Below are 55,576 nucleotides of genomic sequence, written 5' to 3'. Positions count from 1 at the left end.
GCGGAACTTGAGGTTTTTATGCAAATCACGGGAAATCGTTACATAAGTTTATATTTGGGTTGCCCGATCGCCCAAAGTTAAGTTCAGTTATACTACCCGTGAAAAATAGTGGGTTAAAAAAACTCTCTACTATTATCAGAAGCAAACTGAGGTTTATGCAAAATCATTACATTTCCTTACATTAGGGTTGGCTTATCGCCCAAAATTTGAAAACTACCGGCATTGAATTTACCCGATTCTTTTGATTCAAACTCTTGTGTAGTGGACATCCTCGCCTCAAAGGTGCAATTCAAATACCCCTCTTCTTTCACTAAGCGACAGAAGAAAATAATAATTCACTCTCATTTCTCAAGCTAGAGAAGGGATTTGGGTAAAAGTCCTGCGTATTGAGGTATGGCTAGTAATGTGATGGTTCTGAACGCACTCGGCTCCTGCTCGCTACCGCGTTGAGAAATACTCCAGACAAATGGAGTAATGCAGTAGAGAGCGGGATAATGATGACTGTAAACAGAGAAAATATTGGGCTACGGCTGGCTAGCAAGGTGAAGCTAGCCGATATCAGTTTCTTGTTGTCGCTAGACGATCGCACTTTAGGAAAAGGAACAATTGCGATACACCCAAGAGATTATCAGACTGCTTTGAGGTATTGGGCTATGGGCTTCAAATCCATTTCATCGTTGGAAGTCAGTATTTTGAATAAATGACAGGGGATGCCGGCCGCCATTAAAGCTTCCATATCTCGATCAAGCTTTGACGAGTCCTCATAGATAGATGCCGACACACTGAGTTACGCAAGCTAAAGTAGCAGCGAAGGACGGATTTGGGACGGGAAACGGGCGATCGTACTTTGGGAAAATAAGGGCTATCGCTCTTTTTGTTGTTTGGGGAAAAGGGCGATCGCATTCTGAGTAAAAAAGAAAAACCCTAGCTAAACCTAGCTTATGCAAAAACTAATCAAGACCAATTAATCGGTACATTGCGATCAATACCATAACCCTGATCGGTTAGTGTGTTGTACATACTGTTGGTCATTGTGGGATTAAAGTTGGAGTGGTTCATCAGGCTTACAACAAATTCATGGTCAAGACCTAGAGTATGACCAATTTCATGCATTGCTAGCCGAACTAGCGAATTATTATTGACAATCTCGGAAAATCGACTGGGGTTAAACCGAATATTATTCTGATAATCAACTCCGTTTATGTCAACGTCTGGTCCAGAAAAGTTAGCTCGATAATTACGAGCAGAGTCCGTATAGGAGTCCGCGAACCAGCCTGAACTATCAGTTGGACTCTTCACAACTGAAATCTTCAGAACTCCACTAGAGTCTTTATCTTTAGTGATTATTCTCTCCCAATTTTGTGCGGCTTTTTCCATCTGGTTCATCTGTGGTTGAGTGAAGCCTCCATAGGGATAAACGAGTTGGATATCAATATCGGGTTTACCAGGCTGAGGTTTAGGCTGTACCCAAACTGAAATAGCCTCGACTCGTTTAGACTGGCCACGAGTTCCGGAAAATTGACCATTTCCGACTCTAGCAGTGTCACCTATTCCCTCTACATGAGCCTGATAAAATACATCATACTTAGATGCTTCCGAACCAGTAAGACGGATGGCAAATCCCTCGACCCGTCGAGATTGACCTTTTGTACCAACATACTGCCCTTCTCTCACCCAAGATGTATCACCGATATCTTGAATATGAGCCATGTACTCCATGCTTAAGCCTGGAATTGGAGAATCAAGATTTATCTGAAACCCCTCTAAACGCCGTGACTGACCTGTAGTACCCGCAACAGCACCTTCTGGAAAGATTCTGTCACCAATATCCTGTATATGAACAAGTTCTCTCAATCCTGGGTCTGGAAGAGATGCTTTTTCTATCTGAATTTCTTTACCATTTAAGTGAATGGTTGCACTATCATCCTCAGCTTTTAAACTTGCCAAATCCGTCGCATCAAAAGTTTTACCCTCAACAACCGCCGCCAAAATCGCTCCCTCATCTCCCGGTGAATCCGTAACATTCAACTGCGAATCAACAGAGTGCCCTATCTCTTCGAGCAACACATCCGCAACCGCCGCCTGATTCGCCCTATTCTGAGCCAAAAATTCCTTCGATAAATAAATCGTATCCGTCGCCGCAGCAAAAGCCCCATTCGCCCCATCAATCTCAGTAGACGAGACAACATTCACCGGCGGGATATCGCTAAAATCTCCCTGAAACCATTCTTCAGCTAAGGCTTTCGCGCCCGCAGCATCCCAGTTTTCCCCAAAAGCCAAATTGATCTTAGCCACGAAATCTGGATCGGCCGCAAACTTATTCAAATCCCCATATACCTCTGACATCGCCTGACCTGTTAGCAAATCAACAGAGCTATCCGGTAAACTGCTGTTGGAGTCGGCGATCTCCCCATTAGCCATCCTGGTTAGCAAATCGTCAGGCAAGATGATATTGTCATAGGCTTCTGACGTTAAAGTCGGAATATTAACTTCCTGACTAGCACCCCCGGTTAGGACGCGGTTAGCATCTAGCTGCGGGATAATTGCCTTAGTCGGTTCTAGGCTGGCATTCCAAGGAGCGATCGCATCCGTACCAACTGTATTACCCAGCAAGACATCATCTAGTAATTGCATAATCTAATCTCCTTACAAAACTAATTTTTTGTCAACAGAACAAATCAAACAAATAACACCTTGTTTCACCGAATATCAACTAAAACGCTAATTTTTTCGTCAAGTAAGCATTATGCACTAGCAAGGGCTGAAATCATAAGATTATAGGAACCAGCATTGGCAAACCCAGTCATTTCAATAAATACCGACTTAGTTATTAGCTTACAGGGAGAATAAACTTCTCACCCCCAAGTTAGGATAGTTTAAAGCTAAGTTTGCCTGATTCGTGATACAGTATTCTGACATTTGTCTTTCCTCTTTTTTAAAGGACAAGGCCAAATCTGTTTTTGATTAGCCACACTTTTACAATGGCTGATTTTCCGAACAGATACCAGATCAGGTAAGATCACTACTAAGCTGATCTAAAATTGATCTTGACAAAAGACCCATTATCAATAATGCAGACTCTTAAGGCATCTAAAGAGGGACTACGTAAAATCAAGCAGGCTAGAGAGGATAGAGGATGGACTGTCGATAGCGGCAAATGGTTTGAAGAAGCCACTAAAATCCTTGAGCCTAACCGTAAAAATGGTCAACCTTTGGCTGAAGGTATCTCAGAGGGAACTTGGAAACGTTTTCTTTCTGGAAAAAATCCCATTAATGCCAATGCCTTCCGGGCCTACTGCCAAGTTTTGGAACTTAACTGGGAAGAAGTAGTTGATCCGGCTAATGCCGAAGACTCTAATACCCCAAGGATACGGATACCTAGCCTCCGTTGTCGGCGAGTCTGGGGGAGAGAAACCCTCACTCACGAAGTGCTAAATTACTTTGATAGTCCCCAAGAACCTTTAATTCTGTCGCTTAATGGTAGTGCGGGCTATGGCAAAACAGAAGCAGCCTGTCAAATTGCCCAAACAGCCATTCAAAATAATCTCTTTGCCGATGTGCTTTGGGTAACAGCCAGACAAACTGAATTTGTTGATAATAACATCAGCCAAATTAATCCATCTGAAGCCTTAAGTTGGGATCAATTTCTTAATCAAATAGCTCATCAACTTAGCTGTACTCAGGAGAAAGTGCAAGAACGACTAAGACAAAAAAAAATCCTTGTAGTTTTGGATAATGCTGAAACTTCGCAAATAAATGAAATTCTCCCTAGGTTAGCAAAAATGCTCAACCCCAGTCGAGCTTTACTCACCAGTCGCGTTGAAACTAAACTCCCATATCTAGGGCTAAAAAATGTTCCGGGCTTAGAAAAACGCTGGTCTTATGAACTATTGCAAGATGAAGCAAAATTTGATAATATTTCTGCTTTGCTAAACGCAACTGATCAAAATTTAGAAAGAATGTATGAATTATCCTGTGGCGCACCACTAGCCTTACATTTTATTGTCGGTCGAGTTTTGTACGATCGAGATTTAGAGCCTGTATTATCAGCCTTAGAAAAAGCTAGTGGCGAAGTGGAAAATTTCTATAAATTTTCTCTAGAAACCGCATGGCAACGCTTAAGCGATCCCGCTAAAAACATATTGCGCTATATTGGTCTACAAGCTGATGCAGGTGTAACTTCAGATGAATTATTAGGAACTAAAAAAATCGAAAAATCTGATTGGCATATAGCTAGACGTGAACTAAAACAGTGGCATTTAATTGAATATGTTACGGATGTCCAAGGGAACGATCGATATGACTTACATCCTTGGTTAAGGAGAAGTTTAAGGAGTGGTTTAGTCGATAACTGGGAACCCGATCTAAAATACTTAGAAGATATTGCCAAATGGAAACTGGGTATCGATTGGTAAATTTCCTATTACCTTCATAAGGAGATAACAAATATGCCTAATATTGATGTCAATATCTTAGAAGAAAGAAAGAACATTTCCAAATTTTTACGTAACCTAGAAAAAAAGTGTTTATTGCAAAGTGACGAGAGAGAGCAAGCTTTTCAACTCTTAATAAAAGTTTGGGATTCCATCAATACTCCTCTATTTGACTTTGGTTATTGGCATGATTTCAGCGAGTTGGGTTACGTTGTTATGAGAGCAGCACAAGAGCTTAATAAAGTTGGAGCAGAAGCCCAAGCTATAAATGAAATAGGGTGGGTAAATATGGAATGGGGTAATTTTGACCTTGCTGAAACAAATTTTATTAAAGCACTGCAAAAATATGAATTATTAAATGATGCTCATAAACAGTGTAGAACTCTGCGTTACTTAGGAGTTTTATATTATCGAAAAAATGAAAGAGAAATCTCCTTAAATTACTATCGCCAGGCTTTAGATATAGCCGCTAAGGAACGCACCCAAAGTTCTGGACAAGATCGAAATGCTTGGACTTTCTCAGAAGCTGAACTACGTAATATGTTTGGAATATATTATCTGGATCAAAATGACTTAGCTACTAGCTACCAAGAACTAAGTTATTGTTTAGAACTTTACCGTTCTATTGAAGATACTTATTACCAATATTATCAAACAGCACCTTTACTTAATTTGGGTAAATGGTATTTTGTCCAACAAGATTACCAAAAAGCCAAAAATTGTTATCAAGAATCTTTAAATATCAGTAGGAAAATTGATCGAACCGACATGATAGCAGGGGCGTTACTGCGATTAGCCGAAGTAGCAGAAGCCGAAGGTAATGATCTCAGAGCGATTGAATTAGCTACAGAAGCAGAACAGGCTGCTGGTACTGAAATTACTGTAACCAGAGAAGCAGCAGCCCATTTTAAAGAGAGAATTTTGGAAAAAAATCACAGTTAAATTTTTATTCTCGATCTAGTTTGAGAAGGGGAATGAGAAACCAGCAAAGTGCTGTAAATAAAGCACTAATGCTAACAATTACAGAAAATTGCATTCCCCTGTCCCACAGCCACCCTCCCAGTATCACCCCCGGAGTATTAGCAAAATTCCAAAGTGACATTAATAAAGCATAAGCAGTACCCTCAGACTCATCAGGACAAGCGGTAGCTGCTACTTCCAAAGCGCCCAAGGTAGCCATTACATCTGTAAATCCGCAGAATAACCAGATTAAAATAGCACTTTTTTCATCTTGAATAAAAATTAAAGCGAGAGTAGAGATACTTCTAAGTGCTATCGTTAAATTTAGCAGATTCCGACGGGAAATTTTATAAGCAAAAGTACCAAAAAAAATTGCTCCTAGTCCTACAGATATAGAGATTATAGCACCTAAAACTCCTAAAAAATCAGCCTCAAAACTTAAAACATCACGCTGATAGTATAAAACGGGTGGCTCGGGGCGAAATCGAAAGCAAGCAATAAAGATAAATGCTGCTAAAAATTGAGGTGATCGCACACCTAACCACAGAGCTTTTATATTTTTTTTTAGAGAAACCTTGCTATTTTCAATCTTAGCCTCTGGAAGAATAAATAAAGTTGCTATCAATCCTAAAAATGGTACAATTGCCGTCAATAAAAAAGCGAAAGATAGATTAGCATTTTGGGCAATCCAACCTCCAAGATAATACATGAAAGCCCCACCTAAACCTCGTGCTGACCATTGTGCAGCTTGCAAGATAGATGTTTTACCTTTTGGTTTGCCCTCAACTACCATTAATTTATCAGTTAAAACATCAGAAAATGCTATACAAGTAGAGACAATTACCATGCTAATTAGTAACATCGAAGTTGTATAGCCTGAAAATCTAGCTAATCCCAAAAGTACCGCAAAAGCCAAAGTATAACAAGTGATAAAATACCCTTTCATGCGATAGCCAAATAAAGGAAAACTATCCGCAATAACACCCCCAAGTGGCTTGATAAACCAGGGTAAACCTACCAAACTCCAGAAACTAGCTGATTCAGCAGCATCTAAGTTAAGATTCTCCTTAAGATATAATGAGAGGGGGATGTCAAAAATACCTGGATTACTTCCGTAAGTTTGAATCAGGTAAAAAAGGGCCATCAAAAAAATAAGTTGTTTCATAAAGTGAAAGGATTAAATTTATTTAAAACTAACTCAATGTTACCTGAGATATGACTCCAGCACTTCAGGGAGATTTTAAGAGTTCAATCCCAGTCGGAAGCTCAGATGGGATAGCGGTTAGGGCTTGGAAAAACCCCGCTCGGCGTTGACCACATTTTTTTAGCTGCTATCTATAGTAGAATGATTTATAGTAGTAGCCAGATGACCCGGTTTTTTGTGATCGCACAGTTCTGTCGAAGTCCAAGTAATCACAATTGGGCTTCAGCCAAGATTATTTGTAACGCCCCAGGTTTTACTGCTGTGTCTTATGCAGCAGCGCGTGTAGAAACTTCTTCAAGAATAGAAAATAATTCATCTACCTGAGCCGAGGTAAATAATCCCTCTGGCCCCTGTGGCGTAATGTCGGTAAATGGGGATTCATAGAGGATTGCTGCATCCATTGCGCCATGTGCGGTTAGGTAATCCACAATCATATCCACAAATTCAATCTGATTGCGCTTTCTTGTTCCATAGATAATTCTAAAATTTTGGGCGATTATCAGTTTAGCTTGGATGTGGTTTGGCTGGAGATATGCGATCGAGCAATCTATCTGTTGCTTGTACTCCAGTTTGAACGTTTCACCCTCTAGCTGCTGCTGAAGGTGGTGGCGAAGGTGGCGGATTAGGTCGATGCGATCGCGGCGGGGCGGATAGTGGGTCGCGCCCAGTCAGCAGCCTGAGACTCGTCTATTTAGAGAGATTTTCAACATCATTTACGAATGTACCTAAAATCGACTCCTCATTTATTTGATTATTTTGATGTCCTAAGTCTTTTCGCATTGCTAGTAGCATTTGACCAAACAACAGAATAGGAGTGGTTGAAGAATCTTGCTTGTTTGCCATTTGGCGAAACTTAATGTATAAATTTAAAACATCGTCAGAAGCCCATAAAATTAAATCAGGTGTCATGTCATGGATGCTTTTAATTAACTCTTCTTCAGTTTTAGGTTCTTGCCCTAACTTTTGGGCAAATATACTATCAAAGAAAAGGTTAATAACTTTGTCATATACTTCAATCTTTTTGGGCTTCTGTTCATTGCGGACTTGAATATTAAAATTCCCCGCAACTGTAATCAATGCGCCTAATGAAGCAATTAGAATTGTGATAAATTGCCAAGGTGCTTGGCCAATTTCATAAAATAAAGCCCAGATGATTGCACCAAAAATTGCAACACCAATTAATCCAAGCCCAGCATTCTGCCAATTTGTATTACTTTCCACTAACTTACTCTCCTTTGGTTGTAACGACGGGCAATTCTCTGAATTCTGTCGGGCGTGGTAGCCTGTGACTGAAGCTACCTCTTCGGTCATCAATCCTCGCAGCGTGCAGCCAGACAATTTGATAGCGAGTCCGTTCAATTGGCTCAATAGCAGAACGGTAGTGACTCTCCAGTTTTAAAGAATGACAGATGTGGTTCAACAATCAGACGCACGGGCCCGTAATGATGCGATCGCACGCGCCCCTTAACTACACCCATTATACCCAGGACGGTGCTACCGTCCTGGATATAATACAAATTATGTCCGGTCGATTCAAAGAATTAATCGCAACCTATAGAACTAATATACTCACCTAAGAAGCGGCTGATGTGGGAAGCATCAGCCGTCTCTTACATCAGTTGCGATTGCAGGCTTTAACCAGTTCCGTTAACGAACGAATTAGCAAAGTTACGGCCAAAATAGTCGCCACGGCAATTCCTCCGTATTGGAGTTGTTGTATCGGGTGCAGGGAGGCCAAATTGGCAATAAAATTATTGGAACTGCTGGGAGCCTCAGTCGCTTGACTTGTGTTTTCGGTTGTTGCTAGGCTGAAGGATGTTAGGGAGTTGTTCATTTTGTACCTCAATAGTTGTTAATTCAACCCCTTCAGAAATGATGGCTTTTCCATCGAGTAAGAGCTTCAGAACTGGAGCGGTTGGGTGATATAACTATCAAATTAGTCAAGTTGATAAGTGAATTCCAGACCTGTTGAGGACAAAGCGCTAAGTTCCCTTTTCTGTCCTGAAAGGACATTTAAAGCCTACTAACTATAGCGGTTATTGGTAAGGTGAAGTACATCCTTGAAGCTGAAAAGCTTGGCCATCAAGAGATGAGCGTGTACCTCACCAGGGTAAGAAAGGCTATAGTTGGTATTTTGATAGGTCATTTATGAGTAAAAATCGCAAGCCTCGCGGTGTTCGGGTCACTGATGTCGGAATCGAGATGCTTCTGGGAGCCAAGGCACGCGGAGAAGGCGACGAGAGCAAGCCTCTAACCTACGATCGCATTGCCGAGCTAGCTAAGGTAGATTGCAAAACGGTTGGCCGTTTCTTCCGCAAGGATTCCGTATCTATGGATTCTGCCACCCGAATTGTCAAAACTTTGGGTTTACAACTAGCAGAGATTGTTGAGCAGTTCGATCGAGACTCAGCAGAGCAGGAAAAACGTGCAACGCGCCGCGATCGAGCAATCGAGGAACTAAAAAACGCAGTAGAAGAGTTTCAAACTAGAATGGAGTTTAGCCACCAAGCCGCAGGTTGGCTAAACGACCGACAGCAAGAGATTTTGGCTCATGAAGCTACCGAATACGTGTTAGAACTGTCTTCCGAACTGAAAGAACAGTTTGCCAAGGATCTTAGAAACTACTTGTATGCAATCCATCACTGCCTAAATTTAGGAGATGGCGAATTACTGTACAAAGCAAGCATGAAGATTCCTTTGACGGTGAAATCAGATGTTTATGTAGCAGCATTCAAATTTATCGAGCAAAAAATTTCTAACGATCTCCCTGACGAGGCGAATAAGCAATTAAAGTTTTACCTAAAGCAATTGATAAACACGATCTCGTTACTCTAATCTATGGTTCAGGGATCTAAAAAGTGAAAAGAACCCGAACGTTATTCTACAATCTATTCCTTCATTTGCTCTAAAACTATTTTCATATAAGTTTCACGTGTTTGTTGTATGTAATCAATTACTGGTTGCAGGCTTGGTTCGAGTTCTGGATACTGTTTTATAATTTCCTTTAGCTTTTGGAGCAACTGTGGATGGGGAGGAAGAGACATTGTAAAATTCCTGAGTTTTAATTTACACTCAGATTTACATAACGATTTGCCTAAAATCAGGAATTATACAAGTAGTAATAACTATACTACGTGACCTAAAAACTCATTTTTAAACGCCCAACTTTTGTACCGTCCGTCGCTTCGCCTCCTCTCCATGCCGTAGTGCATGGCACCTTTCTCGCGGTGCTACCTTTTTCGCGTCGCATTATCCGAGTTGTAACTACCACCAATTCACCGTCGCAAACTCCCGCCACACAGCTCGCCCTCGCTCCTTCGATGCCCTTCGATGTACCGAGCGTCCTGTTGCGCTTGCTGTTAAGAGATATTGAAAGATCGTGCAGTAATGCAGTAAAGGTGGGATAATTCCTGCAACAACGAGAGCGAGTTATCTCGTTCTAATCTAAATCAATATTGACTGCAACCTTCTGGGTTTGAACGCAGCAAAAAATGCTATCGGGTGCAACTGCTAACTTTTTTTGCCTAACGAAAGCAGGCATAGAGAAACCAGGTATGCAATGAACTATTCGATCTTCGGATTAATCGCCGTCCCTTTTTTATCCGGTGCGACAGTAGCGCGACCCGCCAGCTATCCCGCGGCCAGAGCGCCTGCTGCGGTGCAAGTCGCAACCCGAACAGTGCCACCCCAAAAATATATTAGTGAATGGACTGACTTTATTTTCTACAAGCTTCACCCACAACTGAACCGCCGCAAAATCGGCCCCGATGAAACTCAGTACATCAACGAATGGTCTGCTATTCAAAAAGTGGTGCGGAATAACTTGGTGTACGAGCCGGGTTGCAACAGGCGTTTTAGTTACGATTGGCTGATTTCGGTGTATGACGGTCAGAGTAGGAACGGGCTAATTTTATCCAGCCCCGTACTCAATAAAGTGGCGGATGCCGTATTCTACACCCGCCATTCAGAATTGGGCTACCGCAGGATACAGCCTGATGAAACGTCCCTAGCGTCGGAGTGGTCGAGAATTCGGCGGGCCGTTAGTTTGTTGCACCCTTGCGATTGACGCTCCGCGTACTGTCGGTCAATTCAACACCAGGCTTGCTTATTGTCTGTAAAGCTTTGTAACAATCGCTTGGTGTTTTGCATAAAAGCAGCGGGTTGGGGCTGATATGTAGGTAGGGGATGCGGTGTGGCAGGTTGAGGCGGTGAAGGTGTTTGAGAAAGCAGGAGGAAAAGCGTGAAAGTGCTCTCGATTTTGAGTTTGATGGTTGGTTTGACGGTGGTGGGCGTTGCTTCAGTATCAGTTTTGGCACAAGGGCAATCGCCCTCGATAAGTCAACGAACACCGACAGAGGGAGATGGTAAACAAACGATTCAAAGTTTACCAGATGGAAAGTACCTTTATGGACGGGTAATCGATCCAAAACAACCAGATATGCGGGTTGTGTTTCGGAAAATAGGAAATACAATTACAGGAATTAAATACAATTTTGGCAAAATTGAGTGTTTTCAAGGAACAACCCAGCGAAATACCATTACTAACACTATATTTCCTAATGCTAGTAGAGATGGCAAGCTATCTTTTGTTGGTGGCGGGTCTAATTTGTTAGGAGAAAATTCTTATCGGCTCAGGCTTGAAGAAGCCCCCGATGAGGTTAGGCGAAGTCTTGAAGGATGTATCAAGGCATTTGACGGTAGAAAGTAGAAGTTATATAGGAACAAGTCGCTCATTTTTGAAAGTCAACATACTGTCGGTCATCCTGCAAACAAGGCATTTTTTAGCAAACAGAGAGGAAAAAGTGTGAAAGGGATCTCGATTTTTAGTTTAATGGCAAGCTTGGCATTTTTAGGGATTGCGTTATCATCGGTTATGGCTCAATATAAACAGGTGATACAAAATCTGCCTAATGAAAAGCAACTTTACGGGCAAGCACGCTCTTCGAGGCAAGTAGCTGTATTGTTTCGTCCCCTTTTACCCAAACTCCAACGGGAAACTAAAGTACCGATTCTATTGCCGAGCGAGTTAGAGTTTTTTTCACAGCTAGGACAGAGCATTTATGTAGAAGGCCGGGGTGAAACAAACGGCTATAAAATCCAGTTAGGCAGGGTTCCAAACTGTCAAAGCGTGACTGCTTGCTTCTTTGGTTATTTCGAGGCAAAGCGAGGCGGCATACCCAATTCTAATGCTGATAAGGAAGTACGTTTAACAAAAGGTATCACGGGATATTTTGTTGAAATGCCGCGTCGCGTATCAGCAATTCAGTGGGTATATAAAGGAGTCCTATACACTGTGCAACTTAAAACAGATGAGGCGACTGTAATTCAAATAGCTAACTCGGCTATCGAGGCAGATTCACCAATTCAGTTATTAGGCCCAAATACAAAAACAGATACATTGTCTTCTTCCAAACCTGCTATTTGTAACCAACCTCAAACCCAAGGTGAATTAAACAATTGTGCTGCTGCTCTTTACCAACAAGCAGATATCCGACTCAATGAAGTCTACAAGCAAGTAATATCGAAGCTGAATCGGCGCGATCGAGAAAAACTAATGGACGAACAATTAGCTTGGATTCAGCGCCGCGATGCTAGTTGCAAAGACCAAGGTAGAATGACACCTGCGGGTAGTGCCTATGCAGGTGCTCGCAATGCTTGTCTTGCCGGCGAGACAGACAAACGCACGGCGGAATTAGAGAAATATTTACCGAAATAAAGGAGCAATAGCAATCGATGCGAAATTTAAACAGTTCAACTAAATTTGTTACCTTACTAATTGCCACAATTGTCCTTTTTGCAGTTTGGATAACATCAGTCAATGCTCAAGTGCAACTAACAGAAAACTCGAAACTAGCACTTAATGGCATCGGGCCGATCCGAGTTGGAATGACAGTCGATGAAGCGTCGCGGGCAGCGGGAGTAAGATTAATAAAAAGTTATGAGCCTTTAAATGAAGAGTTTTGTTCCTATTTTAAGCCACAGGGAGAGCCAAAAGGAATTAATTTGATGGTAGCCAAAGGTCGCATTGTCAGAGTCGATATTAGTAACGAGCGGGTTACTACAATTAAAGGGGCTAAAATTGGAGATACTGAAGAGCAAATTTTTTCTCTATATCCAGGGCAAATTAGAGTTATCAAAAATCCGTTAGGTGGCCCTGGAAACAACTTGACATTTGTGCCGCGAGATGTAGCGGATAACAACTATCGTTTGATTTTTCAGACAAGGAATGACAGACGAGTTAAATATTTCAGATCGGGGCAGCTCCCCCAAGTGGAGTACATAGAAGGCTGTTCGTAATAAAGCAAGTAGTTTGAGTTCGTGTTTTACATATCAGTAGAAAATCAGGAGAAAGTTTATGAAATGGCTATCGCCCTGTAGCTTGATAATCAGCTTGACAATTATAACGATTGGTTCTTTATCAGTTTCCGCACAGTCTCAACGATATCCTACAAATGTAGAGATTCAGCAAATTATTAGAGAATTTCAACAACGAGCGTCCTCGCCAGCTTACTCAAGAGAATGTTGCGGTGGAACGGAAGCGGATACACGCACAGCAGCTCAAAGACAGCCACTAGAATCTTTTGTTAAAGTTTGGTCGCGAGTAGATCCAACAGTTTCACCTTTTCTGGGTTGGTGGACGAACAATGATGGGGATATAGGCGTTTATCCATCAAATGTCAGGGGTCGTGTATGCGTCATTCGGGCTTCTCTCGGACCAAGCTACAAATTTAGTGTAGCTTCTATATCTCGTGGGAAAATTAGCCTCAGTGGCGATTTAACGGGTCGGGTACTTTTGAATCAAAGAACTCCGATCGGCAATACTTTCTTATTGGTAGCTTATGTTGGTAGCGATAACACAGCTAGAGCCGAGCCTGGTTCTGATATTTATACATATCCTCAACTACCGCAAGCACCGACAAAGTTACCGTTATCCAAAACTAACCCGCAAGAAATTTCTCGGGTGATTCGAGAATTTAATGCGGCTGGCTGTACGGTTTCTTTACCAAAATAATGATAGATTTATACTTGTCATCATTAGTAAAAAATGAGGAGAGAGATTGTGAAAAGGAGTTCCCTATTTAGCGTAATGTTTGGCTTGACCGTGTTAGGTGCTGGCTCTAAATCAGTTTTGGCACAAACAAGTATCGCTGTTCCAGCTAGAAATTTCTGCGTTGATTCAGGAATCAATGCATCTAGAGGAGATGCCCTGCAATTTTCAGCAAGCGGTCAAGGAAGTTACGGTAATGAAGGATCGCCTGTGAATAGTACCCTGCTAACTAATCCTGATGGCGACAGGTTTGTGAATCGAGCCAATATCGGTAAAAAGGATGACCCTAATGCTATATATAAAGGTTTTATTGGTGAGCTTGTAGGTAAGGTAGGTGCAAAGGGAAATTATTTTTTTATAGGAGGACGCAATCAACTATCTATGGGTCAGTCGGGAAGGCTATTTCTTGACTATAACGATGTAGCTAATTCCTTCAATAACAATACTAGAGGTGATAAAATCTCTATTGATAGAATATCCGATCCAAATCAACAAAATACAGCAGGGCGGTCGCTCTCTCCAAGCCAACAGGCACAAACAGGAGGATCGCAAGAGTTAACCAGATGTGTGAGATGGTCTAGTTTTAGTCAAGGTTTGACAACGACGAGTGGGGGTAGAGGCGGAATATGGCTGGCATTTAATGAACTTCCTGATGGTTTCAAGCAGGGTTGTATCTTTTTTGAAGACAACAATTCCTTAGATGTGGCGTATGTTTTGAAAGACGGGATAGAACCCAGTGCTGTACTGAGTAATGGCCTCTTCTACGATTATTATGGTGGTGTACCAAGTTTTGGTTTCGGCTATCGTGGTGACGCATCACATTTTCGTGCTCAGCAGTCACGGCAATCATTAGAGGATTTGATGCGTCGTGGTCAAGCACTTCTGATTACTTGGCTTACTCCTACGAATAGTTCAATTCCATATCTAAACTCAATTCCCAGGGGTAGAGCATTTGTTAGAGACGATGGAATGGTTTGCTTTTCTACAGTTTGCATGAAATCGAGTGCAGTATCCAACCAAGAATTAGCTCGGATTTTAGAAGCTGGTCAGAATGTAAATACAGCAGGGCGATCGCCCTCTCCAAATCAACAAACTAACACAGGGCGCTCGCTTCTTCTCCAAGAACAGGGAGTCCTAGCAAGCGGTGATTCTGTATTTCCCTCAGATAATAGCTTATACGATCAATACACATTTCAAGGTACGGCTGGTCAGTCCATCACCGTGACAGTAGAAAGTTCTGATTTTGATACCTACGTGGCAGTCTTTAGTCCAGATGGTAAACTACTAAGAGAAAATGACGACATTAATCAGTCAAGTAAAAATTCTGGTCTGACTGTCACTATACCTAGCAATGGTACTTATCGTGTAATTGTTAATGGTTATGATAATAAAAGCCGGGGCCGGTACGCTTTGAGCGTCAGTACACCTACTCAGCAGAGTGCAACAAATCCAGCGCCATCTCAGAGACAACAGGATGCAGCGGGGCGATCGCCCTCTCCAAGCCAACAGAATACAGGAGAGCGATCGCTTCTTGTAGTTGCGAATCCACAATCAATTCGTGGAGTTAATGTTCCACCTGCTGATAAAAGCCCAAGTCAGTTATTAAGTGGTTATGGTTTTATACTTGACAAACCCAATGCGATTAAACTAAACGATGGAACGGCAGTTTACAGCATAGATGTGTATAACACTGGCTATGCCGATGGTGTAGTGGAAGTTTACGATGCACGGAATAAGTTGATCGAAGTTAGAGGAATTACAGGTATTAGAAATCCAGCCACCAACTTATATGGCTTTCCCATTGAGGGAGCAAACAGGCTTTTCAGGTTATTGACTGAAGGATATGGTTTTACCGATCCGAGGAATGCAATTGGTAGATCGCAAAAGACTGAGATTAGAAACATCGCTATTCCCCCAGGGGGACGCATGATATTCACTAAAAACGGTGAAATAGCCATGAGATATAATCAAGCCACCTTTGCTATCGGAGTTTTATCTGATACTGTCTTACCTAAAATTGTTGACGCTAATAACTTGACTTTTAAATCTAAACTGTTATCATCTCTTTTCACGGAAATACAAAAAGAGCGAGTAGGCAGCTTAATCAAAAATGGAATGTTTCTCACCTTGCAAGATAGTCAAAGAGCTTTTGTCAATCAGAGTTGGATCAATGAGCAAAACGTATCCTACCTAATGGCAACAGGCTCTAAAGTTCTTGCCCAAGAGTTAGCGAAGTCAGGCATCGAACAAACTGTAATCAATCAGTTGGTTCTAGGAAGCAAATTAAATTTTTGGGTAACTGCTGCCGAAACTTTTGCACAAGGCAGTAATATTTTCTTACAGTGGCTTGATTTGGATCGTTCACAAAAGTGGGAACAACAAATTGCGGAACCATTTGGTATTGCAAACAACAAGTAAAAACCATGAAAAGGCGATCGATCTTTAGTTTAATGGTGAGTTGGGGAATCTTAGGGGTTGGAGGATTTATAAAGCCTCAATCTGCAATGGCAGAACCAGCACCTATCTTCAGACCGTTTATCCGGGATATTCAAACTCAACTCCCTAGAAATATGGTGATGCGATTACCCGCCTCTATTCCCTATCGTTCCCTGCCCCCTGCTAATTCTAACAATACACTTTACTCCTATCTTTCTTCGAGAGGTGGTGAGTTGAGTATTCAACTATACTATCGACCTGGGTGTAGAGCAAATGCTTGTTTTGCAGGGGAATTTTCTGCGTCAAACTCAGACACACGCATGGCCGAGTTAGAAAAACAGGCTAAATGGCCGTGTGCTAATGCCGTTTCTGTAAATATCAAATCGGGAATTCAAGGTGTTTACACTAATATCAGATGCGGTGGAAGCGGTGACGGCAGTCAGACTATTTTCTGGAAACAGAACGGTCTAACTTTCTCGGCTCAGTTACGCGCTGCGGCTAACATCAAACAGGAACTGCTTGATGTTGCTACTTCGATGGCTAACGAGCCTCCAATTCAAAGTGCCAAATGAAAATAAGGAGATTTATGAAAGCTCTATCGCCACTCACCATTACAATTAGTTTAGGCATTTTAGCTGCTGTCTCGTTACCAATTATTGCACAACAATCTCAACGATATCCAACTGAGAATGAATTGCAGCAATTAATGAAGGGCTTCCGCAATTTTGTGGCTTCTCCTCCTGAAGGCTCTCGCGGGTTTTACCTTCGAGATCCTCGCAATGCAGCTCAATCGCAGGATTTGAAAGCGTTTGTCAGAGCTTGGTTGCCAGTCAATCCCGATATAGCACCTTTCATCGGTCAATGGACGGCGCTAGAAGAAACTACCAGTATTTACCCTTCAAGTATTAGAGGTCGAGCGTGTATTGTAGAAACTTTTATTCCCCCCAAGCCGGACATCGGGATAAGTTTTGCTGTAGGAACTGTATCTGGCAAATCCATCAAAACCAGTAACTTAACGGTTCTCCTCCAACAGGGCAACTATTTGGGAGTAGCTTTTATCAACACTAGCAACGATCGACCGGGTATCTATGAATACGCTTGGCCCAAACCCCTGACAAATCCTGCTGAATTAGTGCGCGGCGTTCCCCCAGCTAAGAGAAACCAGTTGCTTCAACAATTTAAAGAAGCTGGCTGCACTCACGCCCTGCCACAGCAACGATAAATTTAGCCTGCTAAACCCATTAAAACTATGAAAATCTACTTGACAATTTTGGCTGTTTTTTTACCTGCTTTCTTCACGGGCATTTCTGTTCCCGCACTCGCGGGGAGAATCGAGCCAACACCTGTTTCCTGTTGGTTGTTTCGGGGAGACGAGGTAGATCTCAAGCAAACCTGCATCTACGAGTCGTTTTCTTGGGCAGGAGGGGCAGCAGGCACTCTGCGCTGGGAAGATGGAGTGCGAACAAAACTGACATGGGGATTGCAGGGGCGCGGAGAAAAACCCTGCGCTGATGGCAGCATCGGCGTTGATGGGGTTTGCGGCACAAACTATTTCCGCCAGCCCGCAACTTTAAAACAGATTTCTAACGCAGAGCGGGAAAGCCGCCTGAACAATAACCAGCCGAGCGTAACCTGCGTTCGATTGCGAGATAAATCGATCTGCTGGCTTAGATGAAATCAATCATACAGAAGGTATCCAGCGAGCAAGTCTTTAGTAGCTCTCAAAACATCAAGATAAAGTTTATGAAATATCGATCGCTTTTAGGAATTACGCTCGTTTGCACGGTGTTGGGAGTTGGCTGTCTGACAAAACCCCAAACTGCCCGTCCAAACCATCGTACAATCTTTTTCAGTTTAAAAGGATAGCAAAAATATGGCGAAAGAAAACGTTTTTAAGTTGATGCTGGGTTTAACTATCTTTGTTACTGAAACATTACCTCCGTCAGTACCTCCTAATCCAATGCCAATAATAACGGGTCAATCACCTGTTATCAGCCAGCGTTTTCAATCTCAAGATATTATCTATAAGTTTGATTTTAGGGCTAGCGGTCGGGATTATTTGTTTTTTGCTACCCGGAATAGTGATGGGTCAGTAGCCCTGTATATCTCTCAACCTAACTTTCAACAAGCAAGACCTATAAACAACGTTCAAATCAACAATGGGTTTATCAGAAAAATAATTAAATCTTCTAGCAGCGATTCGATTTTTATGATAACAGTCGCAGAGGCAAATGGTTGGAATCCGCCAATCTTAGCCTACAACCTAAATTTGAGCAACCCCGCTAATCCAGCAGTAAAATCGCTTTCCATATCGCAGCAGACAGGGGTTTTGAAAGATGGCGACCCGGTACTTGCTTCTAACGGCAATTTATACCGCACCCATACTTTTGAAGGTCGAGCCGGTCAATCTGTTACGATTACGCTCCTAAGTCAAAGAGCTTTCGACCATTATGCAGCTATAATAGCTCCAAACGGGAAAAAGATTGCTGAGAGCTATGGCAGTAAAAATGATGAAGCTTCCAAAGATCGCACCTCCGAGCTTAGCATTACCTTGCCCACTGGAGGCAGCTATCGGGTAATTGTCAGCGGCAAAGACCGCAGCAGCCGGGGTGCGTACACTCTGAGCGTTAATTCTAATAATTAGGTAACAACAGCTAGCGATCAAGCGCAATTCACCGAAAACTCGAAACTAGCGCTTAAAGGAATTGGGCCGATTCGAGTCGGGATGACAGTTGATGAAGCTCAAGCTGCTGGAGAGAGGTTGGTCAAAAGCTATGCCGTTCTAAACGAAGAGTTTTGTTCCTATTTTAAGCCGCAGGGAGAGCCGCAAGGAATTAGCTTTATGGTAGCAAAAGGTCGGATTGTGAGAGTAGATGTTAGCAACCCGCGGATTGCTACAATCAAAGGAGCTAAAATCGGAGATACAGAAGCTCAGATTATTGCTTTATACCCCGGGCAAATTAGAACCATCAAAAACCCCATAGGAGGTCCTGGAAAAAACTTGATATTTGTTCCGCGAGATGCGAAAGATAGCAACTACCGCTTGATTTTTGCAACAGGTAATGATAATCGAGCCGAAAGCTTTTTGTCGGGGCAAATCCCTCATGTGGAGTACATAGAAGGTTGTTCGTAAGCTGGCAAGTATTTGGCATTGGGATATTACTTGTCACAAAAATTACTTGCAAACATCGAACAATAAAAATGAGTTTAGGGAATCATGGTCGGGTACGCGATGTTAGGAGGTTACTGTCCAACCAAAACTCAATCTGTAATTGCGGAACCCGCACCTATGTTTAGACCCATTCTTATTACCTGCTTTCTTTAATCGTGAACTAGATATGAATAAAGCATTGACTTCTGTAGCATTCTTACTAACTTCACTTGTTGTGGCATATCCCGCACGAGTAAGTATGGCTCAATCTGAAAAAGTCAGAGATCGAGCTTTAGAAAGAGCCTTTTTGCAGGCTCAAGAGGTGAATAAAGCAACAGCAAATAATAATGTTGCTGCCTACTATGAATATGCTCTCATCGATTTAAATGGTGACAACTTAAGTGATGCTATTGTGTATTTGTCGGGAGGAGCCTTTTGTGGGGGGTCAGGAGGATGTTCTGTCGCTATTTTTCAACGAACGCAGAATGGCTATAGGGAAGTAGGTTTCTACACTTTTGCTATTCGTCCCTTTGGCGTTTTATCTGTCAATTCTAATGGATGGCGAGATATTGTTGTTACGCACTACTCTCCGAGCATTCGTAAAATCTCGTATCAAATTTATCAATTTGATGGAACACGTTATCCGAAGCAAAATTTAGGTGTGCCTACTGCTCATCCTAGCAAGAGTTCTCACCGCGTATTTTTTGATAATCAAAAACAGAATAATCGTTGGTGTTTCAAAGGATGTTAAGAACAGTAAATTATTAGGGAGCTAGGTAAAATTTTATGAAAAACAAATTGTTTTTAAGTTTAACGGTAAGTCTGGCAATTGTCGGTTCCGGAGGATTTGCACCAATCCCTGCAATTGCCGAACCCGATCCTATATTCAAACCCATTATCGGCGAGATTAGAAACAAACTTCCCAGCAACTTACTTTTTCGACCGCCCAGTCGTTTACCTGGAGCTATTACTAGAGAGATGTCTCCCAAATTAACATTTGATGCCAACCAGGAATGGGCTCATTTTGACCTAGAAGACGAGAATTTTTCACCACGCTTTAATAAAAAAGGAAGCAGAGCATACGAGCTAGTGTGTCGGCTTTTCTCAGTGACATCAAGCACTCTTACATCGACATATTATCAACAGAACCAAATAAAGCCAGGTTCGAGGACAACTGCCGTTCAGCTATCGAGAAACCAGCACGGATACCATTTTCAAGGACTTGATTGGAGTAAAGTATCGTGGGTTCAAGACAATATTTATTTTCAATTCTACTCTGCTGTGCCTGCTGGTAAATTAATTGAACTAGCCCGTTCAAGTGTCGCTAATTCTCAGGTAATAAAGGGGCGAACACAAAATGTTACTCAACAACTCAAACCCCAGCTTACAACTTGGAGAGAATTTGTAGAACAAGGTGGTGGACGTCACATCCAAGTTGATTATGACTTACCGCCAGAGTTTAGGAATGGCTATGTTTACTTCAATCAAGGAGCCAGCGTTATTACAGCTTACATTCTCAAGCAAGGTTTATCCAGCTACCCACCTGTAAACGTTGGTGGACTTGGAGAAATTGACGTTGCCAACGGCGATCGGTATGTACGATCGGGCAAAGCAATTGTGTTTTTCTGGAATTTAGGGAACTCTGGGTTAAGATTTGCCAATGACACTCAAGTTAGATTCACCGAAAAAGGAACGGGTTGTTTTAGGACTAACTGCCTAACAGCTCCTTTCATGACTAACGAGCAAATCAGCCACATTTTGCGTTCTAAAAGAAGAATTGAACAAAAAAAATGAGGTAAATATGAAAATGCGCTCGCTGATTAGTTTCATAGTTTGTTTAACCTTTTGGGGGATTGAAGTTTCCCCAACTCCAGCGCAAAATCGTCAATTTTGTAAAAGAGGAGCGCTTGTCAATCCGGCCAGAGAAAGCAAAAAGATTAGAAACCCTGATTTTGGATTTGTGTTTGATATTCCAGCTAACTATACCAGTGAAACAAGTCGCCGTGATAATATCACCTACATACTTTTGTATAACCCTAACGAACAGGAATTAAATGCTTGCTGTAAGAAAAATAGGCAAATAGGTTGTGATGGCTATCCCTCATTGGTCACGGTGAAAATAGAGCCTGCAAAGTCTGACACTCGCCTGCTTCCCGAAGTTCGTGCGAACGAGCGATTTGAAAATATCAAACCAACAACCATTGCCAACCAAAAAGCAGTAGTTTACGTCAAAACGGACGTGACCAATGGCGTTAATACTTTTTTGACAGCTAGTTTCATGGCTCCTAATAGCAAGCACAAGATTACTGTTTCTGCTTTTAGTTACGAATCAACCATTAAACCAATTGATGAACGAGTGTTCCAGAGAGTTATATCCTCATTTGCTTTTGTCAAGTAATTCTCTTCGTGAACTGCATCCAATTACCGCATAAATCAATCTGTTAGCTTAGATCAATAGTCCGGACAGTTTTTATATGGCTGAAGGGCTTATTCTCTAGGACTTTGAGCCACTGTGGATAATTAAATCAATGTCAGCTCCACGCCTGACTTGCATTTAATTGGAATTTATTTATGATCCTTGCCCTGTAAAGCTTGTAGTCTCGTTCCAAAAACTGTCCGGAGTATTGTTAGATGAAACGAGACATAATATGAAACGACCATCATTTTTATTAATCCTGTTTTTTACAGTCATGGGTGTGGGTGGCTTGCCAGCTTTGGCACAAAGCCAGTCTGAACGCTACCCAACTGATGCGGAATTACAGAGAGCGATCGAAGAATTTCGTCGGGACATACCGATTTTACAGCGTTCGAGGCAATTTCGTCAGGCGCCGCTTGTTCCGGCTTTGGAATCCTTCATCAATGCTTGGTCGCAAGTCGATCCAGCAGTAGCGCCCTTTATCGGTACGTGGGCCGGGCAAGAGTATGATTGGAGCATCTACCCATCAAATACCAGAGGTCGTGTTTGCGTTCTTTTCAATCATCCCATGCGCGGCGGTACGGGAAATAATGCTTATTTTAGTTTAGGTTCTGTATCGAACGGTCAACTTCGTATCAAAGGCGAAAGTTTTACCGGTGAAAGTTACAGGCTTTTTATTCGATATAAAAATTATTTGGGCAGCGTATCCGTGCAAAGTAATAAAACTGGTATACAGCCTTTTGTGCACAGGCTTATTCTGATACCGCCAACCAAATTATTCATAGCTAATTCACCGGAAAAGTCTGAGATGGTTCAGCGATTCAATGCGGCTGGCTGTACAGTATCTTTGCCCAAATAATCAAACTAGATATTTTTTACAAAAAGTTATAGTTTTATGCCTAATTTAAAGAGTTTCAAGATTCTTTTTACCTTATTAATCAGTACGATCGTCATCGTTTCTCTGTGGGCAATATCAGTCAACGCTCAAGCGTCGCTAACAGAGAACTCGAAATTAGCAATTAATGGCATTGGGCCGATTCGAGTTGGAATGACAGTTGATGAAGCTTCACGGGCTGCTGGAGTCAAGTTGGTTTTTGTAGCGAGCGGGCCGGATGCGTACAGTTGCTCTTACTTTAAACCACAAGGAGAGCTAAAAGGCATTGCATTTATGGTAACAAAGGGGCGCATTGCCAGAATTGATATTAGCGATAAGCGCATAACTACCATCAGAGGTGCAAAAATCGGGGATAGTGAAGACCGCATTATTTCTCTCTATCCAGGGCAGATTCAAATAACTAAGAATCCTCTCACGGCTCGGCCGGAGGCAAATAGTAAATATTTAACTTTTGTTCCTCTAGATGCTGCTGACAAAAACTACCGGGTAATTTTTCAGACTGCCACAAATCGAGTTGTATATTTTAGGTCGGGTAAACTTCCGGAAGTTGAGTATATAGAAGGCTGTTTGTAGTTAAGTTGTCTGATTTACCTTGCCCAGGAGCTGTTGCGCCAGAGCAGCCAGCCGGGGCTATCTTCACGTTTCCAGATCGCTCTTGACCTATGGGTTTAATCGAAAAGTCGGTTTTCCCCCTACTGGATTTACACCACTTATCAAAATCCCCGAAATCACAGCATTTCTTTGAATTTCTCGACAATCCCCATATTTCCCCAACAAACTATCGCTATTCCTCGACCCAACGGATCTATTCGGATCGAACCTGCACGTAGAGTAAAAGATATCAGGGTAACGATCTATTCTTCCCGGAACTACCAAAATCTCATTCCATCCAGATGTTTTTTTGGCGTTGATAACCAGCGCCCAAGTGTGCAAGAATCTGCCAACTAATTGATAGCCGCTGCTGTTAGCTTGAAAAATCCCAACGTGCAAACCCCCCGAACCGCTCCCAATAGAATTGTTGATGTAAACAAACGCATCAGCTCGACCGTCGCCGTTGATATCCTTCTTGACATACGAGTACGTAACTGGAGATAAATTGTTCAAACTCCACTCTGGGAAATCTCTCTTAATTGCACTGCGGATTGCAGCTTCAAGCTGTCGTTCCGGGCTCGTGGCAAAAGATGCGTATTCGAGCTTGCCTAAAGTCACTCCTCCCACCAAAGGAAAGGGTTCTCTTCTTGCTTGAGCCAGCGTTTTTGCAGGAAAATTGACGATCGTGGCAAACAGCCCTGAAAGGATTGTTGCCACCGCAAAACAAGATAGCTTCATGGGTTTGGTGTATTGCCAAGTTAAATTGATGTAAGTTGCGATGGTTTATGGAAAATTATCGGTTAATTTAAGGCACTTTTACTCAAACAGCTCTGCCAGCGAGCTGGCGATCGCCCCCAACCACCGCCCCGTTAAGAAATCCCCCCTACGGATGCAGTAATGCAGTATTTGCGGCAAACTTTGTGGTATCGGGTCGAGTATACACCAAGCATGAAGATAGAACGGCACGGACAAGCAAAAATCCTTACGCAGGAGGAAATCGAACTGCTGTTCAACAAAGGTTTGCAAACCGCTCGCGATCGCACGTTGTTTGGAGTTTGCCTCTACACCGCCTGCCGCATTGCTGAAGCTTGTTCCCTAATGGTCAAGGATATCTACACGAACAGGGGCACCGTCCGTTCTACAATCAACTTCCGCAAAGCCAACACCAAAGGTCAACTTCAAACCAGGACGATTCCAGTCATTGAAGATTTGCGAAGTCTCCTAACATCTTGGAAACCCAACGCGGGTCAGACTTATTTATTCCCCGGCCGCCACCGTTCGCACCACTGGAAGCATTTGCACCCCGACTCAGCGGACAAGATTTTGAGGGAAGCGTTCGATCGCGCCGACATCGAGGGAGCATCCACCCACAGTTTTAGGAGAACGGCTCTCACCCAGATGAGCAACGCCGGAATTCCGCTGCGGATTATTCAAGAAATCAGCGGTCACAACAACCTCGAACAATTGCAGAAATACTTAGAGGTGAAGCCGGATCAAGTCAAAGGAGCGATCGCCTCTTTATCGATGCTTTCCTACACCGGAAAAGATACATTTCCCGGTGTAGAGGATGAATTGTCTGCTGTGCCGTTACCAAGAGAGCAACTGTCACAAGACCTATCAGACGACGCGGCCCAAGAAATTCCTGATTGGTGACGATCGCTTTCTCCCCGAAGCCAGAAGCGATCGACCCTTATATTTGTGAGAATCCTTAATTATGTGGAGCAAGTGCATCTACAAAATACGGTCTTGCTCTTTTGGCGACGAACTGACGGGGATTCATGAAGTGGCGCGGGGAAAAACTAACCTTGCTTGTCTCTATTGCGGTGCGCTTGCTTCCCAAGCTGCGTTGTTCAAACAAATCCAAGAACCTTTGCTGCTGAGCGAGGCGGGGGAGATAAATGATGGAAAAACGGTCACTTTCCTCAACTTATGGAACAGCTCGAAGTTTTACCCAATCCCAAACCAGCGGTGCCAGCACTCCTTCTCGACTCGTGATCAGTGCTAAAGCCTTGCAGCGATGGAAGCAGCGAATATTCAACTACTAACAATTCATCTCTTTGGTCGCGGCCACGATTATCGTCATACACCATCAGAGTGTTTAAATTCTTGTGGCTGCTGAGTTTCTGAACTTTCCTTACATCCCCGTCTGTTACATCCAGCGCCGCCGTGATGGCTGAATGTCTGATGCGGTGAGGTGACATTTGCTTACCAATACCAGCACTTTCGCTGTGACGGACAATAATTTTTCTGAGGCCGCCGCCTGTCAGCCGATGACCTGTATTCGCAAAATCAAGCGCCGTAAACAGGGAAGCATCTTGAGAGGAATTGCCGCCCCTGGCGTCTAACCAGTCGGCGATCGCATGAACAGTTGCCAGCCCCAAATCGATCGTCTCAGCTTGCGTCCCGCGTCCCTTGCCTAAAATTTTCAGAGTTTTAGTGGTTGGGTCAAAATCACGAACTGATAACTGGCTGATTTCATTCCTTCGCAGCGCATTACCCCACAGCAGTCTAAGCAAAACATAATCTCGCTTGCCAGCCAGACTTGCCCGATCGCACTGCTGCAAAATTCGCTCAAAAGAACGAACACTAAGGCAAAAAGGGGCCCCATCTAGAAACGGATGGGGCAACTGGGATTAGAGATTGAAAGGCACTCCCCTGACAAGATAAAATTCCACCGGCACTCCTGACTGGGCAACTGCTGCTAATCGGTAATAGCCATCAATGATTTTGTAATTTTCAGAGAAAATCAGTATCGAGCCAGCTTTCCACTCGCCATCTCGCATTGTCTGGGCATAATCTTCAATCACAGCCTGATCAATCTCCCGTTCCTGTTCCAGTCCAAAACAGAGGTATCCTTTGGCCATCTCAGGAGTAATGGTGACAGGAATCAATTCGCTTCTGTGGCCATCCGGGCTAGCAGAGCGGATAAGGGATTCGAGGTCGTCGTTGCTGTTGTTCATGGGCTTAGTCCTTTTAATTATCACTCTTCTCAAGAAGTTTAAAAAACCCCATCCAGAAAAAGCGGATGGGGTGCGATCTGGTCTAGGCGACTTTCAATATTTTCAATTGCGCGAGCACCGCCGACTGATTCTCAGCTTCCAGCACGATCGCCGGTATGTTTTCCCCCGCCCTTGGGTTTAGCTTCCGTGCCAGAACCGCCGCATGGAATTGAAAGTGGTCGCTAACAACTTTGTAGTTATCGCCGTCCTGTGCCAGCACCGGGGGAGAGCAAAAACCGCCAATCGCCAAACTGAGCTCCCCAGCAATTTCTAATTCGTTCGGGTCAAAGTGGCAGGCAGGCACGTCGGACGTGATGCTTTACCGGGATGATCTAGAGCATCAATTTCTTGGGTGGCTGCACCCGTCCCCGGCCGTTATCTCCACGGTTGGGGGGATTCTTCGCCGTTTGTCCCGATCGCGATCGTACCCATGACGAACCGTTCAGGCGGCAATTAGACTCGATGCCGACAGAGAATCAGCAGGACTACGATCAGCTTTTAGAATCGAGTTCTACAACGATCGACAATCAGCGCAAGGTGGTAGCACTATTGCAATCCCGGCTTAGAGAAGAGCGTGAAGAACGGGAGAAGCTTGAAGCGCAACTGGCAGAACTGGAACAAAATCCAGTATCAGTGATCGACCTACCGGAGCCGCCTGACTTGCTCAACCAGTTAAAGGGCAAGCGGAAAAAATCAAAGGTGGAGTTGCCGGACGTGGAGACAATGCTGGAGATTTTGGAGGAAAATTTGTAAAGTTTGTATAAAACTGGCTGATGCGGATAATTCCGTGATAGGCAGCGGGGAATCGTAACGGTCGATCGTCCCTAAAACAAAAAACCCCCGACGGATGCCGGAGGGTTTTTTCACGATTAAATTTACGGACAGAGCTTCATTCCTTTGTCTGCCAACACTTCAATATTTTTTTTAGCACGTGGATTAGTTGGGTCAGGTTTCTGGATTGAATCAATCTCCAAAAAATGTCCCACACTCTTAGCGTTACCGTTCACCCCGTATTTCTTGCCATCGGGAGCGATAAAAGTAACCACTGGTCGTGGATCTCCACGTGGACCTGTATAAACAACGCACAATAATCTTCCCCTTGGCACTGTTAAAGGCCAACCCTCACCGAATTCCTCTTGGGAAACAGGCGAACCCTTGTAAATATCGCAGCCCGCACCCAACAGCAGCAGAGCCATTACTATGCCCTTCTTCCAACTCATTGGACTTACCCCACAACTCTTCTTGGTTTCTTAAGTCTCGCATGAGCTAGCAGAGGTGTTATTACTCAATAAACCGTTTTTGAAAGTTTACGCCAACATCCGCAACAAAAAACCCTCCGGCACAAGGTCGGGGAGCTTTTAATGAAGGGTAATTAGTAATTAGTAATTGGCAACGGATGCCCCAATTAGTGCAGTATAGTGGCTCTGGAGCTTGGGCGATCGGTAACTTGATCGAACTACCAGAGGCAGCAGACTTGCTCAACCAGTTGAAAGCGCGGCGTAAAAAGTCGAGAGCTGACTTGGGGGACGTTGCGAAAATTTTAGAATTTTTGGGAGGCGAGGATAGATGAATTAAGATAGTTTACACAATGGAGGCGGGATAGCCCTCCTCGGGCTAATTTTAAAACGAAAAAGCACCGATTTGTTTACGCAAAAAATAGTAAATTAAGTAGAAAAAAAAATGGATAGTAAATTTTCTTTGTGGCTTTGTTATGTCCACTTATTGGTTTGGGATTCAGATAAAAATTCTTATCAGTGGGATTTTGTCTATTGCTCACTACCCGCACAAACCTATCATGACTTAGTGAGTTTCCAGAATGAAAATTTAAAAATAATTGCTATTTTTAATTTTCATCCTATGAATTATTGTGCTATTGCAGAGATTGATGAACCTGAACACATTAAAGCCTCAATAAAAGTTTTAATAGTTGGAGATAATTGGTTGAATTTTTCCGTAATGGTTAGACGGTTTATTATAAAATTTAATTTGGTTGCATATAATGGATTTGATATAAAAACCACAATGCAAATCGCAGTTAATAAGCAAGTGGATATCATTATTGTTAATACAGCTTATTCGGATATATACCATGATAAGCAAGTGAATGGGGTAGAGATTGCCACAATGCTTAAAATTAACCCGGAAACCGCACAAATTCCCGTTATTTTAAAACTGGGTGGTCAAATCATGGTGGGTGACCGGGAAAGATACTTCGCACAAAGTGGTGCGAATGATGCCATTCGACTACAGCCTGAGAGTGAGAGTTGGGAACTCCTTGTCCAAAAAATAAAAGATAACCTGTCTACGAACGATTCTAACCAAAATACGGCAATTAATTTAAAAAATAAAGTTAGCTCTTACCAACCATTTTAAAAACAAAAAAAATTAATATTAGATTTTATAGAGTTAAAAGTATTACAATCTATAATTATAACTGGTCGCTCTGTTTATTTAATTTTTGAATTTTTAGAACGCTTAAACCCATTTAGAAAGAAATACAAATAATTAACACCAAGCATCTCATAATTTACATTACAATTAAAGTAGAATGTGAGGTTAAATTTATGGCAATTGCTGGAGTAGTTCGATCGCCCGATTGCCCCTAAAACAAAAAGCCCCCGACGGAAATGTCAGAGGGCTTTTTTTACACGATGGGTAATTTGCAATTGGTAATTGGCAATGAGTCTTTGCCAATTACCAACACTATAAACGGCTTCAGGAGTTTTGGCGATCGGTTGGGTTGGTAGGTAGCTCAATCTTTCCCATAGGGTTTTAGCTCATTGTCTAGTTCGGCAGCATAGGCAACGGCAAAAGTGAGCGACGGTAGATACGAGTGAAACTAAGCATGAGATCCTTTACACTATCGGCTTCATTGAAAGTGTTAGCTTGCTGTCGTCTAAACGTTATTCAAGCCAGCGAAAAGCACGCCGTAACTCAGCAGTACCGTTATTCTCATACCAACGACCGTGGGATAGGATAACTTTTTCAGGGTTCCACTGAAGTATTCGCTGTAAGCAGCTACGTGCCTGTTCCTTTCTCCCGATAAATGTCATTCGCAAATCCAATGGGAGTTTTCCATCCGGATCAGCAACACCCCCTAATTTAAGTAGCCAATGCAACTGCTGACTCACTTTATTTAGTTCAAAGTTTTCGATGAGATCGGCAAGGATGAGAGTGGCGCTCTTGCGGTGGAAAAAGACGACTTCTTCCATAAATCGACCGCCACGAAAGATTAACTGATCTAGGTCTGCTACCCACTGAGGTGGTGGTTCATCTTCCAAGTCAACATCAAAATCCACTGCAATTTTCTGCTGCGCGGCACGATCGCGAACACCTGGAGATGCCCATGCTATAGCTTCTGAATAGGCGTTAGTCCAAGCACCGATATGGGCGTAATGAATTTTGTTGGGCGAAATGAGGTGGCGCAGTGAACCGAGGGAGTCAATTTGAGCTTTCAGTTCTGGAGTCAATTCTGTTGGTGAATGGCACCATAGGTCACCAGTGCTCAGTCGCACAATCGTCATTCGGGTTGGGAAGGGAACCAAAGCTCCATACATTGCCATCTGCACGATGGAACCATCTACGATCCAAATATCTTCGTCAACCTGTTTCAGAAGGTTGATTGGTTCATAAAGTGCGATTGCGTCGTTGCTCATAGCTATGAAAGGAAGGTAAAGGCTTACTGCTCTAGCGTGGGGTATAAAAGTAGGCTAGCAGTGCCCATCACCTGCCGCAAGTAACGTCTGTATCAAATCGATTATCTGTTGGTAGGCAGTGTGCCTGGGCGTTGTTAGCTTGTGTCTTCCTTGCTAAAGCACTCGCAATTTTTAAATTGAAAGATGCAAAAGCTGACGATCGCCCGACCTGACGACTGGCATCTGCATCTACTTTACTTGTGCTCTCGCTCTCGCTTTTGTTTTTGTACCCGAGCTACCCAGACATCAATCCGTGCTTTTGACGCAGCTATCGCCTCGGCGCGATCGGCAGCCTCCCCGACTACCCGGAAGTAATATTTTGAGTACATTAACTCTCACGCTGCGCCGGTTGACACTCGCGCATCAAGAGCATCGAATGCCGATCGCTTTCTTTCCCAAGGCAGAAGCCCTAACCCCTGGATTTGTTAAAATCGTTGGTCATGTGGAGCGGGTGCATCTACAAAACCTGCTTTTAGGAGAACTTTTGACAATGTGGCTAAAATTTGGTGTTGCTCTCAGTGGCGAACTGACGGGCATTGATGAGGTTGTGCGCGGAAAAACTCAGCTAACTTGTCTCTACTGCGGTGGCGGATTGACAGCGAAAAAGGGGTCAGTGAAAGAACATCACTTCGCGCACACCGAGGAGACTTGCAAGCCCGTGTCGCAGCGGATTAAAACCAAAGCTTTCCCCGCGCTGCCCCTCTACGATAATTTCAACATCCAGCTTAAGGGTGAGGAATTGGAGCAATTGAAAGTGCTGTGGAAAGAGTACGGGGCCCAAAAGCGATCGATTCCCAAAGACTTGGTAAACTTTCGGTGGGAACTCAAAGGATTGGTGGAGTCAGTTGGCGATCGCACTTATCACTTTACCGACCTCGGCAAAATCCCCGTCGGCGCGCTTCCCCTGGCGCTGTTCAACAAAGTCCAGGAACCGCTGCTGCTGTCGGAGCTGGCTTCGTTAGAAGGCTCTGTAGAAATTGCTGAAGCTGCGGGGTTATCTTGTTTGGAAGAGCGACGGGCTGATTTGCTGATTTATCGAGCGCAGCTTCGTCGGATTTTGGTGAACGCGCTCTATTTCCTTGAGGTGAAAGCGGACGGTCACTGCTTCTATAAAATTGGAATTACAACTCGATCGATCGAGGAACGCATCGCCGAGGTGCAGCGGGATGTCAGAGCGCATTACTCGGATGTTGCGGTCAATTTGCTGGGATTGTGGGAACACCGGGGGAATGTAGAGCTGTACTTCAAACACCGCTACAAAGCGTTTAATTACCGCATTGGCAAGCTGACGGAGTATTTTGCGTTTCCGAACGTCAAGGCGGTGCTGAATGATTTGTACGGGATGGAAGCCAAAGTGTTGAGTGAAACAGAGACAAATCTAGGGGACGGATTACACCGCGACCGCCCTGACTCAAAACATGAGTATAAATCCTCGTCATTTTGACATCTTTATCTCCTAAGAATTCTTAAACTGTAGGGTATTACCGCAAATCCCGGACACTGGAAAATTATATAAATATTCCCGGTTCTAATTTGACAGAACACAAAATATGCGGTAGTTTGAGTTTATATCATATGTTAAGTCAGCCTTTGCAAATTAACGCTTAGTTGAGGCTTTAAATTATCCGTGAGTCCTGGAGATTAACCTTACCTGTCACGGATTGAACTCAAGCCATGATATTATGTCATAGTAATGAATGCAAAGCTTGCAGAATAACTAAGTTACATTCTACCCTGCTCAGTCTAATACTTTCTCGCAAGTTCGTGTTTATGAATGTTGACACAGCAAAAGAACGGTTCGATAGCTTATGCCAAGAGTTGAATGTTAGTAATCCCCCGCTTGAGACGGAGCAAGATGCACGACTTCATATTATTGACCGCATATTGATTGAGGTTTTAGGTTGGGATAGGCAAGGAATACGGACTGAGCCTCATACAGAATCTGGTTACATTGATTATTTACTATCTGCTGGAGGGCGTAACAGGCTTGTAGTGGAAGCTAAGCGTACCTCTAATCTATTGATTGATACTCGCCAACCGCGTATGGCTTGGTATAAAGTTAGTGGTTCAGCACTCCAGTCCGCAGTTAAAGGGTTGGAACAAGCAAAAGGTTATTGTGCAGACACGGCTGTTTTATTCTCAGCGTTGACTACCGGGATTGAGTGGATTGGATTTTGGGCGGTTCGCACGGACGGAGTACCTCCCAAAGAAGGCAAAGCGGTAGTATTCCCAAGTTTGCAAGCCATTGAGCAAAATTTTGCAGTATTTTATGACCTGTTTTCCCCAGAAGGAATGCTTGAAAATTTATATCAAGTCCATGTTCACGAAGCAGAAGGTTTGCAGGTTAGTCAAAATGATAATTTTGAAGCAGTTACCGGCTTATCTGAGAGATGCTTGCTTCAAAAATCACCCTTACTAAGAGATTTAGAAAATATTTACCGCAATTTTTTTAGCACTATTTCAGGCGACGATTCTGATATGCTTGAGAAATGCTTTGTAGAATCAAAAGAGAGTCGTGCGGCTGATGAAAGCTTGGATAAGATTACAAGACACTTATTGAATACAATTGATATTGTTAAGTCAGAACGAGGTATGGAGCTAGAAGATGAAATTCGGAGTGCCATAGAACTACAAAAAGGTGAGTTTGTTTTAATCATAGGAAACAAAGGCGCAGGAAAATCGACATTTATTAACAGATTTTTTAAACTGGTTTTAGATAAGCAACTTCGTAATAATTGCTTGGTTCTTCGCGTTGATTTAGCAAATTCTGATGGAAATCAAGCTACAATTTCAGATTGGCTAACCGATAAATTAAAAGTCGAATTAGAGATAAACCTTTTTAAAGATGGTTATCCTACTTATGATAACCTTCAGGGAATTTTCTTTTCTGAATATAAGCGATGGAGTGATGGAGAGTACAAGCCCCTCTATCAAAGAGATAAGGAGGCTTTCAAAGAAAAATTTGGCGGATTAATCAGTGATTTTATAGCAAAAGCCCCCCATGAGTATGTTAGAAAACTGCTTAAAGACTCAATTTTTTCTAGAAAATTAATGCCTTGTATTGTTTTTGACAATACTGACCATTTTCCACAATCTTTCCAAGAGTCCGTCTTTCAATTTGCACAATCAATTTATAGAGAATGCTTTTCGTTTATTATTTGTCCTATAACCGATCGCACAGTTTGGCAGCTTTCAAAATCAGGTCCACTTCAATCTTACGATCACCGAGACTTTTATTTGCCAGTACCTTCAACAAAAGAAGTTCTTACCAAGCGTGTTGAATTTATTAAGGAAAAGGCTCAAGAAAATGCTGAGACTAGCAAAGAATATTTCACAAAAAAAGGAATTCGTCTATCGATCCCAGATGTTAAAGCATTTGCTTTGTCTATAGAAGCAATATTTGTCAAGGAAGATTATGTAGGACGTATGGTTGGATGGCTTGCCAACTTTGATATTCGTAGAGGGCTTCAAATTGCCCAAAAAATTATTACTTCACCGATTATAGATGTTTCGGAATTGGTTAAAGCTTATGCTATTGGTGAAGAATTCCGCCCACAAGGCGTAAATATTAAAAAGGCTCTTTTGCTAGGAGACTATAATCATTTCTATCAAAAAGATAGCAGTTTTATTTTAAATTTATTCGATATTGGCTCCAATACTGCCACAAGTCCCTTACTTCGATTATCAGTTCTTCGCCTATTGATAGATGCTTATTCTGAGACTGTAGAGCAAGAAAAAATCTACCGATCTGTGGAAGACATTCTAAATTATTTTGAGCCTACTATGGTAAGTCGAACTCTTGTAAAAGAAAATCTTAAGGCTCTTCTTGACTACCGCCTTATTGAACCTTACGACCCAACAGATACGAATATTTATGAGTCCCAAAGGGTGAAAATAACTCATTGTGGACGTATTCATTACGAGTTGGTTACTGACGATAAAGAGAGTGTATATATGAGTGAGATGGCATTGATGACTCCTGTTGTCAGCCAAGAATATATTTTGAAGAGCAGACAATTATTAAGAGAAAGTGAAAACTTAAACGCTCAAGATTTGCAAAGGAGTATCAATGCTCAAAAAATTGTCAGGTGGTTTGTTGAATACTGCCTGGAGCAAGATAAGCTTTATATCTCACTCCCAAAATCTAGCTCTTATCAAAGTCAAAAAAAGTTGAGGGAGATTCTCTTTAAAAATTTGGATAGAGAAGTAAATTGAAGCTTAATTTTAGTCTCAATAGCCCGCCTCGCTACCGCACCCGGCTCGGAGCGCTCAAGTATCGTTTCCTCCAAACACAGCTATGTACATCTCCCGTTTCCAGTTACTTAATTACAAATCCTTCCAAGATTCTGGAGTGTTAGAATTCCAACCCGGCATCAACATTATTGTGGGAGCCAACAATTCAGGGAAAACAGCGCTGCTGGAAGCTTTAAGCTTAAATTTCGAGAAGAAATCCCATCGCAGTCTCAAAACATTGCTACATTTTAATTCAGACTCATGCGCCAAAGTTTCTCTAGTAGCAGACAAGTGGGCAATCGAAGAAGTTGCCAAAAAACTATCAATTGATTTTCAGTTCGTTTACAGCGACAAAACAAACCGAACTCTATCGGCTCAAACTATGCACAGCCTTTTTCTAGAGTGGTTGGAGGTTCGTGCTGCTGTAGAAATTAGAGTTAGGATGGAGGAGAGCTGCAAGGTAGCTGAAATAGAGAAAAGCTTAAGCGATAGCCTAACCTTTAACATCTATTGCGTCAACAAACAAGACTACATTATTGATAGAGCGTCGGGTGTAAATTTCAATAGGAACACTGCCGACAACGAAATAACAACCAGAATTGTTCAATATTTTAGCCGCCACACATACAGGCTTTATGCCGAACGCCCTAATTTAGCAAGCTGCTTTTTTGGCGATCGGTCTGAACTGGAGCCGGACGCCTCGAATTTGGCTGAAGTCTTAAATCAACTTCAACTTTCTGGAAAAAAGAAACTTTTTAATCGTTTTTTGATGTATATATCCACTATTTTTCCTGAAATAGGCGAAGTTTCTGTCAGGCCTAAGCCCATCATCAAAGATTCGAGTGGGATTAACGCGAGTCGCAGAAGCAAGGAATTAGAAATTTTAATTTGGTCGAAAGAAGCATCTGAAAATGATAGAGAAGATTTAGCATTTCCCTTGTCAGAGTGCGGGACTGGTATTGGTCAGGTGCTGGCAATTCTTTACGCGGTGTTGGCTTCCCCAGCTCCTCGAACAATAATCATTGACGAACCCCAATCTTATTTGCATCCTGGTGCTGCCAAGAAACTGATAGAAATCCTCAAAGAGTTTCCGCAGCACCAATATTTTATTGCCACTCATTCGGCCGAGATTATTTCCGCTGCCAATCCCTCAACTATCGTGAAGCTGCGGTCTGAGGGCGGGGAAACGAAAGCATCAATGATGAATTCGCAAGATATCAAGGAACAGCGCTCTCTATTAGCCGAACTGGGAGTCAGTTTGTCTGACGTTTTCGGTGCGGACAGCATCCTCTGGGTGGAAGGGCCGACCGAGGAGCGGTGCTTCCCGTTAATTTTGGAAAAAGTAGCCAAAAAGCCTTTAAGGGGTACTCAAATTATTGCTGTTAAGAATACTGGCGATTTTGAGGGAAAACGCGCTCATCTCGTATTTGATGTTTACGACAAACTCAGCGGTGGCAGCAGTTTGTTTCCCCCGACGGTTGGATTTGTGTTCGATCTGGAGGAGCGCTGTCAGCAGGAGATGAAGGATTTGCAGAAAAGAAGCCAGCACCCAGTTAAATTCCTGGAGAGGCGAATGTATGAAAATTACCTGCTCCATCCCGATGCTATAGCAGCCGCACTCAATCATGAAGATGCGGGGCGAGAACAACCTGTTAGTGGCGAAGAAGTTCGAGAACGGCTCGAAACCCATAAATTAAATAAGAATTACTTCCCAAAACCCAATACTCAGTGCTCAAAAGACGATACTTCAAAACATCTAGGTAATGCCAAATGGATTGGCAAAATTGATGCTGCAAAAGTCCTCGATGCGCTATTTGCCGAGTTATCAGAAGCGCGGGTCAAGTTTAAAAAAACCTCGCACTCACTAATGCTCACGGAATGGCTGCTTGAAAATAACCCAGAACACTTTGCCGATCTAGCCCAATTTTTGCGAGGTATCCTTGACAAAGGTAAGGCAGCGGTGGATTGACGCGAGTGCGATCGCCGCTACAACCCCACTTGTTTTTCAAACCCACCCATCCCATCACCAAAGTACCTCGAATGTTTGACCCCACAAAGCCCAAGGATATTCTCAAACTCCAAGACAGCGATCTATCTTGGTTTCTTCCTGATGCCGAAGATGACCGACACGAGTACAAGAGCAGTGTAATTGAAAAAAATGAGAAAAGCCCCAATAAAAGCCTCGGCCATAAAATTGTCAAAGCAGCTTCGGGGTTTTGGAATAGTGGAGGCGGATTGTTTGTTGTAGGAGTAGATGATAACAGTAAACCTGATGGAGGAATATCTCTCAGCGTGGGGAACCTGTCACGGCGGGATTGGATTGATACGATAATTTCACAAGTAACGCCTAGAAGTTCTTATGTAATACACAGTATTCAAAATAGCAGCAACTGCGTGAATATTGAGCCAGACAAGGCTGTATTTCTAATAGGTTTTTGTGAAAGCGAAATAGGTCCTCATATGGCTAACGACAACCGTTACTACATTAGAGCGGGAGCGCATACCGAGCCAGCAAATCACTTTTTTGTCGAAGCTATTCATGCTCGGCGGGGATTGAGAACACCCTTACTTAGCCACATTGTCCGCCGGAAGCCCGGAAATAGCGGAATTATTCAACTCGGTATCGTTGCGTTGAACGCCGCTGCTGCAATTAATGTCTCTGTTGAATCTGACACGCTACCAAATTTATTAACCTCACACATGGAGGAAGGAGTCTCTATACAGGTTCCTATCATTTCCGAGCAATTTCCTTTGTTTTTTGATGTTTGCGAACTCGTGCTAGATGACTATATTCACCCCCTTTTTTCCATAAAATTGACTTATTTTGATATTGCCAACCGTACCTATCAACAAAGTTTTCAAGTCGATATTGATCGGCAATTAGGACCAAATCTCAGTTTAGAAAAAGGAAATGGCAGCATCGAGGAACAGCTTAAAGATATTGCCCGCGAAGTAAAGGGACTCCAAACAGCCATAAAAGCTATCAAAAAGTAGCAATTCATTTTTTATCACCGATCGCTCCCAGGATGCCACTGTTGAGTTGGCAACATCCGCAAACTTTAGATGGGGTGCTGGCGTTTCGAGCTCAATAACCCAGCTTTTTGCAGGCATTTCTTAACCTTTTTTACATCATGTCCTCGGAAAGCTCTTATCTCGGCTACCGCATCTGAGAGAGGTGGATGCGCGCGAATCTACATCTGGGCGGTGTTGTGCGTTAAGTACCTAACTCAGTAGTGTAGTATAAACTGTATTATAGTAAGACAAAACTCCAAAGATTTTTATATGAATGCTGCTAATTCGGTTCCGAGCAATCATCTTCCTAAACCCACACTTTATTTAGGTCAGCATCCCAATCAGCCCATACAACTGTACCGAGGCTTCGCTGAGTTGATTAAAGGCGAACAGGTCATGGAAGGTCAAGCAACTACAATCTTTGGGTGGTTCCCGTCTCCGTGCGTTAAGTTTGAGTTCACTCATTTCACCGAGGCGCGAATTGATTGGGATGACGTTACTCTGAAACTGACAGAGATTGGCATCAGTGTGAAAGTTCGCATTTCAGAAACGACAACATATGTTGGAGAGAATAAATCTGTAATATCAGGCTATCCCTGCGAAGCAATTGTTAAAGGCAAGGGTCACGAATTAACCTCCTTAGTATTTCACTTGCCTAACTTTCCGTTTTTTAACATATCCAACACATGGGTAATGAATGAAGAAGGAGAAGAAAAGCTGGAAGGTTGGTTGGAATGGGTATTTGACGGACAGTTTGTCTTTCAGACTGGAGATTGGCGGATAGTATTAGCAACTCTTCCCGAAAATTGGGATACCCACGAGTTGCTTCAGTCTCAAGGCGGCTATAGCCTAACCCATATCTGCAAACTGGAGCGGTTAGATCGAACCCCCTTCTCAATGGACGATGCCCGCGACCTGTTGAAAGCATTTTCTTATTACCTTTCATTTGCCAGAGGACTGTGGTTAGCTCCCATGCTGATTGCTGGTTTTGATGCCGAAGGGACGCAGGTCTTTGAGGAATGGTCAGCTTGCCGTGCCGACTCTTGGCAAAACACTTATGCGTGGTTTTCTCCAGATTCAACCGACCTAGTGGAAACCTTTCCCGGTTTTATGCACCGATGGCAGGATAAAAACTGGCGGGAGCTGGTGCAAGAGTCTATTCATTGGTATGTGGAGAGTAAAAAGCAAGCTGGAGGAGTAAATGGTGCGATTGTTTTACAGCAGGCAGCATTAGAACGGCTGGCATGGGTCTTGCTCGTAGAAGATAAACGCAGCCTCAGTCAAAATGGGTTTCAAAAACTCCCCGCCGCCGATCAAGTGAGACTCTTGCTGTCATCTTTGGGGATAGACTTAAAACTACCCACCGACTTAATTAATTTGACTCAGCTAGCAAATCAGCAAAATTGGGTTGATGGTCCACAGGCGATCACTGAAATACGGAACGCAATCGTTCATCCTAATCCGAAAAACCGTCATAAAGGAGGCGGAGCTTCAGAAGAAGTTAGAACGGAAGCCTGGAGTGTCGGTCTGGAATACCTAGAGTTAGCTCTGCTAAAGTTATTTGATTACCCGTATATTTAGCTTTCTCACGCTTGATGCTAACTGACTTAAGATAAGTGCAATTGGCAAATAATTGACGTAAAGGGTGAGAGCGCTTCTAGAGCAACCAAAGTTTAAAAAGAAGGAGAAAGGCTATGAGCAAACAGAAAAGCAAACCTTGGGATGAAAAATGGGAAATAGTCAAACCGATTGGTGGCGGCGGACAAGGGGATACTTTTCTTGTCAAACCTAAAGATTCTACAATTTTGTCTCAGAGTTTTGTATTAAAAAAACTAAAAAATCAGAAAGATCCTGAAAGGCGCAAGAGAATGCACAGAGAGGTTGCTGCGTTGAGTACCCTCGATTGCCCCGGCATCCCGCGATTATTTGAATCAAACTCCGACCAATTTGATTCCGATGTTCCGCTTTACATGGTTGGTGAATTCATTGAAGGGAAAACACTTTCACAAATCCTAGACTCCTCTCCACCTATGGGGATTGCGGATGCTGTCAATCTTGTTTTGAAGCTTCTAGAGACTATACAATACTGTCACAATCTTGGGATTGTACACCGAGATATTAAACCGGACAACATTATTATGCGTCGCGATGACATCGCCGATCCAGTTGTCATAGATTTTGGCATTTCATTTAATGAATCGGATGCTGACGGGACTATTTTGACAGAGCCTTGGCAGCAGCTTGGCAACCGATTTTTAGCACTTCCCGAGCTTCAGGTAAGTAGCAGTATGCAGCGCGACCCCAGAGCGGATATTACACAATGCTGCGGGATTTGGTTTTTTGCGATCGTCGGCTCGCCTCCTGTCACTTTGCTTGACCATGAAGGAAGGATGCCCCATCAAAGACCGGAAAGTCAAAAAGCTTTGTCGAAAATCCCTTCCGATTTACTGGCTAAAGTGAATAGAATTTTTGACAGAGCATTTGGAACTCAAATCGACTACCGCTGGCAATCTATACCCGAGCTACAACAAGCATTGACAGATTGCATTTCTGCAACGGAGAACGCTCACAATGCCGAACAATATATCGCTCAAATCCAAAATAAAGTATCAACTTCATCTGATTATGCCCGACGCCAATCTTTTAAAAAACTTGCTCAACAGCTAAATCGGGAGCTTTATAACATGAGCCTAACTGTTGCAAGGGAACTTGGAAAAGGCTTTGGTACAACTCACAATAGAACGTACTTGAAAAGCCGCGATTTCGAGGGACTTGACATAGACTGGACTCACCTAAAGTTCTCGGAGAGGCACGGCATCACAAATGAATTTTTACCAAATGATTTTTTTCCTAAATTTACAGGATATGCAACAGGAAACGAACTCGTTTTGCTGGCAGAAGTAAATGGAGAGAAAGTTGAACTGTTAAGAACTCCTTTAAACGGCGAGCCAGATTTGACTGCTTTGGGCGAACGTCTCAGACTTTTCTATCTTGAAGGAGCGAGGAAATTAATAGGAGCTTGAACGACCAAACACTGCGAGAGCGATCGTTCCAAACAAGAGTGCTGAACTCACGTCTCTCCTAGCTCCTGTAAAATCTGTTCTACTGTTACCTTCAGCGGTGGTAAATTATTCTGTACGATCGCCCAAACTAGGTTTAGCGAAACTCTGAAATATTCATGCACCACAAGGTTTCTAAACGCTACAATTTGCGCCCAAGGCACTTGGGGATATCGACCTGTCAACTCGGACGATAACGCATTTGTTGCTTCTCCAATAATCTGGAGGTGATGAACAATCCAAATTTGGATCAATTCTTGGTTGTCAAATGCCTGCCTGCCAAGGCTTGCATATCGTTCAATTGCGGCTATTGCATCTAATATATCTTGCAGCCGTTGGGCTTCTCGTCTCATAGTGGTACAGCTTCCTGCAAAACGCGCTCCCGAATGCGTTCTTTGAGCATATCGACTGTGGCGATATCGACCTTGCGATTGAGTAGTTGTTCCAAATCAAGCAAGAGCCCACCTGGAAACCAAGGCGTAATTTTCTCTAAATCGTAATCCACTAACAAATCAATATCGCTTTCTGGGGTCGCTTCCCCCCGTGCTACCGAACCGAATACGCGCACGTTGTAGGCTCCGTGCTTTTGGGCAATTGCTAGAATTTGCGATCGCTCACAATACAGTAATTCTTGAATGCCTAATCCTGTTTTTTTCATCCAACCCTCCTCAACTGGGGTCATTGCTAGTTAATCAGCGAAAGTAGCCTAAATCTGTAAGCATTCAAAGCCAAGCTATCAGACATTGTAGAGTATTGTAGTATGCTCTCATAAGCTTTCAGAGTTAACAGGAGTTGATCTGGGAATGCAAATTGAACCCTACGACCCTCACCACCTTGATGCTGTTATTCGTCTTTCGCTGCGGGCATGGACTCCAGTCTTTGATTCGATTCAGAACACGATGAACGCGGATGTTTACCAGGCATTCTATCCCGATCATTGGCGTGTGAGCCAACAAAAAGCTGTGGAGGATGTCTGTGCTGCGGAAGACACGAATGTATGGGTTGCTATCGATGCAGGTTCTACTGTGGGCTTTGTAGCCGTGAAACTACACTCGGAGGACTGCATGGGTGAAATCTACATGGTTGCCGTCGATCCAGACTTTCAAGGTCGCGGCATTGGTAGTGCTTTGATAGAATTTGCTCTCTGTTGGATGAAAGATGCTGGGATGTCTATTGCGCTGGTTGAGACTGGAGGTGATGCCGGCCATGAAAGAGCCCGTCACACCTATGAAAAGGCGGGCTTCGAGCTATTCCCAGTTGCGAGATACTTCAAGAAGCTTTAAGTGCAGATGTTAAGTCTCAAGGTTTACTTGGTTCTCTTTGGGCGATCGCACTCGTTCCAATACTTCGCCTTGGCATGATTTCCGAAGGCTCTGCTTCCAGCAAGCGGCAAAGCCACATAGGATAAGACCGATATAGGGGGTGGTATCCAGCAAAAGTCACGGATAACACCCAAGAACCCGGACTTAGCCTGCTTTCGTTTCTGTTTAATCCCTAAAAACTAGGATGTTATCTAACCGATCTGATGGATAATCCACCCCCCGGTTAGGGTATTATCCAGCATATCTGCGGTTGAATACACAGTTATATTTTTTGGGCATCAAATGTGCCAACAGCAACCATTGGAGAAAACAGATGTGGGATGAAAGATACAGTGCAGAAGAGTACGTATATGGCACAAACCCGAACGAGTTTTTGGAAGCAAATGTCAGCAGTATTCCAAAAGGTAAAGTTCTGAGCTTGGCCGAAGGAGAAGGGCGGAATGCCGTTTTCCTTGCGAAACAGGGTTACTCTGTAACCGCTGTAGATGCCTCTCTAGTTGGTTTGAATAAAGCCCAAAAGTTGGCAGAAGAGAACGGGGTGGTTGTTGAGTTTATTCATGCTAATTTAGCAGATTATGGTTTAGGCGAGAATAAATGGGACGGAATTGTATCTATATTTTGTCCATTGCCCTCTTCAATCAGAAAACAACTTCATAAAAAAGTGGAAGCAGGGTTAAAGCAAAACGGTGTGTTTCTGCTTGAGGCTTATACACCCGATCAGTTGAAGTACGGTACTGGAGGCGGAAATTCAGTAGATTCGATGCAATCTAAAGAATCTTTAAGCATTGAGTTAGCTGGCTTAAAGTTTAGGCATCTAATTGAGCTTGAGCGTGATGTAGTAGAAGGTATTTATCACACTGGCATGGGCGCAGTAGTCCAGGCGATCGCATCAAAAGAAATATAACATTCTGGTGCAGCGGATTGCCTGAAGCCGATACGGTGAGATGCTCCAGATCCCAACAACCGCTGACCAGAACTGTTAGCTATCTTTGTACAGAGGTGTTACACTCTCTGTGCACAGCCATTTGATGTTGTCCGATGAAGGCTAATCATTGGAGGTTTTAATTGGAACTTCTGGAAATTGCAGGTACGACCAATGTTGGGAAAGTAAAGTGTACTGCTAGATTTATAGTTTGAAATCTGATGCAAGCGATGGCATCCTATCCTTCAACCAAATAATGTCTAAGCGATGTCGGATGTCAACTTCTCAAATAATGAAGCCAGTACCCACTCAATTAGTGGCTACCTAGTCCAATTTTACCACCATTTTACCAACATTTTTGCCTTCAAAAAGACCGATGAACGCATCCACCGCTCGCTCGATTCCTACCACCACTGTTTCCTTGTTCTTCAGTTTGCCAGCTTGGAAATAACCGCCCACTTCTTGTTCAAATTCACTCTGGTGATCGAGCCAATCCCTAACGATTAGCCCTTTCATCGTTAAGCGTTTGCCAATCATATTAAATAGATTGGAAGGGCCCGGTTGCGGCTTTTCATCGTTATAACCGGAGATACTGCCACAAGCGATAATCCGACCATGCACCCGTAATGCCGAGAGCGCCGCTTCCAGCGTTTCGCCTCCTACATTATCGAAATAGACATCAATTCCGTCCGGTGCTGCCTGATTCAATTGGTCGAGGACAGGACCGGCCTTGTAATCGAAGGCGCTATCAAATCCGCATTCTTCCCGCAGAAACTTGATTTTTTCCATTGACCCAGCAGACCCGATGACATGGCATCCGCGCAATGAAGCCAGTTGTCCGGCGACATTTCCCACCGCGCCTGCTGCTCCCGAAATAAAAATAACATCGCCGGCTTTGACTTCTACCAAATTCAACCCAACCCAAGCAGTCATACCTGTCATGCCGAGGGCACCGAGGTAAACTGAGGGCGGTTGAATATCGTGGTTAACCTGATGCAAATCTTTTGGTGCAGCTATGAAGTATTCCCGCCAGCCATAGTTGGAAGTCACAACATCACCCGGCTTGAATTCCTGGACACGAGACTTGATTACCTCACCGACCGCGCCGCCTTCGAGTGCTTTTCCTAACGCGAAGGATGGAACATAGGATTTCCCCTCGTTCATGCGACCGCGCATATATGGATCTACCGAAATGTAGAGATTGCGAACGAGCACTTGCCCATCTTGAAGTGGCTCTAGTTTGGTCTCGGCGATCGCAAAGTTATCTGCGGTAGGAATCCCCTTGGGGCGAGAGACTAGCCGAATCTCGCGGCTCACGATCTCTGTCATGATTTTCTCCTTATTGGGTAGATTTTCAGAACTCAATTGACTTAAGTTTTAGCGGTTGTTTTTATTTACTAAAGGCATGGATGCCAAACATCACTCGCGCCAAATCCTAACGATTGACCGTACTCATATCGGGGTAGCGATCGCCCATCGCAATTCCTAATGGCAGCGCTTTGGCGATTTGCTCTAGTTCTGCTTGAGTCAGCGTCACAGCAGCAGCCGCAATGTTTTCTTCTAAATAGGTGCGACGTTTAGTGCCTGGAATTGGCACAATGTCTTCGCCCTGCGCCAAAACCCACGCTAGCGCCAACTGTCCGGCTTTGATACCCGATTCGGCTGCCATCTGCTCGATTTGCTCGACTAGCTCCAGATTTTGCTGGAGATTCTCGGCTTGAAAGCGAGGATATCGCCCGGCCCGATAGTCTCCCTCAGATAATGTGTCGAGGCTCTTGATTTTGCCTGTGAGAAACCCACGCCCCAGAGGGCTATAAGGCACAAATCCAATCCCTAGCTCTCGGCAAGTGGGCAGAATCTCAGATTCTGGCTCCCGACTCCAGAGCGAATATTCAGTTTGGAGTGCCGAAATAGGATGCACTGCCATTGCACGACGGATCGTGGCGCTCGCGGCTTCGGAAAGGCCAAGGTAGCGAACTTTCCCGGCTTGGACGAGCTGCGCCATTGCGCCTACGGTTTCTTCGATGGGAGTGTTGGGATCGACTCGGTGCTGATAGTAAAGATCGATCGTATCTACGCCCAGACGTTTGAGACTGGCATCACAGCAAGAGCGGACATATTCGGGTTTGCCATTCACGCCCTTAAAGCTGCCGTCGCTACCGCGCACATTGCCAAACTTCGTGGCAATAATGACTCGATCTCGACAGTCTTTAATCGCTTTGCCGACCAACTCTTCATTGTGACCGACACCATACATATCAGCCGTATCGAGCAAAGTCACGTCTAACTCTAAGGCGCGATGAATAGTGGCGATCGATTCTGACTCATCGGTTGTCCCGTAGAACTCGGACATCCCCATACAGCCCAGTCCTAACTCTGAAACTACTAATCCTTGATTGCCGAGTTTTCGCTGTTTCATGATTTTTTCCTATTAGTCTAAAGTTCTTGACGTGTCGGACGGAGGATGATTTCATTCACATCAAGAACACCGGGCTGCTAAATGACATAGGCGATCGCACGGCCAATGGCATCTGCATCAATGGCGATCGCCTAAAATTCATTCATGCTAGAACGTTTGAGGTATCTCGGTTCTTAGCGACTGCTGACTCCATCAGTCGTGCGTCCGCTCATTTCACTCGCGTCGATGCGGTAGATTGCGATCGCTTCTGAACGTCCCTGAGCATCAATCCAGGTTCGATTGATAGCAGGTGACAGCGTGGGATTGCGTTCTTTGATCGAGTGCATTCTCAGATCGATATCTTCCTGAACTGTGAGGCGGGAGGCTCGACCATTCACAATCACGCTGCGCCAATGAAGCGGCTCGCCTATTTCTTCAACCTGCAAACATTTTTCTGGATTTGCATCAAGCTCGTGAGTCTTCATGCCTTCGGTTGTAAACAGGTAAGTGTCCGAATCTTCGAGATAATAATTCATTGGCATCACGTAGGGTTTGCCTTCGTGTATGCAGCCTAGATGACCGTATCCTACTTGGTGTAGCAGCTCCTGTATTTCTTGTGAACTCATTTCATCAATATCTAACATTACTATTCTCTTAAAAATTCAGTTGATTGGTAGTATTGAACAGAAATAAGCCCGGCTTTACATCTGTCGTTAGATGGAGCCGATATGTGAAAGTCAATGATCCGAGTCAATAGCCTGTTGAGAAAATGAGCGCCTCACAAATCTTCTGTCCGCTTAATTGATGCTTTTTTACCTGCAGCTACACTAGCAACAACCAAATATGCCGTGACTAGGGCGATCTACTCGGTGAGTTTCACCAAGCAAAATTGCCGAAGCCAGAACCGTCAAAAATTGTTGCAACAACTGAATTTGACCTACCTGTGCAACTTCACCCATTGCCCTACCATGATACCAGGTAATAAATGCGATAAATTGACTAAAAATACTCACATAAGCCAAACCCAACCAGGCGCTCGGTGAAGCTATTAACTCTTGTTCTTAAACAACAAAAATTGTGGTAAAACCTAGAAAAAATCGAGAATCACCAATGCCCAACCAATAACTTGCCACCCACCTAAAACCTTAGCTAATCGCCCACCTTCAGCATAGCCAAAATCAGCAGCAATTATCGAACCCAATAGCGCTAAATCTCCGAGCTGAAGCTGTCGAGCACCGCTAATAATTCCAAAAAAGACAACCGCTATACTACCGACAATGCTAGCAATCCAAAAAATGAAGTCACGGCGCTCGCCACCACCAACACCCCTATTTGCGAGAAACTAAACCCAGACCAAAACCCCACAGACCCGTCATGCCCAAACTCCCTGAGTGCCATCGTTGCCTTTTGTACGCCCGCAACCCATACCTCATCTGTGCCGCCCATCCCACGGGCCCTAACACCGACACTTGCCTTGACTTTCGAGAAAACCCCAATGCTGAACCCGATGAACTGTGGGAACCCGAAGGTGCGAGTTATTACAACGGCGAATTGATTCTGCAACCGAGGCAGCGGTGGACGCTAGAGCAGCAGTTAGAACTTTTGGATACCCACCCACTGTTTACTGGTCGGTGTCCCCAATGTGAAATGACTTATCCCCAGTACGAAACGCCTCCAGTTCATTGGGATTGTTCGGCTTGCGGGTGGATGGACGATTCGGTTTGAGGTGATGGTTCATAGTAATTGGGCGATCGTTAGTTTTATTGGCTACGGTGCAATGAAAAGTTAGTCGGGGAAATTGCTTTTGCTGTCAGTTCTCTGGTTCGTCAGACAGAATTGACCAGAGTAGCGACTTCTGCGCGTTCTTTGGTGGTGGCGGGTATTCTGTTGACGACGTTAGGTATTGGTGCTTTGATGGGATGGGTTAACTTTGGTCGCAAGAAAGGTTTGTGCTGGGGGAACGGGTTCATTTGACTCAGGAGCAGGCGGAGGCTTTGCAGTGGGCAAGTAGCGCTGAGGGGAAGTTTGCTCAGAATTTGATGAAGTGAAATTCGGATAGTCTGACTAATTTAGAGTGTAAAAAAGATGTTCGGCGTCTAGGTGTGACTCTAGAAGTTGCGGGGCGTGCATCTACGTCGGGATTCTGCACGATTTGGGTGGAACCTTTAAAAAATCGTAAGTTTAGGGATTAAGTGCTCGCGGTTTTATGCGCTGTAATGGCGTGTTAGACCGCAACTGCGACACAATTAATAGTTAGCCCTCAAATTATCGGTGGAATTCAACTACTCAGTGAACCATAAGGCAAAGTATTCGCTACTGGTTATCAAAAATCAGAGAGTAAATGGTAAAACGTTCGGTTTTTAAGCTGTTTCAGTGGTAGAGAAGAAAATAATTCTACGGAGGCACAACTGCTATGTCTGGATACGAGCCAAGTAACTTTCGTCCCGGTAAACCTGGTTGGACAGGTCAAGTTGGAAAAATAGCAGTTGTAAATACTACCAGTGCGCCTGTTGAAATCAATTTATATCATCCCGATGCTCCTGGCGGCATTTTTGGAACTTATCAAATTGATCCTGGAGCTAACATTTTCTTAGCTGATGGTGGAAATATTGGGATGGACTGGGGAATTCAAGTAGACCACTCAGACATTAGAATCGTAGGATTAGTTTCTGACTGGAATGAGTTTGGTGGAGAATTTATTTTTCAAACTTGGCCTGATAGAATTCTTGCAAATATGCCAACCTATGATCCAAGCTCTTTTCGCCCTGGAACTCGTGGTTGGACGGGACAAATCGGTAGATTAGCTTTTATCAATTTGACAGACAAGACTCTTTGGGTAAGGCTATATCATCCTGACGCACCTGGCAATATTTTTGGAACTTATCAGATCGATCCTGGAGCTAACAACTTTTTAGCTGATGCAGCCAACATTGGCATGGACTGGGGAATTCAGGTCAACAACTCAGATATTAGAATTGTAGGCTTAGTTTCTGATTGGGGCGAGTTTGAAGGAACCTACAACTTTCAAACGTGGGCTGATAGAGTTATTCAGACAGATTCCATATCTGTTGAAGATTAAATACTCCATGCACTTAGTAAATTTGCATGGTCATGGACACTGCGGTGTGACAGTATTACATCCTCAAAAAATCAGGGGGACGAATGTGTTCTTGATAAGGCTAGATATAGAATTTGTGATTATAAGGATGATTATTGCAGCATTAGCCTAATTCCCTATGGACATTGGGGTAGGTTAATGCTGGAAACTTATCAGCAGTTATCAACCCTAGCAATGTTCTTCCAGCTCTTCTTACCGACGATCTGGGAAACTACGTGTATGGATGTGCCCCAGGAGAAAAGCTTTCCTTTTCTGCACACGATGGGCGACAAAACTCTAACGACATAACAGGGATACTTTGGAGCAATACATTCACTATCACTTGTTGATTGAGATATTGCGTGATTGGCATCTGGTGGATTGGTCGTCGATTTTCGCGAACGGTCTGCAAGCGGCTAATCGCAAACGGCATGACAATCGCTCAAACCCCGAAATCAATGCGAATTAATTCAACTACGTCCCAACTTTCCTCCCAGTGGCAATTGTCCTGGGTCTTTTTTTGATCCCACCCTCCGCAGCGGTATCAAAAATTATCAGCCACGCAAAAATGCTCGTTCGACACCCCATTTGAAAGTGCAGCCCACCAATCCCCCAACAAACACCCAAAACGCGCCTTGAGGCCACACACTTAACACCGCTTGCCTCATACGGCCACGATTGCCACAAGCGAAACATGATTGCAGCGATTGTTGTTAGTAAGAATATTTTGCCGGCAGTTGCTTCACCGATCGTCCCACCCCGGTAGATTCCCCAGCACCAGGCGACCGTCAATTCAATCAACAGCACCAAGTTCAAAACGCTGATGATGGCGCTGTTGATGTTGGTGTTGATGTTCTGCAAAAAGGTTAGTGAATCCATCGGGTTGATTTTTTAGACTACACTCCAATCTAGCAAGCTTAACAGCGGTTGTGTGGCCGCAGCTCTCAAGTTTCTTAGTCAACGACGGTCAGCCCTGGAGTCACAAACTCAAAAAACCAGGGGGGGTGGTTGGATGCGATCGTCAAGCGAGTCTCTGCTGCTGTGTACTTTGTGTGCTCTCACTTGGCGATCGAGCGCTGAGGGTCGCGCCACCGTTCAGCAATTACGACTGGCTAAGTTCGGTTATCCGCAAGCTGAGCTTTTTGCCAAGCGCTAAAGTTGATTAGTTCTTCAATTACTTTATGGTGTATGCAAATTTTAAATTCAAACTCTCCTCAAACTTTTATTATAAAGCCAATCTCCGATATTGTAGAACAAGTAAAATCAGGTGTTGTTCATATCATACATACAGTCGATGGACAGCGTGCAGCATCGGGAACAGGCTTCATGGTTAATGGATATTTAGTAACTAATTATCATGTCGCTTATCAGGCTCCCCGCGATTCTGTTGTTCTACTAAGAACTTATGATAGCGATTCTCAGATTTTATTAGACGGAATTCAATTAACTTCTCAAGAATTTTTAAACAGGGCTGTTACAGCTTCAGATGAGAGGGGTTATGATTATATTGTTTTTGATATCCCGGTATTAAGGAACAAAAAACTTTATAATTTTTCATTAGGAAACCATCAACTGAAACGGATGGGAGACAGCATTTTATTTTTAGGGTATCCTTTGGATCACTTCAACATTGTCTGTCATACAGGAATAATTTCATCTTTTTATAAAAGCAGAAATGTCGATATAGTCCAAATTGATGCTAGCGTAAATGTTAGCAACTCCGGCGGACCGCTCATTGACCCGGAAACATCTGAAGTTATCGGAATAATCACTCGCAAATCGACGGGGCTAACACAAACGTTTAACGAATTGCGTTCAATCATAGAACAAAATATCAAAGTGTTAGCTCAGCAAAATTCCCAAGGTCTAATAAGTATAGGAGGCTTCGATCCAGTACAAGGGATAATAGCTAATCAGCATCAAATACTGAATTTGACTTACGAAATAGAAAGATCTGCTAATGTGGGAATAGGGTATGCTTTTTCTATAGAGCAGCTAAAAAATGAGAATGTTTTTTACACTGAGGAGCAACCGTGAGCTTAATTAATCTTGTTATACCTTCACCGCCCGGTACTACTGTCGGCATCGGCGCAATCTTAAAACTGATGCGGGATAATCCCAACAGCGTGTTAAAAGTTTTGCAGTTGTACCGCGAGCATCCAGAAAGCACCAGCACTTTTATTGCATTTTTTAGAGAACCAAACTCTCTTTATCAAATTACAGCAGTTCTCAATGTGTGGGGTACTTCCTTTGGATACAGTGGGGAAGGGGCTCGCGCTTACGGTGCAATTTGCTCTGCAATTGAAGACTTGGAACTTCCTTTTGAACAGCGCGAGTGGCAGGAGTTTTCCCATCTAAAAAAAGGGTTGATTCATCGGGATTGGTCTGAGGGCGATTCCTTATCCCTAGAGTACGCAAACAAATGGGAGGAGCTTCTGATCGATCGCTGCTACTCCTCTTTGGCTGAATTATTGCCGTCAGAACCTTACACCGTTGACCAGTTTAATGACAATTGGAGAACTCGCTGGGAATCTAGGCAGCAGAGGAATTCCTAGTCTATCAAATACGGAAATACATCGAATGACTGACTCGCCCATTGAACAACTGGATTTGTTAGACACCGACTACGCCGACATCCTCACCAGCAGCAGCTATCCCGCGTTAGAACTGCAACTGGTCAGGCTGGGAATTGACCCGGCAGAAGCGCGAACCACAACCAATTTCCTCACCCTGGTGCGACAAAGATCCGATACTCCAGCATCCTGGGAAGCTTTAGCCGAGGCGTGGGAAGCAGGTTGCGGGTTCGAGCCAAACCTCGAACATCTTCAACTAATTCTAGAATTGCTGTGGAATCACCCTCAAAGAAGAGTTGAAAATGATTGATAATCAACAGTTGTCACTAATTGGTTAAATGACTGATTCGCCCATCGAACCGCTGGATTTACTAGATACGGACTACGCAGACATCCTAGCCCACAGCAGCGATCCATCGTTTGAACTACAACTGGTCAGGTTTGGGGTGGATGCAGCAGAAGCCCGCATCAAAACCAATTTCCTCGCCCTGGTGCACCAAAAACCTGAAACTCCCGAACAATGGGCTGCTTTGACCGAAGCGTGGGAAGAGGCTTGCGGGTATACACCAAACTCTAAAGATTTTCAGCAAATTGTAGAATTGCTGTGGGAAAATCGCAACAGGTTTGAAGGTGATTGACTGCTGACAGCGAATTAAATTGACCGCAATAAGTTAGCAAAAGCATCAATTGGCAATCCCTCTTTGAGCAAGGAAAACTTTTCGATATAATTGCCATCAAATATGCTGAGGTTGTCCATGCGGTTGCGCGTGGCTAAAACAGACTCTACCCATGTTGTAGATAGCGGAACTCCAAAATAGCAACCCGGAGAATCCCAAGTTGGGTCGATAGCGTATCCATCGGGTGTGAGCAACCAAGCATGGCTAATGGGAAATCCAACATCGGCATGAAGGGCATATCCTTCAGCGTAGGTGAGGCTGTCCGAAGCAAACGCTAGCTGCTGGCAGTTCCAGTAACCAAACTTCGGTACGCCAGCTTCAACGGTTGGAGGCAACGGTTTCGGTTCCATCGGGAAGCCGCAGCGCAGCACCAATTCTTCGTACCTTTGGTACATCCAGTTAGCTCTCTTCTGCGGTGTTTCGACAGCAGCAACTACGTTTTCTAAATATTCCTTTATCTGCTGTGCTGAGATAGTTTGAGTTCGAGTATTCACCGTTGCAATTCCTGTTATGTTGGGTTTACTTGTTCGAGCTTTCCAAACGGTTCCACAGTGGTAATAGCTCGACATCCTGGGGATTGTACAGGAGTTGTTTGAATAGCGGAAACTCTTTGAGGTACATCTTATAGAGCTTGGGATTGCTTTGGAGGCTGGCTTCGGTGTTGGCTATCCTGTCGGCAAGTTTAACAATCAAAGCTTTTTTGTTGGATTGGATCTTTAGTGCGGTTTTGTGGAAGCGCTCGACTCGGTTTTCTCCCGGTTCACTGGTTACGGCAAATACAATATCGGCTGTTTCTTTCCCGAATTCGGACACCAGCATCTCATAAGTTGTTGGCGTATCTTCCAAAACATCGTGGAGCCATCCTGCTGCTGCAATCGCTTCATCGTCTGCATAACCGAATTGGGCCAGCACTTGAGATACTTGGGCTAGATGGTACGAATAGGGATGCTCGCCGTATTTCTGAGTGCCGTGTTGGGCAATTGCAAATTGTTTAGCTACGTCTGTGATATTCATTGAATCCACCCCCTTCAACCATCTTTTCTACTGCGCCTGCTACTGTTTAACTAAGCCCTTAGTTTTCTTCCTTTCTTTTAACCGCCAATCTTTGTTTAAGTACCCCAAATCGCCTCGTTGCATCCTATCTAAAACTTCATCTTCCCAATTGCTAGGAAAATACTGCTTGATTAGTTCGACGTGTTCGATCTCCTGTTTAGTCAGCCACCACTGCCGACCCGCAAATCTCATAGGGGATGTTAGCTGTTTGTTTGCCTCAAGGTACTGCTGTAATTCAGCAATCTGATTTTCATCCAACCCGTAGACTTCTGCTTCATTCTGCCACTCCGTCCAACTCATGTGCGTGTGAGAAGGAAAACTGGATAAAAACTCTTGCGTTAGCTCGTCTAAACCGTTTTGATTGATGTAATCGGTCATTTCTTGATCTCCTTTTTTCGATTGAGAAATTGAGGGAGTGCGGGTACAGAATATTAAATCCCCTGAATCTAGAGTAATAAAACTACCCGGCTCTGCTGTCTGGGTAAACTCTTCAATGAGTTGCCAGTCGCTATCACAGGCAGCCTTTTGCCACAAATCAGCCATATTTTCTGCTGACCAGTTAACTTTGCCGTTAATGGTAAAACAATAAACAAAGTCGTACATGATCATAACAATCCTTAACTAAAATAAGTGGACTTAGAGTTTGAGCTAATTGGCAATTGGCTTTAACTAATCGAAGTTTCAGCAAGAGCCTCCGCCGGAAATCCTTGTTTGAAAATCGAAAAATCTTCGAGATGATTTCCCTGCAAAATACTCAGTTCATCAGGCCGTCCCTTCTGCTTTCGAGAATTCCAAATTGATGTGACCCACGATGTCGCCAAGGGAATGCCCAAATAACAACAGCCGGGAGTTTCCCAAGTCGGGTCGATGACGTATCCATTGGCATCAAGCAGCCAAGCATGATGCAGCGGGATAGATACGCCTTCCGCCATTGCGTAGCCTTCAACGTAAGTGAGAGAGCGGTTTTTTAAGACTAAGCGCTGGCAGTTAGCGTAACAGAGTCTCGGTTGACCTTGTTTGATGTTTTTAGGTAGCGGTTTGGGTTCCATCACCCTTCCGCACTCTAAGACCAATTCCTCAAAACCTCGGTACTTCCAATCCGTTCTACCGGGTACTTTTTTCATGACAGCAGCTAAATCTTGCAAGTATCCTTTGAATTCCTCTATTTCAGTAGTTTCAGTTGGATTGTTCATTCTAATAATTAAGGTTGGGCTAACTTATTGAGTCGATGCTGTATTTGCTGTGTGGTGCGGTGTTGCTATCCGCCGGCTGCGTAATGAGCTCGGTTTTTGTCGTACATTTGGTATTTGAGCATGGCTCTTTCTAGCTTGACATAATTGATAGCACTCGGATTCTTTGTAAAAGCTTTATAAGCAGCATTCATTTCTATTTTAAGCTGTTTCTTGATGTTTAGTTCGTCCATAATTGACAGGGTATTTAAGATTTACTCATGCAAAATAAACTAACTTTATCAGCGCTAGCCAATTATATTATACTATGAGAATAGTAAGTCTCAAAGCTTTCAGAGGTGAGGTTATCTATGAACGCGGAAATAGTTAAAGCAACATTGTTGTCAGAAATCCAAGAACTAGAAGAAAGCTTGCAGATAATTGCCCGCAGGGTGCAACAAGGTGATGCATCCGGTTCCCAGACCAATGTCGATAGCTCTAAAGTCAATAATTTGATTGGTAAGTATCAATTATTGATGGAGCTGAGGGCAAGTGAAGCACAAAAACCAAGCTGACACTTCGATCATTCTTCCAACTTCATCAACTTTCCCAGCTTCCGGTTGAGCAAATCGGCATCACTTTCACCCTCGCATCGCTCCTTCTCCAACCATTGTAGAATCTCAGGTTTAGGGCGAAACGAGAACACGGGGCGCTTGCTGTCGTACTTAGCTTTAGCTTCTTTGATGACGGCTGAATTCTTGGTATGCCATTGCTGCTGCGGGGAGATTTCCACGACTTCGATCTCAGTCCAGCGGCCTTGGATTTTTTCACCCTGCCGTCCCACCAAAACATGAGATGCGAGATACTTTCGAGCACCCCGTTCCGTTTTCCAAGTCTTCGCTCCTTCCAAAGTAGCCGAATCAATGGCGTTGTACTCAGGGTTTCCCTGCGTTTCGGTGGCATAGCGCACTCGATTATCCTTTTTGAACCTGATGGCGTACAAGCTCAACTCGTGACCTCCTGCAACCGCTGCTGCTGATAGCGCTCCCAAGCCCGCACCGCCAATTCTTCAAAATGAGTGTCAGGGTATTCGGGTGAGAAAGCCTCGGAACTATGATTCCGATAAGCCTGTTCTGCTGCTTTTTCTACTTGGATGCGAGCTATCAGAAACAGCTCTTGATGTTCAGGTGAACCTATTTCCGCTTCTGCGATTACTATGTAACTGTTGGGGTATTGAGCGACGGCATTGTCAGCACCCCTGCGCGTTTTCCAGCGCCTAGCACTCGACAAAGTATGGGCGTAATAAAACTGGTCTGGTTGTCTGATGGATTGAGCTACAAACATCTGTGTTCTTCTCTACTATGTGGCAACCAAGCTTTAGATACGGCGTACTTAAAGCTTGATTGTGTTGTGAGTTAATAACCGACTAGCGGAGTCGATACTCGGTTTCTAGGTACTGGATTATCAATCTCCATTTGGCTTTACAGAGTTCCAAAAACTCTGGAAACTTTTCTTTAGGGATTCTGAAACCAGCTTGCCGTGCAAAATAGTAACAAGAGCCGTCAACAAGAGCTCTTCCTCCCCTATCTCGGTATACTTTGTACACCTCTTGCATTGTTAACCCTGCTACGAGTTCTAATTCATCATCAGCAGGGATGGGCAAGCTTTGGGCATCTTCCCAAGTGACTGGCACTTTCATTGGTTGTTTTCCTCATTTTGGTTGCAATGATTCTCCTGCAAGGCATTTAAACCTTGAGTAAATGTCTGAATTATTGAACGTATTTAGTCATGAAACACCCTCCCTTGTAATAAGTTTTAAAATTTCCACCTTTAAACCCAATTCTGAATGGATAGTTTTCAAGCAATTCTCTGCCAGTCTTTTGTGTGGCTGCGTTCCTGCTTTCACGAAAAAGTAAATGCTGAGAATGTCTGCCTCATCTAAACTTCGCATGAGAGCGATCGCTTCGGGGCTGTACGCTCTGGGATACACCACAAACCGAGAATCCAGCTCATCCCAAACGCACTTGACTTTAGTTGCGCCGAGAACATCTTGGAGGTCGCCAACTATCGCAGAGGGGCCCGACCAATAGAAGCGACCGTCATAATGCTTGACTCGCAACTGAGCTGCTGCCATGTCCAAACAAAATTGGCGGTGTTCCGGGTGGAAATATCTATTAGTTATTCCTCTAACAGCACTTCCCGGCATCGGTTGAGAATTGCAACCACCGAGTAC

The 55,576-nt window shown here is 43.7% G+C and carries 67 protein-coding genes and 1 pseudogene; 41 read left to right on the top strand and 27 right to left on the bottom strand.

Annotated elements, in window-relative coordinates; all coding sequences use genetic code 11:
* Positions 1–494: 494 nt before the first annotated feature.
* A complete protein-coding gene (locus QUA38_RS00875; RefSeq protein ID WP_333158354.1) occupies positions 495–704 on the top strand; it encodes a hypothetical protein in 210 nt (69 codons plus the stop codon).
* 250 nt (positions 705–954) lie between these two features.
* Here QUA38_RS00875 and QUA38_RS00870 read toward each other — a convergent pair whose 3' ends face one another.
* The gene (locus QUA38_RS00870) at positions 955–2,634 is read right to left on the bottom strand and encodes a hypothetical protein (protein ID WP_333158352.1); all 1,680 of its coding nucleotides are present in this window, start codon (positions 2,632–2,634) and stop codon (positions 955–957) included.
* A gap of 413 nt (positions 2,635–3,047) precedes the next feature.
* Here QUA38_RS00870 and QUA38_RS00865 point away from each other — a divergent pair, with 413 nt between their 5' ends.
* Together QUA38_RS00865 and QUA38_RS00860 are read left to right on the top strand one after the other, a co-directional pair.
* Positions 3,048–4,415, top strand: a complete 1,368-nt coding sequence (locus QUA38_RS00865; protein WP_333158350.1) for an NB-ARC domain-containing protein — start codon at positions 3,048–3,050, stop codon at positions 4,413–4,415.
* Between the two features lie 33 nt (positions 4,416–4,448).
* Positions 4,449–5,375 (top strand): tetratricopeptide repeat protein, encoded by a 927-nt coding sequence (locus QUA38_RS00860; RefSeq protein ID WP_333158348.1) that lies wholly within the window; start codon positions 4,449–4,451, stop codon positions 5,373–5,375.
* 4 nt (positions 5,376–5,379) lie between these two features.
* Here the strand turns inward: QUA38_RS00860 and QUA38_RS00855 are convergent, their stop codons facing one another.
* From QUA38_RS00855 to QUA38_RS00840, 4 genes are all read right to left on the bottom strand, one after another.
* Positions 5,380–6,558 (bottom strand): MFS transporter, encoded by a 1,179-nt coding sequence (locus QUA38_RS00855; RefSeq protein WP_333158346.1) that lies wholly within the window; start codon positions 6,556–6,558, stop codon positions 5,380–5,382.
* Between the two features lie 305 nt (positions 6,559–6,863).
* Positions 6,864–7,136, bottom strand: coding sequence for a type I restriction-modification enzyme R subunit C-terminal domain-containing protein (locus QUA38_RS00850; RefSeq protein WP_445305014.1), 273 nt, complete (start codon positions 7,134–7,136; stop codon positions 6,864–6,866).
* Between the two features lie 148 nt (positions 7,137–7,284).
* Positions 7,285–7,818 carry a hypothetical protein gene (locus QUA38_RS00845; RefSeq protein WP_333158344.1) on the bottom strand — a complete coding sequence of 178 codons (534 nt, stop codon included), beginning with the start codon at positions 7,816–7,818 and terminating at the stop codon, positions 7,285–7,287.
* Between the two features lie 394 nt (positions 7,819–8,212).
* Positions 8,213–8,431 (bottom strand): hypothetical protein, encoded by a 219-nt coding sequence (locus QUA38_RS00840; protein ID WP_333158342.1) that lies wholly within the window; start codon positions 8,429–8,431, stop codon positions 8,213–8,215.
* Between the two features lie 314 nt (positions 8,432–8,745).
* Here QUA38_RS00840 and QUA38_RS00835 point away from each other — a divergent pair, with 314 nt between their 5' ends.
* The 17 genes from QUA38_RS00835 (at position 8,746) to QUA38_RS00755 (ending at position 23,116) form a co-directional block, all read left to right on the top strand.
* Positions 8,746–9,432, top strand: a complete 687-nt coding sequence (locus QUA38_RS00835) for a hypothetical protein (protein ID WP_333158340.1) — start codon at positions 8,746–8,748, stop codon at positions 9,430–9,432.
* 724 nt (positions 9,433–10,156) lie between these two features.
* Positions 10,157–10,663 carry a hypothetical protein gene (locus tag QUA38_RS00830; protein ID WP_333158337.1) on the top strand — a complete coding sequence of 169 codons (507 nt, stop codon included), beginning with the start codon at positions 10,157–10,159 and terminating at the stop codon, positions 10,661–10,663.
* Between the two features lie 174 nt (positions 10,664–10,837).
* Positions 10,838–11,305 carry a hypothetical protein gene (locus tag QUA38_RS00825; RefSeq protein WP_333158335.1) on the top strand — a complete coding sequence of 156 codons (468 nt, stop codon included), beginning with the start codon at positions 10,838–10,840 and terminating at the stop codon, positions 11,303–11,305.
* 165 nt (positions 11,306–11,470) lie between these two features.
* Positions 11,471–12,313 (top strand): lysozyme inhibitor LprI family protein, encoded by an 843-nt coding sequence (locus tag QUA38_RS00820; RefSeq protein ID WP_333158334.1) that lies wholly within the window; start codon positions 11,471–11,473, stop codon positions 12,311–12,313.
* 17 nt (positions 12,314–12,330) lie between these two features.
* Positions 12,331–12,894, top strand: a complete 564-nt coding sequence (locus QUA38_RS00815) for a hypothetical protein (protein ID WP_333158332.1) — start codon at positions 12,331–12,333, stop codon at positions 12,892–12,894.
* Positions 12,895–12,988: 94 nt separating this feature from the next.
* The gene (locus QUA38_RS00810) at positions 12,989–13,609 is read left to right on the top strand and encodes a hypothetical protein (protein WP_333158330.1); all 621 of its coding nucleotides are present in this window, start codon (positions 12,989–12,991) and stop codon (positions 13,607–13,609) included.
* Positions 13,610–13,684: 75 nt separating this feature from the next.
* Positions 13,685–16,063, top strand: a complete 2,379-nt coding sequence (locus tag QUA38_RS00805) for a PPC domain-containing protein (protein WP_333158328.1) — start codon at positions 13,685–13,687, stop codon at positions 16,061–16,063.
* A gap of 5 nt (positions 16,064–16,068) precedes the next feature.
* Complete coding sequence (locus QUA38_RS00800; RefSeq protein ID WP_333158326.1) at positions 16,069–16,653, top strand: hypothetical protein; 585 nt, start codon at positions 16,069–16,071, stop codon at positions 16,651–16,653.
* Between the two features lie 14 nt (positions 16,654–16,667).
* Positions 16,668–17,303, top strand: coding sequence for a hypothetical protein (locus QUA38_RS00795; RefSeq protein WP_333158324.1), 636 nt, complete (start codon positions 16,668–16,670; stop codon positions 17,301–17,303).
* A 27-nt stretch (positions 17,304–17,330) separates the two neighbouring features.
* A complete protein-coding gene (locus QUA38_RS00790; RefSeq protein WP_333158322.1) occupies positions 17,331–17,756 on the top strand; it encodes a hypothetical protein in 426 nt (141 codons plus the stop codon).
* 198 nt (positions 17,757–17,954) lie between these two features.
* On the top strand, positions 17,955–18,725 hold the full coding sequence (locus tag QUA38_RS00785; protein WP_333158320.1) for a hypothetical protein: 771 nt from the start codon (positions 17,955–17,957) through the stop codon (positions 18,723–18,725).
* A gap of 81 nt (positions 18,726–18,806) precedes the next feature.
* Complete coding sequence (locus tag QUA38_RS00780; protein WP_333158318.1) at positions 18,807–19,214, top strand: hypothetical protein; 408 nt, start codon at positions 18,807–18,809, stop codon at positions 19,212–19,214.
* 205 nt (positions 19,215–19,419) lie between these two features.
* Positions 19,420–19,983 carry a hypothetical protein gene (locus tag QUA38_RS00775; protein WP_333158316.1) on the top strand — a complete coding sequence of 188 codons (564 nt, stop codon included), beginning with the start codon at positions 19,420–19,422 and terminating at the stop codon, positions 19,981–19,983.
* Between the two features lie 35 nt (positions 19,984–20,018).
* Positions 20,019–21,026 (top strand): hypothetical protein, encoded by a 1,008-nt coding sequence (locus QUA38_RS00770; protein ID WP_333158314.1) that lies wholly within the window; start codon positions 20,019–20,021, stop codon positions 21,024–21,026.
* On the top strand, positions 21,010–21,630 hold the full coding sequence (locus QUA38_RS00765) for a hypothetical protein (RefSeq protein WP_333158312.1): 621 nt from the start codon (positions 21,010–21,012) through the stop codon (positions 21,628–21,630). The genes QUA38_RS00770 and QUA38_RS00765 overlap by 17 nt, the downstream gene beginning before the upstream one ends.
* Before the next feature lie 250 nt (positions 21,631–21,880).
* Positions 21,881–22,507 (top strand): hypothetical protein, encoded by a 627-nt coding sequence (locus QUA38_RS00760; RefSeq protein WP_333158310.1) that lies wholly within the window; start codon positions 21,881–21,883, stop codon positions 22,505–22,507.
* Between the two features lie 36 nt (positions 22,508–22,543).
* On the top strand, positions 22,544–23,116 hold the full coding sequence (locus QUA38_RS00755; RefSeq protein WP_333158308.1) for a hypothetical protein: 573 nt from the start codon (positions 22,544–22,546) through the stop codon (positions 23,114–23,116).
* A gap of 87 nt (positions 23,117–23,203) precedes the next feature.
* On the opposite strand, the gene QUA38_RS00750 is transcribed toward QUA38_RS00755, so the two are convergent.
* A complete protein-coding gene (locus tag QUA38_RS00750; RefSeq protein ID WP_333158306.1) occupies positions 23,204–23,872 on the bottom strand; it encodes a hypothetical protein in 669 nt (222 codons plus the stop codon).
* A gap of 159 nt (positions 23,873–24,031) precedes the next feature.
* Between QUA38_RS00750 and QUA38_RS00745 the strand changes: the two genes are divergently transcribed.
* Positions 24,032–24,787: a tyrosine-type recombinase/integrase gene (locus QUA38_RS00745; protein ID WP_333158304.1), complete on the top strand. Its 756-nt coding sequence runs from the start codon at positions 24,032–24,034 to the stop codon at positions 24,785–24,787.
* 269 nt (positions 24,788–25,056) lie between these two features.
* Here QUA38_RS00745 and QUA38_RS00740 read toward each other — a convergent pair whose 3' ends face one another.
* The 3 genes from QUA38_RS00740 to QUA38_RS00730 form a co-directional block, all read right to left on the bottom strand.
* A complete protein-coding gene (locus QUA38_RS00740) occupies positions 25,057–25,761 on the bottom strand; it encodes a tyrosine-type recombinase/integrase (protein ID WP_333158302.1) in 705 nt (234 codons plus the stop codon).
* Between the two features lie 6 nt (positions 25,762–25,767).
* On the bottom strand, positions 25,768–26,094 hold the full coding sequence (locus tag QUA38_RS00735) for a hypothetical protein (protein ID WP_333158300.1): 327 nt from the start codon (positions 26,092–26,094) through the stop codon (positions 25,768–25,770).
* An 82-nt stretch (positions 26,095–26,176) separates the two neighbouring features.
* On the bottom strand, positions 26,177–26,437 hold the full coding sequence (locus tag QUA38_RS00730) for a hypothetical protein (protein ID WP_333158299.1): 261 nt from the start codon (positions 26,435–26,437) through the stop codon (positions 26,177–26,179).
* A 158-nt stretch (positions 26,438–26,595) separates the two neighbouring features.
* Between QUA38_RS00730 and QUA38_RS00725 the strand changes: the two genes are divergently transcribed.
* The gene (locus tag QUA38_RS00725; RefSeq protein WP_333158297.1) at positions 26,596–26,886 is read left to right on the top strand and encodes a hypothetical protein; all 291 of its coding nucleotides are present in this window, start codon (positions 26,596–26,598) and stop codon (positions 26,884–26,886) included.
* A gap of 122 nt (positions 26,887–27,008) precedes the next feature.
* Here the strand turns inward: QUA38_RS00725 and QUA38_RS00720 are convergent, their stop codons facing one another.
* On the bottom strand, positions 27,009–27,353 hold the full coding sequence (locus QUA38_RS00720) for a DUF2511 domain-containing protein (RefSeq protein ID WP_333158295.1): 345 nt from the start codon (positions 27,351–27,353) through the stop codon (positions 27,009–27,011).
* A 176-nt stretch (positions 27,354–27,529) separates the two neighbouring features.
* Here QUA38_RS00720 and QUA38_RS00715 point away from each other — a divergent pair, with 176 nt between their 5' ends.
* Both QUA38_RS00715 and QUA38_RS00710 read left to right on the top strand, forming a co-directional pair.
* A complete protein-coding gene (locus QUA38_RS00715; RefSeq protein WP_333158293.1) occupies positions 27,530–27,703 on the top strand; it encodes a hypothetical protein in 174 nt (57 codons plus the stop codon).
* A gap of 110 nt (positions 27,704–27,813) precedes the next feature.
* Entirely contained in the window at positions 27,814–28,506 is a 693-nt protein-coding gene (locus QUA38_RS00710) for a hypothetical protein (RefSeq protein WP_333158292.1), read from the top strand.
* A gap of 530 nt (positions 28,507–29,036) precedes the next feature.
* Here QUA38_RS00710 and QUA38_RS00705 read toward each other — a convergent pair.
* Positions 29,037–29,789 carry a DUF4336 domain-containing protein gene (locus tag QUA38_RS00705; protein ID WP_333158290.1) on the bottom strand — a complete coding sequence of 251 codons (753 nt, stop codon included), beginning with the start codon at positions 29,787–29,789 and terminating at the stop codon, positions 29,037–29,039.
* A 358-nt stretch (positions 29,790–30,147) separates the two neighbouring features.
* On the opposite strand from QUA38_RS00705, the gene QUA38_RS00700 reads away from it, so the two are divergent.
* From QUA38_RS00700 to QUA38_RS00675, 6 genes are all read left to right on the top strand, one after another.
* The gene (locus QUA38_RS00700; protein WP_333158288.1) at positions 30,148–31,272 is read left to right on the top strand and encodes a GIY-YIG nuclease family protein; all 1,125 of its coding nucleotides are present in this window, start codon (positions 30,148–30,150) and stop codon (positions 31,270–31,272) included.
* A gap of 326 nt (positions 31,273–31,598) precedes the next feature.
* Complete coding sequence (locus QUA38_RS00695; protein ID WP_333158286.1) at positions 31,599–34,043, top strand: hypothetical protein; 2,445 nt, start codon at positions 31,599–31,601, stop codon at positions 34,041–34,043.
* A gap of 82 nt (positions 34,044–34,125) precedes the next feature.
* Positions 34,126–36,030 (top strand): AAA family ATPase, encoded by a 1,905-nt coding sequence (locus QUA38_RS00690; protein WP_333158284.1) that lies wholly within the window; start codon positions 34,126–34,128, stop codon positions 36,028–36,030.
* A 71-nt stretch (positions 36,031–36,101) separates the two neighbouring features.
* The gene (locus tag QUA38_RS00685) at positions 36,102–37,055 is read left to right on the top strand and encodes an ATP-binding protein (RefSeq protein WP_333158282.1); all 954 of its coding nucleotides are present in this window, start codon (positions 36,102–36,104) and stop codon (positions 37,053–37,055) included.
* A gap of 288 nt (positions 37,056–37,343) precedes the next feature.
* On the top strand, positions 37,344–38,654 hold the full coding sequence (locus tag QUA38_RS00680) for a hypothetical protein (RefSeq protein ID WP_333158280.1): 1,311 nt from the start codon (positions 37,344–37,346) through the stop codon (positions 38,652–38,654).
* 113 nt (positions 38,655–38,767) lie between these two features.
* Entirely contained in the window at positions 38,768–40,096 is a 1,329-nt protein-coding gene (locus QUA38_RS00675; protein WP_333158278.1) for a serine/threonine-protein kinase, read from the top strand.
* Positions 40,097–40,143: 47 nt separating this feature from the next.
* On the opposite strand, the gene QUA38_RS00670 is transcribed toward QUA38_RS00675, so the two are convergent.
* On the bottom strand, positions 40,144–40,485 hold the full coding sequence (locus tag QUA38_RS00670; RefSeq protein WP_333158277.1) for a HepT-like ribonuclease domain-containing protein: 342 nt from the start codon (positions 40,483–40,485) through the stop codon (positions 40,144–40,146).
* Entirely contained in the window at positions 40,482–40,790 is a 309-nt protein-coding gene (locus QUA38_RS00665; RefSeq protein ID WP_333158275.1) for a nucleotidyltransferase family protein, read from the bottom strand. Before QUA38_RS00665 ends, QUA38_RS00670 begins: the two co-directional genes overlap by 4 nt.
* Positions 40,791–40,935: 145 nt before the next feature.
* On the opposite strand from QUA38_RS00665, the gene QUA38_RS00660 reads away from it, so the two are divergent.
* Together QUA38_RS00660 and QUA38_RS00655 are read left to right on the top strand one after the other, a co-directional pair.
* Complete coding sequence (locus QUA38_RS00660) at positions 40,936–41,415, top strand: GNAT family N-acetyltransferase (RefSeq protein WP_333158273.1); 480 nt, start codon at positions 40,936–40,938, stop codon at positions 41,413–41,415.
* Between the two features lie 352 nt (positions 41,416–41,767).
* Entirely contained in the window at positions 41,768–42,358 is a 591-nt protein-coding gene (locus QUA38_RS00655; RefSeq protein ID WP_333158271.1) for a class I SAM-dependent methyltransferase, read from the top strand.
* Positions 42,359–42,700: 342 nt separating this feature from the next.
* On the opposite strand, the gene QUA38_RS00650 is transcribed toward QUA38_RS00655, so the two are convergent.
* The 4 genes from QUA38_RS00650 to QUA38_RS00635 form a co-directional block, all read right to left on the bottom strand.
* Positions 42,701–43,705: an NADP-dependent oxidoreductase gene (locus tag QUA38_RS00650; protein WP_333158269.1), complete on the bottom strand. Its 1,005-nt coding sequence runs from the start codon at positions 43,703–43,705 to the stop codon at positions 42,701–42,703.
* Between the two features lie 106 nt (positions 43,706–43,811).
* Complete coding sequence (locus QUA38_RS00645; protein WP_333158267.1) at positions 43,812–44,795, bottom strand: aldo/keto reductase; 984 nt, start codon at positions 44,793–44,795, stop codon at positions 43,812–43,814.
* A gap of 173 nt (positions 44,796–44,968) precedes the next feature.
* Positions 44,969–45,418, bottom strand: a complete 450-nt coding sequence (locus tag QUA38_RS00640; protein WP_333158265.1) for a pyridoxamine 5'-phosphate oxidase family protein — start codon at positions 45,416–45,418, stop codon at positions 44,969–44,971.
* A 183-nt stretch (positions 45,419–45,601) separates the two neighbouring features.
* Entirely contained in the window at positions 45,602–45,787 is a 186-nt protein-coding gene (locus QUA38_RS00635) for a hypothetical protein (protein WP_333158263.1), read from the bottom strand.
* A gap of 361 nt (positions 45,788–46,148) precedes the next feature.
* On the opposite strand from QUA38_RS00635, the gene QUA38_RS00630 reads away from it, so the two are divergent.
* From QUA38_RS00630 to QUA38_RS00625, 3 genes and pseudogenes are all read left to right on the top strand, one after another.
* Positions 46,149–46,499, top strand: a complete 351-nt coding sequence (locus tag QUA38_RS00630) for a hypothetical protein (RefSeq protein WP_333158261.1) — start codon at positions 46,149–46,151, stop codon at positions 46,497–46,499.
* Positions 46,500–46,723: 224 nt separating this feature from the next.
* Positions 46,724–46,966: pseudogene (locus QUA38_RS29230) on the top strand (DUF6753 family protein).
* 221 nt (positions 46,967–47,187) lie between these two features.
* Complete coding sequence (locus QUA38_RS00625) at positions 47,188–47,853, top strand: hypothetical protein (protein ID WP_333158258.1); 666 nt, start codon at positions 47,188–47,190, stop codon at positions 47,851–47,853.
* 492 nt (positions 47,854–48,345) lie between these two features.
* On the opposite strand, the gene QUA38_RS00620 is transcribed toward QUA38_RS00625, so the two are convergent.
* Positions 48,346–48,750, bottom strand: coding sequence for a hypothetical protein (locus QUA38_RS00620; RefSeq protein ID WP_333158256.1), 405 nt, complete (start codon positions 48,748–48,750; stop codon positions 48,346–48,348).
* Between the two features lie 133 nt (positions 48,751–48,883).
* Between QUA38_RS00620 and QUA38_RS00615 the strand changes: the two genes are divergently transcribed.
* From QUA38_RS00615 to QUA38_RS00595, 5 genes are read left to right on the top strand one after another with little or no spacing between them, the layout of a single operon-like run.
* Positions 48,884–49,027, top strand: a complete 144-nt coding sequence (locus tag QUA38_RS00615) for a hypothetical protein (protein ID WP_333158254.1) — start codon at positions 48,884–48,886, stop codon at positions 49,025–49,027.
* A gap of 32 nt (positions 49,028–49,059) precedes the next feature.
* Entirely contained in the window at positions 49,060–49,908 is an 849-nt protein-coding gene (locus tag QUA38_RS00610; protein ID WP_333158252.1) for a serine protease, read from the top strand.
* Positions 49,905–50,426 (top strand): hypothetical protein, encoded by a 522-nt coding sequence (locus QUA38_RS00605; protein WP_333158250.1) that lies wholly within the window; start codon positions 49,905–49,907, stop codon positions 50,424–50,426. Before QUA38_RS00610 ends, QUA38_RS00605 begins: the two co-directional genes overlap by 4 nt.
* Positions 50,427–50,451: 25 nt before the next feature.
* The gene (locus QUA38_RS00600) at positions 50,452–50,754 is read left to right on the top strand and encodes a hypothetical protein (RefSeq protein WP_333158248.1); all 303 of its coding nucleotides are present in this window, start codon (positions 50,452–50,454) and stop codon (positions 50,752–50,754) included.
* A gap of 28 nt (positions 50,755–50,782) precedes the next feature.
* Positions 50,783–51,082 carry a hypothetical protein gene (locus QUA38_RS00595; RefSeq protein WP_333158246.1) on the top strand — a complete coding sequence of 100 codons (300 nt, stop codon included), beginning with the start codon at positions 50,783–50,785 and terminating at the stop codon, positions 51,080–51,082.
* A 14-nt stretch (positions 51,083–51,096) separates the two neighbouring features.
* Here the strand turns inward: QUA38_RS00595 and QUA38_RS00590 are convergent, their stop codons facing one another.
* The 5 genes from QUA38_RS00590 to QUA38_RS00570 form a co-directional block, all read right to left on the bottom strand.
* On the bottom strand, positions 51,097–51,615 hold the full coding sequence (locus tag QUA38_RS00590; RefSeq protein WP_333158244.1) for a hypothetical protein: 519 nt from the start codon (positions 51,613–51,615) through the stop codon (positions 51,097–51,099).
* Positions 51,616–51,640: 25 nt separating this feature from the next.
* Positions 51,641–52,135, bottom strand: coding sequence for an HD domain-containing protein (locus tag QUA38_RS00585; RefSeq protein WP_333158242.1), 495 nt, complete (start codon positions 52,133–52,135; stop codon positions 51,641–51,643).
* Positions 52,136–52,174: 39 nt separating this feature from the next.
* On the bottom strand, positions 52,175–52,777 hold the full coding sequence (locus QUA38_RS00580) for a hypothetical protein (RefSeq protein WP_333158240.1): 603 nt from the start codon (positions 52,775–52,777) through the stop codon (positions 52,175–52,177).
* A 62-nt stretch (positions 52,778–52,839) separates the two neighbouring features.
* Positions 52,840–53,367, bottom strand: a complete 528-nt coding sequence (locus QUA38_RS00575) for a hypothetical protein (RefSeq protein WP_333158238.1) — start codon at positions 53,365–53,367, stop codon at positions 52,840–52,842.
* Positions 53,368–53,432: 65 nt separating this feature from the next.
* On the bottom strand, positions 53,433–53,597 hold the full coding sequence (locus QUA38_RS00570) for a hypothetical protein (RefSeq protein ID WP_333158236.1): 165 nt from the start codon (positions 53,595–53,597) through the stop codon (positions 53,433–53,435).
* A gap of 117 nt (positions 53,598–53,714) precedes the next feature.
* Between QUA38_RS00570 and QUA38_RS00565 the strand changes: the two genes are divergently transcribed.
* Positions 53,715–53,918 carry a hypothetical protein gene (locus tag QUA38_RS00565; RefSeq protein ID WP_333158235.1) on the top strand — a complete coding sequence of 68 codons (204 nt, stop codon included), beginning with the start codon at positions 53,715–53,717 and terminating at the stop codon, positions 53,916–53,918.
* 8 nt (positions 53,919–53,926) lie between these two features.
* Here the strand turns inward: QUA38_RS00565 and QUA38_RS00560 are convergent, their stop codons facing one another.
* From QUA38_RS00560 to QUA38_RS00545, 4 genes are all read right to left on the bottom strand, one after another.
* Positions 53,927–54,394: a hypothetical protein gene (locus QUA38_RS00560; RefSeq protein WP_333158233.1), complete on the bottom strand. Its 468-nt coding sequence runs from the start codon at positions 54,392–54,394 to the stop codon at positions 53,927–53,929.
* Positions 54,349–54,687 (bottom strand): hypothetical protein, encoded by a 339-nt coding sequence (locus QUA38_RS00555; protein WP_333158231.1) that lies wholly within the window; start codon positions 54,685–54,687, stop codon positions 54,349–54,351. Before QUA38_RS00555 ends, QUA38_RS00560 begins: the two co-directional genes overlap by 46 nt.
* 82 nt (positions 54,688–54,769) lie before the next feature.
* Positions 54,770–55,042 (bottom strand): hypothetical protein, encoded by a 273-nt coding sequence (locus QUA38_RS00550; RefSeq protein ID WP_333158229.1) that lies wholly within the window; start codon positions 55,040–55,042, stop codon positions 54,770–54,772.
* Between the two features lie 87 nt (positions 55,043–55,129).
* Positions 55,130–55,576, bottom strand: a 447-nt coding sequence (locus tag QUA38_RS00545; protein ID WP_333158227.1) for a hypothetical protein, incomplete at its 5' end; no start/stop codon positions are given.

Origin of the sequence: Microcoleus sp. Pol12B4, from assembly GCF_036701385.1 — a bacterium.
GTDB lineage: Bacteria > Cyanobacteriota > Cyanobacteriia > Cyanobacteriales > Microcoleaceae > Microcoleus.
Note: the sequence above shows the minus strand (reverse complement) of the source record. Positions and strands in the feature narration are given on the sequence as shown.

Bases quoted from the DNA above. Each gene is read 5' to 3' on its own strand.
- QUA38_RS00595 (WP_333158246.1), top strand. From the start codon at position 50,783: ATGACTGATTCGCCCATCGAACCGCTGGATTTACTAGATACGGACTAC.
- QUA38_RS00840 (WP_333158342.1), bottom strand. From the start codon at position 8,431: ATGAACAACTCCCTAACATCCTTCAGCCTAGCAACAACCGAAAACACA.
- QUA38_RS00780 (WP_333158318.1), top strand. From the start codon at position 18,807: ATGACAGTTGATGAAGCTCAAGCTGCTGGAGAGAGGTTGGTCAAAAGC.
- QUA38_RS00565 (WP_333158235.1), top strand. From the start codon at position 53,715: ATGAACGCGGAAATAGTTAAAGCAACATTGTTGTCAGAAATCCAAGAA.
- QUA38_RS00870 (WP_333158352.1), bottom strand. From the start codon at position 2,634: ATGCAATTACTAGATGATGTCTTGCTGGGTAATACAGTTGGTACGGAT.
- QUA38_RS00830 (WP_333158337.1), top strand. From the start codon at position 10,157: ATGAACTATTCGATCTTCGGATTAATCGCCGTCCCTTTTTTATCCGGT.
- QUA38_RS00680 (WP_333158280.1), top strand. From the start codon at position 37,344: ATGAATGCTGCTAATTCGGTTCCGAGCAATCATCTTCCTAAACCCACA.
- QUA38_RS00615 (WP_333158254.1), top strand. From the start codon at position 48,884: ATGCGATCGTCAAGCGAGTCTCTGCTGCTGTGTACTTTGTGTGCTCTC.
- QUA38_RS00775 (WP_333158316.1), top strand. From the start codon at position 19,420: ATGAATAAAGCATTGACTTCTGTAGCATTCTTACTAACTTCACTTGTT.
- QUA38_RS00805 (WP_333158328.1), top strand. From the start codon at position 13,685: ATGTTTGGCTTGACCGTGTTAGGTGCTGGCTCTAAATCAGTTTTGGCA.
- QUA38_RS00720 (WP_333158295.1), bottom strand. From the start codon at position 27,353: ATGAGTTGGAAGAAGGGCATAGTAATGGCTCTGCTGCTGTTGGGTGCG.
- QUA38_RS00785 (WP_333158320.1), top strand. From the start codon at position 17,955: ATGGCGAAAGAAAACGTTTTTAAGTTGATGCTGGGTTTAACTATCTTT.
- QUA38_RS00835 (WP_333158340.1), top strand. From the start codon at position 8,746: ATGAGTAAAAATCGCAAGCCTCGCGGTGTTCGGGTCACTGATGTCGGA.
- QUA38_RS00640 (WP_333158265.1), bottom strand. From the start codon at position 45,418: ATGTTAGATATTGATGAAATGAGTTCACAAGAAATACAGGAGCTGCTA.
- QUA38_RS00555 (WP_333158231.1), bottom strand. From the start codon at position 54,687: ATGTTTGTAGCTCAATCCATCAGACAACCAGACCAGTTTTATTACGCC.
- QUA38_RS00645 (WP_333158267.1), bottom strand. From the start codon at position 44,795: ATGAAACAGCGAAAACTCGGCAATCAAGGATTAGTAGTTTCAGAGTTA.
- QUA38_RS00715 (WP_333158293.1), top strand. From the start codon at position 27,530: ATGCCCCAATTAGTGCAGTATAGTGGCTCTGGAGCTTGGGCGATCGGT.
- QUA38_RS00855 (WP_333158346.1), bottom strand. From the start codon at position 6,558: ATGAAACAACTTATTTTTTTGATGGCCCTTTTTTACCTGATTCAAACT.
- QUA38_RS00755 (WP_333158308.1), top strand. From the start codon at position 22,544: ATGCCTAATTTAAAGAGTTTCAAGATTCTTTTTACCTTATTAATCAGT.
- QUA38_RS00665 (WP_333158275.1), bottom strand. From the start codon at position 40,790: ATGAAAAAAACAGGATTAGGCATTCAAGAATTACTGTATTGTGAGCGA.
- QUA38_RS00675 (WP_333158278.1), top strand. From the start codon at position 38,768: ATGAGCAAACAGAAAAGCAAACCTTGGGATGAAAAATGGGAAATAGTC.
- QUA38_RS00660 (WP_333158273.1), top strand. From the start codon at position 40,936: ATGCAAATTGAACCCTACGACCCTCACCACCTTGATGCTGTTATTCGT.
- QUA38_RS00655 (WP_333158271.1), top strand. From the start codon at position 41,768: ATGTGGGATGAAAGATACAGTGCAGAAGAGTACGTATATGGCACAAAC.
- QUA38_RS00630 (WP_333158261.1), top strand. From the start codon at position 46,149: ATGCCCAAACTCCCTGAGTGCCATCGTTGCCTTTTGTACGCCCGCAAC.
- QUA38_RS00820 (WP_333158334.1), top strand. From the start codon at position 11,471: ATGGCTCAATATAAACAGGTGATACAAAATCTGCCTAATGAAAAGCAA.
- QUA38_RS00620 (WP_333158256.1), bottom strand. From the start codon at position 48,750: ATGGATTCACTAACCTTTTTGCAGAACATCAACACCAACATCAACAGC.
- QUA38_RS00600 (WP_333158248.1), top strand. From the start codon at position 50,452: ATGACTGACTCGCCCATTGAACAACTGGATTTGTTAGACACCGACTAC.
- QUA38_RS00795 (WP_333158324.1), top strand. From the start codon at position 16,668: ATGAAAGCTCTATCGCCACTCACCATTACAATTAGTTTAGGCATTTTA.
- QUA38_RS00760 (WP_333158310.1), top strand. From the start codon at position 21,881: ATGAAACGACCATCATTTTTATTAATCCTGTTTTTTACAGTCATGGGT.
- QUA38_RS00670 (WP_333158277.1), bottom strand. From the start codon at position 40,485: ATGAGACGAGAAGCCCAACGGCTGCAAGATATATTAGATGCAATAGCC.
- QUA38_RS00625 (WP_333158258.1), top strand. From the start codon at position 47,188: ATGTCTGGATACGAGCCAAGTAACTTTCGTCCCGGTAAACCTGGTTGG.
- QUA38_RS00710 (WP_333158292.1), top strand. From the start codon at position 27,814: ATGGATAGTAAATTTTCTTTGTGGCTTTGTTATGTCCACTTATTGGTT.
- QUA38_RS00585 (WP_333158242.1), bottom strand. From the start codon at position 52,135: ATGAATATCACAGACGTAGCTAAACAATTTGCAATTGCCCAACACGGC.
- QUA38_RS00860 (WP_333158348.1), top strand. From the start codon at position 4,449: ATGCCTAATATTGATGTCAATATCTTAGAAGAAAGAAAGAACATTTCC.
- QUA38_RS00725 (WP_333158297.1), top strand. From the start codon at position 26,596: ATGCCGACAGAGAATCAGCAGGACTACGATCAGCTTTTAGAATCGAGT.
- QUA38_RS00685 (WP_333158282.1), top strand. From the start codon at position 36,102: ATGTTTGACCCCACAAAGCCCAAGGATATTCTCAAACTCCAAGACAGC.
- QUA38_RS00705 (WP_333158290.1), bottom strand. From the start codon at position 29,789: ATGAGCAACGACGCAATCGCACTTTATGAACCAATCAACCTTCTGAAA.
- QUA38_RS00580 (WP_333158240.1), bottom strand. From the start codon at position 52,777: ATGTACGACTTTGTTTATTGTTTTACCATTAACGGCAAAGTTAACTGG.
- QUA38_RS00575 (WP_333158238.1), bottom strand. From the start codon at position 53,367: ATGAACAATCCAACTGAAACTACTGAAATAGAGGAATTCAAAGGATAC.
- QUA38_RS00790 (WP_333158322.1), top strand. From the start codon at position 17,331: ATGAAAATCTACTTGACAATTTTGGCTGTTTTTTTACCTGCTTTCTTC.
- QUA38_RS00750 (WP_333158306.1), bottom strand. From the start codon at position 23,872: ATGAAGCTATCTTGTTTTGCGGTGGCAACAATCCTTTCAGGGCTGTTT.
- QUA38_RS00735 (WP_333158300.1), bottom strand. From the start codon at position 26,094: ATGAACAACAGCAACGACGACCTCGAATCCCTTATCCGCTCTGCTAGC.
- QUA38_RS00570 (WP_333158236.1), bottom strand. From the start codon at position 53,597: ATGGACGAACTAAACATCAAGAAACAGCTTAAAATAGAAATGAATGCT.
- QUA38_RS00875 (WP_333158354.1), top strand. From the start codon at position 495: ATGATGACTGTAAACAGAGAAAATATTGGGCTACGGCTGGCTAGCAAG.
- QUA38_RS00550 (WP_333158229.1), bottom strand. From the start codon at position 55,042: ATGAAAGTGCCAGTCACTTGGGAAGATGCCCAAAGCTTGCCCATCCCT.
- QUA38_RS00650 (WP_333158269.1), bottom strand. From the start codon at position 43,705: ATGACAGAGATCGTGAGCCGCGAGATTCGGCTAGTCTCTCGCCCCAAG.
- QUA38_RS00695 (WP_333158286.1), top strand. From the start codon at position 31,599: ATGAATGTTGACACAGCAAAAGAACGGTTCGATAGCTTATGCCAAGAG.
- QUA38_RS00815 (WP_333158332.1), top strand. From the start codon at position 12,331: ATGCGAAATTTAAACAGTTCAACTAAATTTGTTACCTTACTAATTGCC.
- QUA38_RS00610 (WP_333158252.1), top strand. From the start codon at position 49,060: ATGCAAATTTTAAATTCAAACTCTCCTCAAACTTTTATTATAAAGCCA.
- QUA38_RS00770 (WP_333158314.1), top strand. From the start codon at position 20,019: ATGAAAAACAAATTGTTTTTAAGTTTAACGGTAAGTCTGGCAATTGTC.
- QUA38_RS00800 (WP_333158326.1), top strand. From the start codon at position 16,069: ATGAAAAGGCGATCGATCTTTAGTTTAATGGTGAGTTGGGGAATCTTA.
- QUA38_RS00745 (WP_333158304.1), top strand. From the start codon at position 24,032: ATGCAGTATTTGCGGCAAACTTTGTGGTATCGGGTCGAGTATACACCA.
- QUA38_RS00690 (WP_333158284.1), top strand. From the start codon at position 34,126: ATGTACATCTCCCGTTTCCAGTTACTTAATTACAAATCCTTCCAAGAT.